This is a genomic window from Nocardia sp. NPDC050630, assembly GCF_044457245.1.
In the GTDB taxonomy this organism is placed as follows: Bacteria; Actinomycetota; Actinomycetes; order Mycobacteriales; family Mycobacteriaceae; genus Nocardia.
The window spans coordinates 288,358-346,028 of record NZ_JBITGN010000001.1 but is presented as its reverse complement, the minus strand read 5'-3'; the positions used below and the strand labels follow the sequence as shown (position 1 = coordinate 346,028).

Here is a 57,671-nt window from a genome sequence, read left to right as displayed (position 1 = left end):
CGATGGGTGCCTGGAAGACCGCGAATCCTTTTGCGCTGACACCGAATCCGTAGCCCAGTCCGACGGCGGCGGGCGTCATCACCATCATCGGCAGCAGAATCGTGATGAGCGCACTGCAGCCGTAGCACATGCCAGAGCCGATGGAGATCAGCAGGACCGGCCGCCTGCGCACCACATCCAGATCGAGCAGCGGGTCGCGCACGATTCCGGCCGACACCAACCAGGCCACCACCAAGAGGGCGCCGCCGACGAGGTACGCGAGCGTCGAGCCGTTCGTCCAGCCCCAGCTGGGACCGAAGCTGACCGCGACGAGTATGCCCGCGATACCGAACCCGAGCAGCAGCGCACCGGCGAAGTCGATCCGCGACCGCACCCGCACGGTGGATTCGCCGGTGGTGAGCGAGATCAGGGTGCCGAAGACCGCGAGCCCGATCACGAACAGCCAGAAGATGCTGCGGAAACCGTAGTCGTCGAGCAGCCAGCCGGTGATGAACGGAGCCGGTATCGCGATGAGCCCCAAGCCACTGGTGGTAACGCTGACCGCGAGCGCGACCGTCTTCTTCGGGAACACATCCCGGATCAGCGAGTAGGCCAGGAAGACACACGGCGTGAGCACCCCCATCAACGCCCGGCCGGCGATCAGCATCGCGTAGCTGGTCGCGACCGCGGAGACCAGTGAGCCGAGCACCGAGACGGCGACGCAGGCCAGCAGGATCTTCCGCTTGCCGTACATATCGGCCAGCTTGCCGAGCAACGGACCCGTCACAGCCCCGACCAGCAGGAATGCCGTCAGCAGCCAGGCACCCTGAGTCGTCTGGAAGTGCACGGAGATTTCCGGCACCGCCATAGACACCATCATGTAGCTGAGGGTCAGTATCTCGAGCGTCAGCACGATCGAGGCCAGAGAGAGCACCAGCCGCGGCGTCCATGACTGTGCGACATCGGGCGTCCGTGTGACATCGGGCGATTCGTCGAATTGCATTGTAGGGCTCATAGAACGAGTCCTTTCGGGGGCTGCCACGGAGCTCTCGTTTCCGACTCGCACCGAGCAATCGAGCCGTGGCTTTCGTTTGGTGATCGCGTTCGCCCTGCTCGGAGTGGGGCGAAGACGTACGCGACAGCACACCCCTGTGCGGCGGGTCACACAATCGCACTTTCCACTCAGCGGCAATTGGACAATCGACTCAGCCAGTTCGGCTATTCAGTACACTTTTAAGGCGCGTGCGGGCGGCACCGCAGGTGAGCCTGCCCAGAAGTCCGACGCAGATCCGGCAATCAGGAGACCGAACATGACCACGGCGTACTCGTTCTCGACGCAGCTCTACATCGACGGGCACCGCACCGACGGCGAATCGGATGAGCTCATCAGTGTGCGCAATCCCGCGACGGAGGACACGATCGCCTACGTCCCGCAGGCCTCGATCCCGGATGTGCGTCGCGCGATCACGGCCGCGCGCAAGGCATTCGACGAGGGGCCATGGCCGCGGATGAAGCCCGCCGAGCGGGCCGCGGTGCTGCTGCGCATGGCCGAGGAAATGGAGCGCCGCCTGCCCGAGCTCGTCGACGTCAATATCGCCGAGGCGGGTTCGGTCCGCTCGTTGGCCGAAACCCTGCAGACTCGGGTGCCGGTTGCCCATCTGCGCGATATGGCCGAACGCGTCATGCCGACCTTCGCGTGGGAGCGCCCGATGGAACCCACGATCGCGCCGGGCATCGGCATCTCCCAGGGGCAGATCCGGCGCGAGGGCTTCGGGGTCTGTGCGCTGATCGCGGCCTACAACTTCCCGTTCTTCCTCAGCATGATGAAGGTGATCCCTGCGCTTGCCGCCGGATGCACCGCCGTGCTGAAGCCCGCGCCGACCACCCCGCTGGAATCCCTGCTGATCGGTGACTTCGCCGATGCCGCCGGTCTGCCACCTGGCGTGCTGAATATCGTGACCGGCGATATCGACGCGGGTCGGGAGCTGACCACCAATCCGATGGTGGACCTGGTCAGCTTCACCGGATCGGACACCGTCGGACGGATGGTCTACACGCAGGCCGCGAGCTCGATCAAGAAGGTTGTGCTCGAGCTCGGCGGCAAGTCCGCCAATATCGTCCGCGCCGATGCCGACCTCGACGGTGCGGTCCGGTCCGCACTCATGGGCATTACGGTGCACGCGGGCCAGGGTTGCTCGATTCTGACCCGCACGATCGTGCACGAATCCGTCCATGACGAACTGGTGGCTCGGCTGCGCGTCGCGCTCGCCGGTGTCCGGGTCGGCGATCCGGCCCACGAATCCACCACGATGGGTCCGTTGATCACCGCGGCGCAGCGCGAGAAGGTCGAAAAGCTGATCCGTGTCGGCGAGGAGGAGGGTGCGCGGATCGTCGCCGGTGGCGGACGCCCGACTGGTCTCGACAAGGGCTACTTCGTAGAGCCGACCCTCTTCGTCGATGTCGACAATTCGATGACGATCGCCCAGACCGAGTTCTTCGGTCCGGTGGGCGTAGTGATTCCGTTCCGCACCGACGACGAGGCGGTCCGCATCGCGAACGACAGCCCCTACGGTCTGGCCGGGGCCGTCTGGAGCGCCGACACCAAGGCCGCCTATGAGATCGCCACGCGCGTCCGCGCGGGCGCTGTAGCGATCAACGGCGGCAGCGCGGGGGTCAATCCGCGCTCGCCGTTCGGTGGATACAAGCAGAGCGGAATCGGCAGGGAGTGGGGCGAATTCGGCCTCGACGAATTCCTGCAGAGCAAGGCGATCAGCTGGGCCGCCCGCTGATCGGCCGGGCAGTGTCGGCGCCTGTTACGCTCCGCCGTGGAGCCACTGGCGTAGGGGGCGCGGACATGAGAGAACCGGCATGAACGCAGACGTAGCCGCAGCGGTCGGCGAACTGTTGCCAACGCTCGCCGAACGGGCGGCGCTGGTCGACGAGACCGGTGAGATTCCGGCCGAGACGATGACCGATCTGATCGGTACCGGCATCTTCCGACTGCTGCGCCCGAAAGCCCAGGGCGGGCTGGAGGCCGATCCGCTGGACTTCTACGACGCGGTGCGCATGGTCGCCACCGCATGCGGTTCGACCGGGTGGGTGACGTCGGTACTCGGCCTGACCCCTTGGCATGTGGCACTTTTCGACGAGCGCGCCCAACGTGATGTGTGGTCGGACGATCCGGACGCATTGATCTGCTCGTCGTACGCGCCGGTCGGCAGATTCGTTCCGGTCGCGGGAGGTTACGAAGTCTCGGGCCAGTGGCGATTCGCCAGCGGATGTGCGCACTCGTCGTGGGCGCTGCTCGGCGGCACCATCGTGGCCGAGAATGGCCAGCCGGTGGATATGGTCAGCGGGCTGGTGCCCTGCATCGACTATCGGATGTCGAAGGTGTGGGATGCGGCCGGACTGCGCGGCGCGGGCAGCGACGATCTGTACGCCGAGCGGATTTTCGTTCCGGAACACCGGGTAACGCGGTTCTACGACATCGCACGGCTGGAGAGCCCGGGACATAGGGCGAATCCCGGCCCCCTCTACCGGATGCCATACGGAACCATGTACACCTACGCGAACAGCTCCCCCATGGTCGGCATGGCACAGGGCTGCCTCGATGTCTTTCTGAGCCGGATGCGCGACAGTAACCGGCTCAGTTTCGGTGGCGGCAGTATCACCGCGGATCAGCCGACCGCGGCCGCACGGGCCAGCGCGGAAATCGACGCGGCCATTCTGCAGATGAGCCGGAGCCTCCGCGATTTGTACGCGTGCGTTTGTGCACGACAGGAGATTCCGCTGGAGCTGCGGTTGCGCGCGCGTCGTGATCAGGCATGTGGCGCCGAACGCGCATTGACCTCGATCGATCTGGTGTTCGCGGCGACCGGTGGGATGCTGCTGCGCCGTCGCAATCCGATCGAGCGCGCCTGGCGTGACGCACATATCGCGGGCATTCACGCATCCAATGATGTCGGCACGGCGTTGACGCTCTACGGGCGCGGGACATTCGGATTGCCGGTCGACGACATGTTGGTGTGAGTCCGAATCCGGACCCGGTCACCACCAGCCGACGAGACGATCCATCAGCAGCGTCGCACTGGCGAGATAGTCGCCGTACCCGCCGCGGAAGAAGAGCAGCGGTGTTCGCACCGACTCGATATTCAGATCGCTGACCCGGCCGACGACCAGATAGTGGTCACCGATTTCGACCACGTTTTCGAGCTTGCAGTCGACCCATGCCACGATGCCGTCCAGCACCGGATTGCCCAGCGGTGACGGTGTCCAGACCACGCCCTCGAAACGGTCCGATCCGCGAGCCGACAATCGGCGTGACGTCGGCTCCTGGTTGCCCGCGAGCGCGTTGGCGCAGAAGCCGCCCGCCTCCTGGATCATCGCCAGCGTCGACGAGGATCGGTTCACCAGAATAGACACCAATGGCGGCTCTAGCGAAACCGAGGTGAAGGTGCCGACGATCAACCCGTGCGGACGACCGTCGGATGCCGTGGTGGTAATCGCGACAACACTCGTCGGAAAATGTCCCAGCACGTCGCGGAAGCGCCTGGCGCCCATCGACACCGGATCCGGAAGCGGACTCATAGGGGTCCTCACCTCTCTTGCGGAAGGATCGAGCCGACGGCCCACTCCGAACGCAAGTTTGGTCAGGAAACCGGGTGGACCTGGGGCTCTTTCCGCTCAGCGGAAAGCGGTCCGGATAGGCGGGGGCCTCAGAACCACTCGCCGCGTTCGCCGAGCGCGACGATTCGTCCGACGGTCTCGGTGAGTGCCGGGAGCTGCGGCTCATCCCGCACCACGACTGATTCGAAGCGCGCCGAATGTTTGCGCGCGGTGTCGCCCATCAACTTTTCCGATATCGCGTGCGCGGTATTGGCGACCAGCGGTGCCAGCCGCTCGAGCGGTGCTCGCACATCGCCGACGAGCGAAATCCCGCCGACCGGCCCCTTGGGACCGCGCACGGCCGCACCGACACAGGCGATGTGCTGGAAGCATTCGCCGCGCTCGAAAGCCAGACCGCGACGCGCACGAATGCGAATCAACTCCTGGTGCAGGACCTCGAGATCACCGATGCTGTGCGTGGTCCGCTTGACCAGGACATCGCGGTACAGATCGTCGATCTGTTCCGGCGACAGCCACGCCAGCATGCTCTTTCCGACGGCCGTGCAGTGCGCGGGGACCCTGCCGCCGACGACGGAGGGCACCTGGACGGCGGCCTTGCCGCCGAACTTGTCCAGGTAGTACGCCTCGGCGCCGTCCAGCACGGCCAAGTGCACCACCATGTCGGTGCGCACCGACAGGTTGTGCAGGAGTGGGAACGCGGCGGTGCGCAATGCACCGTGTCCCTCTTCCCGGCCACCGAACCCGAGCGCCCGTTGACCGAGGCCGTAGTCACGACCATTGCGCTCGAGCCATCGCAGCCGAACCAGCTGTTCCAGGATGCGATGGGTCGTCGAGCGCGGGAGATTGGTGCGTCCGGCAACATCCTCGAGCGAGAGCCGAATCTGCGGGCCACCGAACGAATCCATGATCAGTGTCATCCGCTCCACCATCGACGGTGGCGCCTCGTGCCGTTCGGAGGTGGCGACCGCATTGTCATTCACCACTGAGGCCATTGGCCAGCCTCCTTCTTGGAGCTCGAACCTCAGGCGCGAGTGTAGCGAAAGACGGCCGCTTTAAGGTGGCTATATCGGAATTAAGTTTCCTCTTTAGCGGCGATATCGCCGATATCGATCGGTCCGCCGCAGGCCACGGCGAGCAGGCCCGAGAAATCGACGCCTGAATCGGTCAACGCGGCTGCACAGGCGGCGACGTCCTTGTGCAGAAAAGGTGCCACCGCGGCGGCGAAGGATTCGGATCCGCCACGGTCGGCGATATAGCGTCCGGCAGTGGTACCGCCGCTGCTGATCGCGAGCGCCTCGAGCATTACACCCTCGTCTATCCCGGCACCACGGCCCAAGGTCAGGCCTTGCAGTGTCAGTTGCGAGACCGCGGCGAACAGCAGATTATTGATCAACTTCACCCGCAGTGCCGACCCCCGCCCACCTGTTTCGATGACCGTTCCCGCATAGCACTCGACGACCCGTCGCGCGATCGCGACGTTTTCCGGCGTGCCACCGAGGAAGACCACCAGCTCACCCGCGCGCACCGCCTCCGGTGTGCCACTGAACGTCGCGTCCACGAGCGCGGCCCGGCCGGACGGCGCGAACTGGTCCAGACTGTCCAGCACCTCCGGCGTCCCTGTGGTGTGCGACAGCAGTACCGTGCCCTCCCCCATCGCGCCGACGACCTTGGGCAGCAGCGTGGATATCTGCTCGTCGCCGAACAGGCAGCTGACGACGACATCCGCGGCCGCGATATCCCGGGCCCGATCGACGGGCTCCGCTCCGAGTGCCGCCAGCCGGTCCCGTACCTCCGCGCGCCGCGCGTACAGCCGGACCCGCTGCCCCGCCGCCAGTAATCGCTCCACCATCGCCGCGCCGATCCGGCCGGCGCCGATGAATCCGATCGTCAGTGCCGTCATGATCGGCTCCTTCGCTCCCGGACGATGTCGAGCAGTTCCATCCTGCTCACCTTGCTCGATGGCGTGCGTGGTAGCTGGTCCAATACCACCACGTGCACCGGTACCTCGTACGGCAGCAGGTGAGCGCGACAGAGTTCGACGAGTTCGTCGCTGTCGGGAGGTATGCGTCCGGGTTCGGTTTCGATCGCGGCCACGGGTACGTGTCCGAGGCGGGCGTCGGGCAGTCCGGCCACCGCGGCCTCGCGCACCGCCGCATGTGTCTCCAGAACTCGCTTGACCGTCTCGGGCTGGACTTTGAAGCCGCCGCGGATGATGGCGTCGTCCGCACGACCGACGATCCAGAGGAAGCCGTCGACATCGATCCGCGCCAGATCGCTGGTCTGGACCCACTTGCCCGCGCCCGCCGCGGTCTGCGCGGTGCGGACCTCGAGCCGCCCGGTCGTCCAACCGCCGAGTTCGGCGCCGTCCTCGCCGGTCACCCGCAACTCGACGCCCGGGAAAGCGCGACCGGCGCTGCCCGCCTTCAGGTCCCACCACTGTTCGTGCAGCGCCAGCGTCCAACCCGCCACCGCGCCCGCGAATTCGGTGGCACCGTAGGTCATCAGCACCGGGATGCCGTAGGTGCGAAAGAACGAGTCCGCCCACTCTTTCGGGCATGGCGCTGTCCCGGAGGTGACGACCTGTAGGCTCGCCAGCCGCGCCCGCGACACTCCGGAATCGAGCACCGCCCGTAATGCCGCGGGCACCAGACTCACGGCCCGCAACCGATGCCGCTCCACGGCGCTGACCCAGGGTTCAAGGACGAACTTGGGCATGAGAATCATCCGCCGACCGGTGGCCAGGCACGCCAGTGCCCGCCACAGGCCGCCGATGTGCACCAGCGGCGCGTTCACGAGTACCGCGGAGGTGGAAAGCAATCGGTCGTCCCTGACCGTCTGCCCGCCGGAAGTCAGTGCCTGATCCAACTGCTCGGTCCGCAGATGCACGCGCTTCGGCACGCCGGTCGTCCCCGAGGTGAGCATTTCCACCACGGTCCCCGGATTCGTCACGGCGGACGCGCGGATCGTGCCGCTCACGCGTCGCACCGAACCGTCGTCCCGCAGTTCCAGGGCGAAACCGGCCGTCGTCGCGGCATCGAGTACGCCGTCGCGGGCCAGCAGCACCGATCCGCACACAACCGCGGGCAGGTCACAGGCAATGATGTCGGCGGCCAGCCGCGGCGCCGGTTGCAGCGGAGCGAGGAGTACGACGCATCGACCGGTCGCGATCAGCGCGGCGACAACCGCGACATGTTCCGGCCGGTTCTCCAGGACCACACCGACTCGGGATCCCGCGCCCAAACCGGCGGATTCCAGTGCATCCACGACCGAGCGCGCGGTGGTCTGGATCCGACCCCAGGTCCACCAGGTCTGCTCGTGCTCGATCGCTTCGGCATCGACGGGAGCCTCGGCGAGCAGTCGGGTCAGCCGGTCACGAATTCCCACGTGGTAATGCCTTTCGTATCGGGTGCCGGGCCGTGGTTCACCATTCGAGGCGCAAAGACATCAGGCCATACATGTTTCCGGTCTGCTCGAGCTGCTGTCCGGGCGCGATCCGGTATTCCGGTATCCGCTTGTGCCACTCCTCCATCGCCACATTCAGCTCCAGTCGAGCCAGGTGCGAACCCAAGCAGCGGTGCGGTCCCGAACCGAAGGCGATGTGGTTGTTCGTGGCGCGCCGCAGATCCACCTCGAGCGGATTGTCGAACCGCTCGGCATCCCGGTTGCTGACCGCGAGCGGCAGCATCACCATGTCGCCGGACTTCACCGGACAGCCGCCGATCTCGGTATCCCGTGTCGCCTTTCGTGCCGGAATGACGAACGAATAGACACGGAGGACTTCCTCGACGCCATTGGCGATCAGCGACGGGTCGGCCACGATGGCCGCGCGATCCTCATGATGCGCGGCGAAGTGGTACATGGCCCAGCCGATGGCGATGGGGACCGTATCGAAACCGGCCTGGAACATCAGAATGCAGAACGCGTGCATATCGGCGTCGCTGAGTAGCTCGCCATCGATGCGCCAGCTCATCATGCGCGACAGCAGATCATCGCGCGGGGCGTCGCGACGCAGCGCGATCTGCTCTTCGAAATAGGCCGACGCAGCGGTCATCGCGGCAAGTTGGCGACGGTGGTCGGGATCCTCGGCGTGCGGCAGGTGCAGCATCTCATGGACCCATTCCAGGAATTGGTCCAGATCCTGCTCGGGCAGGCCCATAAGCCGCATGAAGATCAGGGTCGGGAACCGGCGCGCGAACTCGTCGAGAACGTCCGCGGCCCCCTTCGGCAGCAGCCGGTCGATCATATCCGCCGCGATCTTGCGGATCTCCGGCTCGCGGGCGGCGACCCACTTGGGCCCGAACTCGCTGCCCAGCAGCCGCCGCCACTTGGTGTGCAGCGGCGGATCAAGCATCTCCGGAATCCACAGGAACTTCGGATTCGGTTCGAGCACCGTCACCGAGGTGCTGGAGAAGGTCCGCCAGTCCTGTAGCGCCTCCTGGATCGCCTGGCCGTCCGTAATGACCCAATATCCCTGTGCGACAGTGCTTCTGAATGCGGAGTGGGTGCCGGCGAGTCGGTCCCACCGCTCGTGATGGCTCAGCAGCGGGCCCGATAGTCGGTTGTCGAAGTAGTAGGCGGGCACACCCTCGTGGGCGCCTCGGGACTCGAGCGTCATGATGTTCCTCTCGTTGGTCACAATCCGGCCGACGGCGTGGTCGACAGGAACGCGCCGCCCGGACCGACATCGAGGGCCTCGCCGTACCACGTCTGCCCCCACTGCAATTCAGGGATCGAACGCCACAGATCCGGCGTCCCCAGGTTCAGGCCACCGGCGTGGGCAATCTGCGGGCCGGGATCGTAGTCGTGCGAACCAGCCATGCGAGCTCTCCTTCGAGTCGGAATGTCCTGCTGGCTGGCAAGTTTGAGCGGGAAACCGGGCAGCGCACGCCGGACTTTCCGAACACTGGGACGCGCTGGCTCCCGACGAGCCACCGTGGACTGCTCCCCCACCGCGACCGGCGCCATCCCGCTCAGCGGAATCCCGCACTCGACCCGACATCGCAGGTCGCACACTCATCCGACATCCGACTTCCCGTGAACCAGGTCACCCCAACGGCCATATCGCGTCGCGACCGGCTGCGGCAGATCAGCGAAACACCGCGGTGCACGAAGGGCTCGGCGGCGTCAGCCTGCGTCGCCACGCAAGGGACCGGAGCGCCTCGATTCGACAAGGAGAACGCAATGCCCGCTGACGAGGAAACCTACGACGTCGTGGTCGTGGGGTCCGGAGGAGGTGGCCTGATCGCCGCCTATACGGCCGCCGCGCGCGGGCTGCGCACACTGCTGCTGGAAAAGTCCTCGCTGATCGGCGGTACCACCGCGTATTCCGGTGCGGGACTGTGGTTTCCGGGCAGCGCCCCGATCGCGCGCGCGGGTATCGAGGATGACCCCGAGGCCGCCCGCACCTACCTGCGCGACGTTGTCGCCGACAACTCGCGCGAACCGCTGCAGGATGCCTATCTGCGGACCGCGCCCCAGCTGATCGACGACCTCGAGCAGAACCCGCTGTTCGGGTCCTTCACCTACCAGCCCGTGCCCGAATACTTCTTCGGGCGTCCAGGATCCACCGCCACCGGGCGAACCATATTCCCGCAGGAAATCTCGGTAGCCGAACTCGAGGAACTCGCCCCGCTCATCCGTCGCTCCGTCCCGGAAGAACGCTGGGGTATCGACGAAGGGCCGGTGCTCGTCGGCGGTCGCGCGCTGATCGGCCGGGCGCTGAAAGCCTTCCTGGCAACGGGCAACGGCTCCTACCTGCTCGAGACCGCCATGACCGACCTCGTTGTCGAGGACGGCCGGGTCACCGGTGTGGTGGCGGTCACCGGTGGCGAGCGCCGCACATTCCGCGCCACCCGCGGCGTGATCCTGGCGGCGGGCGGCTTCGAACACAACCGTGAGATGCGCGAGCAGTATTCGCCCGTGCCGCTCACCGGAGAATGGTCCCACGGCGCGCCGGGCAATACCGGTGACGCGATCCTGGCCGGTCGCGCGATCGGCGCGGCCACCGACCTGCTCGATGAGGCCTGGTACGTCCCAGGGGTTGTACAGCCCGACGGTCGGCCCGTCTTCCATACCGGCACCCGCGGCGGAATCTGGGTCAATGCCGAGGGCGAGCGCTTCATGAACGAGACGCAGCCCTACGATCGCGCCGGGCACGAAATGGCCCGGCTGCAACGCGAAACCGGCGTTACACACAGCACCGCGTACTGGGTATTCGACCACCGACAGCTCGACCGCGACGGCTTCGGCGGCGATCCGGAGCAGCCGGTGCGTCCGGAGTGGTTCGCGTCCGGCGCCCTGCGCCGCGCCGACACCCTCGAAGAATTGGCCGACCTGATCGGCGTGCCGCCGGAGAAATTGCGCAAGTCGATCGAGGAGTACAACGGCTATTCGACGTCCGGTGTCGACGAACGTTTCCATCGCGGCGAGGCGCCGTGGGACCAGATGTTCCAGTACATCGTCGGTTACCCGGCCGATCCCCGGCAGAACTACGTCGTGCCACTGGCGACCGACCTCCCCAACCCACTGCTCATCCCCGTCGACACCCCGCCCTACTACGCGGCCACCGTCGTGCTGTCCGATATCGGAACCAAGGGCGGTCTGGTAACCGACGAGCACGCCCGCGTACTCCGCTCGGACGCCACGCCGATCGAAGGTCTCTACGCGACCGGCAACACCATGGCGGCGATGTCGGGCGGCGCGTACCCGGGCGCAGGAACACCGATCGGTTCGAGCCTCGTTTTCGCGTATCTGGCCGCACTCGACCTCGCCGGTAATACCCAATTGCCCTGAGCCACAGCGCATTGCGATAGGAGTCGGAAATGGCATCAGTACCCGCACCCGTGCAGGCGACCTTGTCGGGAAGGTCGTTCCTCTCGGCCACTCTCGACAGCGTGCATCGTTGCCCGGCCCGATCCGACTATATCGACCTGCGTTTTTCGACCTCGGCGGGATTCTGGCAGTGGTGTTTCCCCGAGCCGCCGGGACGTCGGCGCGTCGATCAGAGGGGGGTCGTACCGCTCGCGCTGACGTTCGGGCGGTACGGCGCACAGGCGCATGTCATTCGAGACGACGAGCTCGGGCCCGCACTGCCCAGTTCCGCGGCGCTGCCGCTGATTCTCGGCGATGCCTACATCCTGGTCGAACGCCGACTGATAACCACCGACACGGGTGCGGCAACAGCCTGACATCCCGCGCACCACGCCGCATCCGACTCGTCCGGGCGCACAGACAAGCATGGATCCGCCGGAGCACACCAGATTGCGCATGCTGCTCGCGAAGGCGTTCACGAGTCGGCGGTCGAGCGGTTGCGCCCGCGCGCAGCAAATCGTCGACCAGTGGTTGGACGCGATCGAACGGTCCTGGCCGCCAGCGAATCTCGTGCACCACCTTGCGCTACCGCTGCCCCTCACGGTGCTCGGCGTACCGGCGGTGCGATCTCGTTATGGCGCACAGCTAACACCCTCCTCCACATCCAGCAGATGTCTGTCACGGTTAGTGCCGTTGCGAAGGAGGAGTGCTAACTATAGCGCGGTACGCTATAGTTTGCCTATGTCCAGTCAGAGCGATGTGCTGCGCGAGGTGATGCACAGAACGGGCACCACCCAGACCGAGCTAGCGCGGCTGAGTGGTGTCCGCCAATCCAGTATCAGCCAGATGTTGTCCGACAAACTGAATCTGAGCGATGAGCAACTCGAGAGGCTGTTGTCCTGCATGGGCTATCGCCTCGAAGTCGTGCGACGTCCCGTCGTCCCGGAATTGACCCGCTCTGAGCGTCGGTCATGGCAATTGCACAGTCGGCTCTCGACACACTTGACGCGGGCGAGCCTCCAGTCATGGCGGCCGCGTATCGAACGCAATTTGGAGCGACTGCGTGACGGAGTTACCGGCCAGCCGCATGAGCGCAACCTCGATCGCTGGGAGTCGCTGATCAAGCGCGGTGACGTGCCAGGGATCCACCGCGTCCTCACCGGTCTCGATCGCGACTCGATCGAGATGCGCGAAGTCTCCCCGTTGAGTGGTCTGCTCTCGCAACATGAGCGCGCCGATGTGCTGGGCCTCGCCGGCTGATGCGGCGCGACCAGTTGGAGCATGCCATCCGGACGGCGTGCCAGATCATCGGCCGGCCCGAGGTGATCGTGGTTGGATCCCAATCGATCCTCGGCACCTTCGACGAGGCCCAGCTTCCCGCGGATGCCACGATGTCGTTGGAAATCGATATCCTTCCGATCGCTAGCGACAACGCCGAGACTGCGCGACTAGCGGACCTCATCGAGGGCGTGGCCGGAGAGTTCTCGCCGTTCGAGGATCTGCATGGTTTCAGCATTGACGGCGTCGATATGACGACATCCGCACTCCCAGATGGGTGGCGAAACCGATTGGTCAAGGTGCAGAACGCCAATACGGCCGCGCCGTCTGGCGAACCGCAGTTCACCGGATGGTGCCTCGACAAGGAAGATCTGTGTGTTGCGAAGCTGTGCGCCTTCCGCGAGAAGGACCAGAATTTCGTAGCCGCGCTACTGGGAGCTGGGCTCGTCGCCCCAGGCTTGATCGCCGAACGCCTACCGGCCGTCCCGGATAGCCACAAGCCCGCGGCCGACCGCGCACTCGGGTGGATCGGATCCTGGTTGTAGGAAATTGCCATTCGACTGTCGCGGCAGCGGTGGTGTTGCAGTTGCCTGCGGCTGGACGCGATCGAGCGGGCTGGGCCGCCAGCAGATCTCGTGCACCAATTCGCGCTGTTTCCGGAAGTCCGCAACGTCAGGCATCGCGGCGTGAGATTTCAGTCGTTGGCGCAGGTCACCCAGGTATGCGTAGCTGCGTCGCGACGACGGACCGGCTGCGATATCGAGTGCCTGGTGGCCGATGCGTACGGCTTCCAGCGGATCCTCGCTCGCGCCACGCTGGCCGGTCGGACGATTCCGCCTTGGCGAATGTGCGCTCGGCCGCGGTAATGGATGCGATGCACATCGATTCGTCCAGGCGTGCAGCGTGGCCGTGGGCCTGCCTCACACGGGCACAACGCCGACCCGCTGCGCCAGCCGACCGAGATCACCGGTCGTGAGATCGCGCCGCACGGTGCGCATCATGTGCCCGACGAGCTCCCGCACTGGAGACATAGTGCGGACATGCTGGGGCGCAGCGTGTTCGGCCCGCAGCAGGGCGTACAGCGAATCCCGGTAGTTCTTCTGCATGGCGTGCGCCTTGCCGATCTCTACGAAGTATTGAGCGCGCCGCCCCTCGTTCGGCAGATCAACAGGGGAAAGGCTCGGCGCGAGGGCGAGTACCTGACCGGGCTCGCGGCGTTCCATCGCGGCCGACATGCGCCACAGCTGGACGTTCGCCGGGCCGAAGGACTCGTTGCGCGCCTCAGACGTGTTCGGTTTGGCCTCGGGGAGCCTGCGCGCTTGCTCGGCTGCCTCGACGAGGTGCGGTTCGGGGTCGCCGCCCATCGTGGCGGCGACGATCGAACCTTGTAGGTGCAGCATCCCGAACGTCTCGATCTCGCCCACCGTGCGCACCTCGGCCGCGATCTTCTCGGCCGTATCGATGGTGGTCGCCAGTGCGGCAGGCAGCGCGCCAGGTCGCGACAGGAGTATCTGCCCCCGGATAAACGCGGCAGCGGCAATCGGCGCAGCCGCACCGACGTGCCTCGCAGCGCGTTCGGCTTCCTGCGCAGCAATCCAGGCAAGAGCGTGGTAGCCACGTGCCCGCAGCGCCGACGCGACGCCGTAGGCCACAGTCCCGAGCACGTCCCAAGCTCGTTCGGCCTCGGTCTCGCGTACGTGGCGGTAGGCGTCGGTCAGCATCGGCGCGAGCATCGGTCCGAGCGTCGTGTAATCGCAGTCGTGGCGGAGCTTGGTTGCCGTGCGCGTGAGCACTGCCAGTTCCTTCAGGCTGCGCGGCGGGCGGGTGTCTGTCACGTTGCCCCGTGCCCACAGCACCGTTTCCAGTTCCGGCACTGCCGCATGGAAACCGGCCGTCGACGGGTCGAGCCGGTCTTGCTCGTGACCGGTCAGGTCGCCGATGGTGACCCCCAGCGCGGAGGCCAGGGCCAGCAGCGTACGGCGGGAGTCGATCGGCCGTAGTCCTGCCTCGTACTTCGCGATCACGGATCGGCTGATCCCGACCCGGTCGGCAAGCACCTGTTGCGTGATACCCCTCCGGGCGCGAATCTGGCGCACCCGCTGGCCGATGTAGGTACCCGGTTCGTCGGTCATGTGCGCTCCCTGCGCTTTCCCTGTCGCGTGTCCACGCTTCATCAAGGCACATGATACGTGCGTTGTCCCTGTTTACCTCGTTTGTTCCATCACGGAACAGAGTTCGGTGCCTGCGTTGCAAAGCTCCAGTGCAAGCCCCGCCGCCGGGTGTCGGTTGCCTCGGCGGTGGGTGTACACCAACCGGACAGCGGAAGGCGCAGGGGAATGGAAGCGCTCGCGTGGTTAGACCCGACATCACCGACGTCGGAATGGGACGAGGCCCAGATCCGCCGTCTGGCACGGCGATTGGGCTACGTGCTGCACTGGGCCGACGCGTGCTCGGTGCTCGGTCTGGTCGAACAGGCTGCCGGGCTAGGCGTCGACGTCGTGCTGTTGCCGTCCTCGGCGCACCTGGACGCGCAAACACTGAATCGACTGATGGGGTTTGCCGACGTCGAATGCGCTTGCCCGCGTGAGTCTTTCGCTCGCTGGACAGCGCTCGGCGGGGTGCACCGATGATCGCGCTCGGGTGGGCCGTCGTGCGTTGGGTGCCCAACTCGCCCATAAACCGTGGAGGAGGTGATGCGCCCCAGAGGCGCGCTTCATGACAGCACATTCCACATCACCTCGCCCCGACGAGGACGACGTTCATCTGTCGGTCCACTTGCACGATGTGCGAATGGATTTCGCTGCCTGTCTGACAGCGGCATTGCTGTTCGTGAAGGACTGGCGCATATACCACTATCACGACGCCGTAGCCATCATCCCAGGCGACACCGACGGCCTACCCCGCCTCCCGAATGAACGCCTGTACCTCGAGCCGTGAACGCCATCGGGCCTTCATCAGCGCCTCAGCGCTCCTGCACGAGATCATTCCTACGGTGGCGCATATAATGGTCTGTGCCGAAATCGACTGGGCGGGCAATGGATCCGGCCGCGTCTGTCGAGTCGGGGTAGTGCGCACGCTCGCCCCTTGGAACCACCGGCCGAATGTGCGGCAGCTCCGTGAAGTCTTGATGCCGTCGCACTAGGCCGTGAGCCAGTCCGCCGCGATGCGGATCACTTCGGCCTGGAACTCCTGGCTTTTCGGGTTGAGGTACTGCGGATCGTCATGGACGGCGAACCCGTGTTGTGATCCCTCGATTTCGACCAGCTCAACGGGTGCGGTGAATTGGGCGACGGCAGCACGGGAACCGTCGATCGGGACCAAGGTGTCTGCGTTGCCATGGACGATCAGAGTCGATGCCTTGATCTCGCCGAGGACTTCATTCGGCTTCAGCCAGAACACCTCATTGAGCAGCGGCCGACCATGCCGCAGGGTCGGCGTGAACTGGATCGCTCCGGTTTCGTTGAGTTCTTCGGCCTTCTCGTCGCTGATGACATCGTTCGTCCAGTAGTCGCGAGTGTCGATGGTGCGCTTCTTGTAGTCGAACTGAGGATTCAGCAACACCAACCGAGACAGATCATCTGGGCGTTTGGCAGCGTAGTAGCCACAAATGCCGCCCCCGAAGCTGGCACCGAGCAGCGACAGGTCACTGGCACCCGTGGCGTCCTGCACAGCGGCGACGCTGACGCGGATGTCGTTGAGGATGGCGGAGAGGGTCAGTTCCTCTTGGCGGCCCTCGCTGTCGCCGTGGCCGCGAAGGTCAAACCGCAGCGACGCGATACCAGCATCGGCAAGGCCGGTCGCCAGACGGGTGAAGAAGCCGCCCTCCTCACGGGTTACGCCACCACCATGCACCAGCACGACGGCGTGCGTCGTGGGTTGACTGGGAGTGACGAGGGTGGCTGCCAGGTACAGGCCGTCGAGAGTACGTATGCGGGTGATGGTGCTCGTCGGAACCACGGAGCCAGTCAACCAGAGCAGGCACACCGCTGCCAGACGATGATCACGATGCGAGAACCGCTTCCTCGGCCGGCGCGCAGGGCTACCCTTCCTGTCCAGGCATTGCGCACCGGGCGGAGCTTCGCAGACCGGGCACTCGTAGTTCTCCCTGGCGGGGTCGTCTACAACGACAGCAGCGTCGTCATATAACCGGGTACCCCCGTGGGTCCACGAACCAGGGGACGAACTTCGTGGCACCGTAAGTGACCGACTTGAAGCCATAAGCCACCGTTCCAGCTCCGCGACTGCGCCGTACTTCCGTGCTGCTTCGGCCGGGCTCAGACGCTCGCTACCTGGCCGGGCCAATCCACTCATGCCCGATGACAGGCTCGCCGACCCGCGCCCAGGCGATAGGCTCACCATAATAAAAGTCATCGAGAACTCCGCCGCTCATGGCCTCATCCTGCCTCGTACGGCCGAACAGCGCGATGGCACAAGGAAACCCGAGTGTCGTAAGGGGCGCATTCGGATCGCCGACAAGCCCGTGTCGTACTCGATCCCAAACATTGGTAAAGGATGCCACGGCGCCACATGCCGCGATACCAGATATGTGAGCGGCCGTCTCGCTCGCCGTGATCGCTCTATTCGTCTTCTTCCTTGTCGAGGCGGCGGAGGCGGCGATGGATGTCCTCGATTCTGGCCGGAACGTTGGAGTCGCCCCGGCGTACTGGAACTTGGAACAGTGCCGAGCTCATCCGGCCCTCGTTCTGGGTAGCACCGCGGACGATGAATGGAAGGCAATCAGGGCGCTGCGCAGGGATCAGTATCGCGAAGACCTCGCCTAGAGTTGCCGGAGTGCGGCACATCTTGATGCCGGCGATCTCGGGGTAAACGAGGGCCTCGATTGCCTTCATATACCGGTCCTTGGCACCAACATCAATCGCACACCCGTTGACCTCGGCGAGTGTGTCGCGGCCGTGGAGATCCTTCACTGTTCTGGCTCCTATAACGATGATCCCGCCCTTGGTCGAGTTCGCGAACGCCGCGATATCTCCGGCGATCACAACGCGAGCCCGGTCGTTCTTCGGGTAGTGGCCGTCTTTCGCGTCCAACGTCTCCGACTCGACTGTGCCCAGCAGAAATTGGATCTCACCGGATTCGATCGCCGCGAAGGCGTTCGTCGGTGTGGCGGATAGAGGCTCGTTCATGACGATGTCGCGTAGATGCGACACCATGAAGGCCATGTCACGGACAGTGGCATCTGGCGGCGGTAGCACGGTCAGCTCGCACAGACCGCCGTCCCTGGTGTCGTTGTAGAAACTCGTCTCGACACAGGTCATGCCTCGGGCGGCCAGGAGCGGCTCGGTCATAGAGCGAATGATCTTGTCTGTGAAATCAGATTTTCGTGGCAACACCACGTCAATCGTGAAGTCGACACGATCTCCACGCCGGTCCATCGAAAGCATGTCTTCGGGATAGGGATAGTTCGCTGCCCACGCCGACCGGAAAACGCCCACCGCGCTGGGAAGGTAACTGATCGATATCGCCGCTGTCGGATGGGCGATGTCGTCAACACTTTTTGCCGCGTGTCCGAGTGCCTCGGACAGTTCACCAGCGGTGATGTGCTGAAATTCTTCTAATTTCCCCCGCGTGGCGGCGAGGGGGTCGTAGGCGGCCAGGACGTGATCGTTCGGATCGAGAAAGGCGTGCCTGGCGCTATCCCATCGAATCTTTGCGCTGTTCGTCATCAGGAAGGGAGTCGATCCTTCGTGTGGCAGCAGGTGAATCAACCACCCTAGCTCCAGGCTTTTGCCGATCATCACTCAAGGCCGTCCGGCGGATACCGACGGGCTTGGTCCGGATCTCAGGACCCTCCACCACCACAGGGTTCGGGTTGTGGAGCGTTAGGCCCGGTAGCATATCGTGCCGACCAACCGCACCGGTGGAAGCAATCTTGCCCGCCGACTCACCGAAGTACCGGGCGGTGCTGACGGTCAGTCCGATGCCGGGAGCGGCTTGGCTGCCTTGAGCTCCAGCGCCTCGCCATCGATGGCGGGAATTCCGGGACCTGGCTTGGTGCAAAGTAATTCGACTGTTGCGTCGGCGTTGGTGTAGCGCTTGCCTATTGCGGTGCCGACGTTGGAGGTTGCCGGGGCGGCGGCAGCGTCCTTTTCCACTGCGGAGAGCACTGCGGGGGCGCCGCCGATGGTGAGTTCGATCGGGTCAGCGGGGACTTTGACGACGATCAGTTCTGTCGAATCGACGGCGCTGTAGACGCGTGTGCCGGGCTTCAGGGATAGTGCCATGGGGTTTCTTACCTCTCTAAGGTGCGCTCAGGTCCTCGAGCACGAGCCTGCGCAGTAGCTTTCCGGTGTCGGTGTGCGGCAACGAATCTCGGAAGACGATCGTTTCCGGGGTCTTCGAGCCGCGCAGTCGCGAGCGGACGAGGGTGCGCAACTCCTCATCGGTTGCGACAGCGCCTGCGCGGAGCACTACCGCTGCGGCGAGGGTCTGGCCCCATTCGTCACTCGGCGGTCCGACCACGCATGCTTGGGCGACTGCCGGATGTGACAGTAGAACCTCTTCGATCTCGGCTGGGGCGATGTTTTCGCCGCCTCGGATGATCGTGTCGTCGGCTCTGCCCTCGATGAATAGGTAGCCGTCGGGATCCACATGGCCTTTGTCGCGGGTGCAGAACCAGCCTTCGGCGTCCAGGAGGCTGCCGGTGGCGTATTCGCCGGAGATTTGTTCGCCGCGTAGGAAGATGATGCCCGATTTGCCCGGTGGTAGTGCGTGGCCATCGTCGTCGCGGACCTCGATCTCGATCGTGGGCAGCACTTGTCCGGCCGAGGACAGGCGGGCTCGGATCAGTGGGTCGTCGGAGAGCAGGGCGGCTCGGTGGTCTTCGGGGCCGAGGATGGCGATTGTCGATGCTGTTTCGGTCAAGCCGTAGGCGTTGACGAAACCGACATCCGAGAAGCGTGTAAGGGCCTCGCGCAGTATGCGTTCGGATACCTTCGCGCCGCCGTATGACAGGGAGCGCAACGTCGGGAGGTTCGCGCCGTGGGCCCCTACCGCGTCCACGATGCGCGCCAGCATCGTCGGCACCACCATCGCATTGGTCACGGCCTCGGCGCGGACCGTGTCGAGCCAGACCGATGGATCGAAGGCGCGCAGGTAAACCAGGCGTCGCCCGGCGAACAGATTCGACAGCATGTTGGCGACGCCTGCGACGTGGTAGGGCGGTACTGAAACCACTACTGCCTCTTCGGGATCGGCGCTGCCGAATTCGACAGTACTGAGCAGGTAGGCCATGAGGTGGCGGTGCCGGAGTAGTGCCGACTTCGGGGCGGCCGTCGTGCCGCTGGTGTACAGCACGACCGCCACGGTGTCGTCGTCGAACTGCGGCTCCAGGGGTGGCGCGTCGGTGGGCACAGCGGCCAGCCAGTCGTCGAAGACGTGTGCCCGCGCCGCCACTCGCGGCGCGGTCGCCGCATCCGCCAGCACGAGAGCGTCGGGTCGCCGCTCGATCAAACTGTTCAGTTGAGCGTCGTCCAACCGGTAGTTCACCGGAACGAACGGCACCCCCGCGCACGCCGCCGCCAAGAGAGCGACCGGCAGTAGCGGGTGGTTCTCCCCCACATACACAAGCGCGGGAGAATCGCGCAGCGTCGCCGCCCCGGCCCTCGCCAGCGCACCGAGTTCCGCCCCGGTCACTCGCCGGTCGGCGTCGCCCAACAGGACACGGTCGGCGAAGCCCGACTCGATCATCTCGACCATCGCTGAGAGATGCATGTCTTCAACAACTTTCGGAATCGAGGGCGGTGATGGATCGGTACGGGACGAGCCGGTCGCTGATGCCTCGTGAAGCGAAGTCGGGTCCGAAACCTGGCATTCCGGCATGCTTTCGGCCCGCGACCGCGCCCCCGCGATCGAAAGCCTGCCGAAATGACGAGAGGTTATGCCGCACAGGCATTTTCGGACGGCGCACTAGGACACCCTGGTATCCGACGCGGCGTGATCCGCTGCGACATAACCGAATACCGCCGACGCCGCGATACTCGCGCCCGCTCCGAGATACTTGCGTCCCATCACGGAGGCCGTGCAGTTGCCCGTCGCATACAGCCCGGGAATCGGCTCGTAATCCGTATTCAATACCCGGGAGAACTCATCACAAAGTAGTCCACCGCTGGTACCGATATCTCCGGGGTACAGCGCGGCGGCGTAGAACGGCCCCTTCTCGATCGGGCCCAGGCTCGGGTTCGGCTGGTGGGTGCGGTCGCCATAGAATCGCTCGTGGTCGCCCTCGCCGCGATGGAAGTCCTCATCGACGCCGGTTTCGGCGAATAGATTGAACCGATCGATCGTCTCTCGGAGCGTGTCGGCGGGGATATCGCATTGGCGTGCAAGGTCTTCCAGAGTGTCAGCGCGCTTCAGCGTACCGCCGGTGATCAACTGCTTAGGCGTGAAGCCCGCGGGTGCCATCCCGAACGGATAGCGCGACCGGTGGCGCGAATCGATGATCAGCCAGGATGGAATCGCCGCACCGTTCTCGCGGTGCCGCGCGTACATCTGCTGTCCGGCCTCCTGATATGAGCACGCCTCGTTGAAATACCGAAGGCCCTTCGCATCGACGATGAGCGAACCCGGCTTGCACCGCTCGGACAGACACATGCCGGGGGTGCCGTCGGGCATGATCCACGAGGGCATCCACCACGCCTCGTCCAGCATGTCGGTCGAGGCTCCCAGACCCTCCGCGATCCGGATCGCCTCCCCGGTGTCCCCCGGATTGGCCGAGGTCCACTCGGCACCGACCGGCAGCCCGTCCGAATGCTCCTTACGCATCGCCTCGTTGCGTGCGAAACCGCCAGCGGCGAGCAAGATTCCGTCCCGGGCACGCACGCGCACATCCCGACCCTCGCGATGGATGACGGCACCGACGACCCGGCCGTCCTCGACCACGAGATCCGTGAGCGCGGACTCGGTCCAGATCGGCACCTCGCGCCGAAGCAGCGCGTCGACCAACCGGGCGATCAATCCCGCGCCATTGGCCGCCAACTTCTGTCCCCGAATGAGTCCGCCGACGGTGCGTCGTCCGACCCTGGCGATGGTTGCCATGCCGATTCGCGTGCGCATCAACGACATCGGCGCCGCTTCCACGGTGTAGATCACCATGCTGCCAGCGAAGCCGGGCCGGATCCGATCGCACCACGCCCCGAGTTTCTTCTTGTCGAAGATCTCCGGTTCGATTGATCTGCCCCGGGCGGATCCGCCTTCGATGCCCCGAACTCCGGCGTAGTAATCGCTATATCCCTCGCAGCGCCGAAATTTCAGGCCCTCGGATTCGAGAAACCCGACCATATCTATTCCGGAGTTGACGTAGGTCAGTCGACGAGCCGGAGACGACGCCGGGCCCGCAGCACCGACGACGGAGTCGAAGTAGGCCATGGCGGTGTCGAGCGAATCGGACACGCCCTCGCGCTGCATCAGCGGATTGTTGGGCAGCCACATCACACCGCCCGACATGCAGGTCGATCCGCCGAGCAGGTCGGACTTCTCCACGACGAGAACATCTTTGCCGAGGGCATGGGCACGCAGTGCGCCAACAACCCCGGCGCCGCTGCCGACGACCAGGAAGTCGGTCGTATGGTCCCAGTCGTTCATCACTTTCCCCTGCCCATTGCGGGCGCCCGCCCGATGACACCGTCGTCTTCCAGTGCGGCGATCTCTGATGCAGTGAGCCCGAGTCCCGCCAGCACTTCCTGGTTGTGCTCCCCCAACAAGGGCGCATGGCGCGTGTGCCAGCGTTCGGGACCGTCCGACAGCGTGAACGGCACCGTGCTGTGCCGGACCGTCGGGTTCACCGGATGCTCGACGTACTCGTAGAAGCCACGCGACTCGAGCTGCGGCAGTTCGGCGATGCGATGCGGCTGCATGACTTCGCCCACCGGAACGCCTGCATCCCAGAGGATTTGGACGATTTCTCCGGCGCTGCGCTGCCCACACCACGCGGCGAGATTCTTGTCGATGAGATCGTGCTGGTCGCGACGCCCGCTGGCGGTGGACAGCTCCAGTTCCATCGCCCAGTCCGGCCGACCGATCGCATCGCGCAGAGCCGACCATTGCTCATCGGTGGCCACCGCGACCGCGACCCAGGAGTCGTTGCCGCCGTATTCGTCGGTATCGGCGGTCCGGTAGAGGTTTTGCGGCGCCGCTTCCGGTCCCCGATTACCGTCGCGCACAAGCAGTTGCCCGTATGCGGAGTGCTCGATCACCTGTTCGGCGGCGACATTCATCGCGGCATCCACCATTGCCGCCTCGACGAGCATGCCATCGCCGGTACGCCGCCGATGTTCCAGTGCGAGCAGCAGCGCGTTCAGGGCGTGCAGACCGGCATTCGGATCACCGATCGAGAACGGCTCGACCGGGTTCTGGTCGGGATGGCCGGTCAACCAGGTGAGTCCGGACGCATCCTCGATGATGTAGGCGAAGGCCGGGTTGTCCCGCCACGGCCCGTCGAGGCCGAATCCCGGCATCCGGACCATGATCGCGTCGGGGCGCAGCGTGCGCACCTTGTCGTAGTCGAGCCCGATCTGCTCGAGCACCCGCGGGGTGTAGTTCTCGACGATCACATCGCAGTTCTGGATCAGCCGGTGCAGCACCTCGAGTCCGCGCTCGCTCCGGAAGTCCAGCGTGATGCTCTTCTTATTCGTGTTCAGGCTCGAGAAGATCGGCGAGCGTTCCCACCACTGTTCCTCGCCGAGCGGGACACCGGCGATGAGCCGGGTTCCATCGGGGCGGGTGGTCGACTCGACGTGGATCACTTCGGCACCGAGCATGGCGAGCAAGTGTGTGCAGGACGGGCCGGCCCAGAAGGCTGTCATATCCAGTACGCGAAGTCCGTTGAAGGGCAACGCTTTCGCCGTGTCGGTGGCCGTCGTCTGCCGAGCGGCCGGGGGTGTGGTGGAATATCGTTCCCCGTGCTCGCCGAGACGCGGGGCGGGCCTTGGTGCGCGCGGTGGCTCGGATCCCAGGCGGTACGGTGGGGCGGGTTGGGTGTAGCCGTCGCGGGGGTTGGTCACGAACGACCCACGCGCTCGGTAATGCTCCATCTCCGCGATGTTCTCGCCATTGGCTACCAACGAGTTGGGAATTCTGAAAGCCGTTGCCAGCTCCCGGATTTCCTCGACGGTGTGCTCGGCGAACCACGGCGCGATCTCACTGGCCAGGTCACCCGCCCGTCCGCTGATCGAGAACGGCGCGCTCTCGTCGATCCACTCCGGGTGGCCGACCATCGCGCACAGGTCGAACCACTGCTGGGCGGTCCCGCATCCGACGGCCACCATGCCGTCCTTAGCACTGGCCACCCCGGGCACCATGAGCCCTCGTCCCGGGCGCATCAGCCGACCGAGCGCCTCGAAGAACGTGACGGAATAGTAAGTGAGACTGAGGATCTGGGTCTCCAGCATGGATAGGTCGACCAGCGCGCCCACGCCGGTGTCGAGAATCCGTGCCCGCGACGCCAAGGTGCCGGCGGCGGCATATGCCCCGGCAACCCACTCGCCGATTCGACCTCCGACGTAGACCGGGGCACGGTCGGAAGCGCCGCGGCCGAGCCCGATGATCCCGCCCGACCACGCCTGCAGAGTGAACTCGGTCGCCGGTCGGTCCTGCCAGGGACCATGCAGACCGAATGGGGTGATCGAGGTGACCGTCAGATGGGGATGGCGGTGGTGGATGGCTTCCGGTGTGAACGACGGATGCTCCGCCACCCGCGATCCGCGACTCCACACCACGGCGTCGGCCCCAGCCAACAATCGGTCCACGAAGTCGATCTCACCGGCGTCGTTCGGATCGGCGACGACACTGTGCTTGGAGCACGCGAGGAAACCGAACAGCGCACCGTCGGAACCCGACGGGATTTCGGCGTGCGAGGCCGACCAGCTCCGTAACCGATCGCCCTCGGGCGCTTCGACTTTGATGACCTCGGCACCGGCATCGGCCAGCAGCTTCGTACAGTAGGCCCCCGCGATTCCACTGGAGAAATCGACGACCACATAACCATCGAGCGGTTCCACGAGCTAGTCCTTCCGCTCCCGAGCGCGCTTGCTCAGCCGCCATTCCGGCGGGAATTTGCTGTCGTTGTCCTTGACCGCGTTATTGATTCCGCGATTCATGGCCTGGTCGAACATCATGTCGTCGGTGTCGGGTGCCGCGAAGCCGCCGACCGTCTCGAAGAGTCCGCTGATCATGCTGCCCAGGTATTCGCCCTGGTACTGCTTCATGAACTCGAAGAAGGACTTCTGCATGAACACGGTGTCCGTGGGCCGGTTGCTGGCACAGGCCTGTGCGTACTTGTCCACTTCCGCTTCCAGCTGGTCCCTCGGGACGACACTGTTGAGGAAGTTGCACTGGTACATTTCCGCGGCGGTGAACGCCCGCCCGGTGAACACCATCTCCTGGAATTTACGCAGACCCATGGTCTGCGCCCACCACCACATGCGCGGCGCCCACCCGACATAGCGGAAGGCCGGATGGCCGAACAGCGCGTCGTCGGAGGAGATCACCAGATCGGCGTCGGCGGCCTGATAGAAGTGCCACCCGTAACAGTAACCCTTCACCTCCAGGATGCTGATCTTCTTGAAATCCTGGAGACTGCGAATTCCGGAGTGGGAGTTGGCATACCACGAGCTGAGCGTGGCGCCGTGCCGGAACGAATTCTGCGGCGGATAGGTGACTTCGTCCGCGCCGATACGGAATTCGGCGAGCTTGGGCCCCTGATCGGGGTTGGTGTGCGCCGCCATGAACTCCGGCAAATCGGCACCGGTGCCGAGATCATCGCCCTCGCCACGGATTACGAGTACCTTCACGTCATCGTCGACACTGGCGCGGTGCAACAGATCGGCATAGCGCACGCGAGCGGCGATGGTCGGCGCATTGAGGTGGTCGGGCCGATTGAACGTGATCGTCGCGATCTTGGTCTTGGGATCCTTCTCGTAGAGGATGATTTCCTCCGCGGAAGGCGCGGGCTCACTCATTCGCCGCTCCGATCGCGATGCCCGCGTTGCTGTTCCACGACGGACCGGAGGTCAGCACCTCGGGGCCATCGGCGGTGATCAGCACCATCTCCCGCCCGAAGACCGCACCGATACCCTGCTCCCAGACATAACCGGTTACGGCGAGCACCATCCCGGGTTCCAGATACTCCGCGGCAGCGGTTGCCGGAAGTCGCGGCGATACCACGGGTGCGTCGAATCCCAGCCCCAGCGCATGGGCCACCGGCAGCGGCGGCAGCGGTTCGCCCGCGGCTTCGTAAGCACTCAGGAATTCGCTGGCGAGTCGACCCGGCCGACAAGCACCGAGCAGGCGCGACCAGAGCTGATCCCACCGCTCGTAGAGCGCGGTTGTGCCGTCTTTCGGCGCCCACGTCGGCCAGGTCCGGCCGATCTGGGCGATGTAGCCATTTCCGATGACTCCCGCGGAGAACGCAACCAGGTCACCGGCCTGCGCACGCCGATCACCCGGCGCCCGCCGCCACGGGTGATCCGGTGCGGTCACCCATGCGGCGTCCTGAGTGGCCGGGGTACTCATGCCCCCAGCCGCCATGGCCTGCAGCATGACTCCGGTCAGCGTCTTCTCGGTGACCCCGGGCCGCAGTTCGGCGACCGCCGCCGCCAGGCCCGCTTCCGCGATGCGGATCGAATCCCGAAGCACCACAATTTCTTCGGGAGTCTTGATCCGCCGGGCGGCCCGCATGGCCTGCTCGCCGTCGACCAGCTCCGCCTGTGGGAATGCCATCGGCAGGAACTGGGAGAACAGCGGGGACAGGGCATCGGTGCCCACCCGCCTGGCGGTGGCGGCACCGCCGATCTGGCGCAGCACCCCCACGAGGTTGAGCGGATTCCACATGATCCCGTACAGGTTCTCGTGCGGAATGTCCTCGGGAACGCCTTCGTCCCAAGTGCTCAACAGATGAATGTCGCCGGTTTCACGGACGAGGACGCATCCGGGACCGAATGGTCTGGTTCCGGCGGTCCACAGCTGCGGTGTACCCGTGACGTAGCGAATATTGGCCTGCCTGCCCAATACGAGCAGGTCGAGGTCGTGGGCTTCCATCTGGGCCAGCACGCGCGCCCGTCGCCCGAGACGGAGTGCGCGTTCGTCGGCCAGGATTTCAGTTGCCATAGGGGGCGTAGGTGTAGTCGGTCAACGGAATGAAGCCTTCCTCGGTGATCACGATGATCTCCTCGCTGCGATAGCCCCCGGTGCCGTCCTCCCACACCACCGGTTCCAGCACCACCACCGTTCCCGGTGCGAGGACGAAGTTCTTGTCGAAGTCTTCGCCCAGGTCAGTGCCGATCATGGGCATCTCGGCGGGGCCGACCCCGATACCGTGCCCCAGATAGAAGTGGGGCAGCCAGGGCTTTTCGCCGCCGTTGGCGTCGATGGCCGCCCTGGCCAGGTCATTCAGCGAGGCTCCGGCGCGAGTCACCGCGAGCACCGCGTCCAAGATCGCCCGCCATCTGGTGAATTGCGCCTGCTGCCGCGGGGTGGGGTCCTGGCCAACGACCCAGGTCCGGCCGAAGTCGGAGCAGTAGCCGCCGTAGCTGATGCTCACGTCGGTCCACAGCACATCGCCGCGTACCAGCTCCCGTTCGGTCGTCAGCAGGGGCAGCGCAAGATCGTCGTGAACGGTCCAGACGCCTGCTTGCTTGCTTTCCGGCATGACCTGCCAGATGGGGTCGAGGATATTAGCGGTGGCGCCGAGTTCGAACGCCCGCCGCACGAATGCCGCCGAGAGGTCGATCTGGCGGATTCCGGGTGCCAGCGCCGCCTGGACATCGACCATCGCGGTGTCGGTAATCCTGCACGCGGTGCGAATACAGGCCAGCTCGTCCTGGGTCTTGACCAATTTGGCCGTGCTGAGCACCAGTGCCGCGTCGGTGGGCGGACCGGACGGGAACAATCTCTGCTCGGCGCGCCGCATCGCTCCGGTGGATTGGTCCACGGCCATCCGCGCCCCGCTGGGGACGAGTTCGGCCAGGATCCGCGCGAAATCGGCTACGCCTTCATCGAATTCGAGATAGACCGGTCCGTGAACATAATCCGCGGGCAGCTCGGTTTCGGTGGCCGCGCCCTCACGGAAGGGCAGGAACAGATGCGGCCACTCGTCGTCAACCAGGACCACCGCGACCGGGCACTCGATATGCGACAAACCGGCGTCGCCGAGCGGCCAGCTCGCTCCGGTCGCATACATGACGGACTGATCTTCGAGCAGGACCAGCGCATCCACGCCCTGCTCCGCCATCGCCGCCCGTAACCGAGCTCCGGTTTCGCGCCGCATGCGGGCGCGATCCGGTTCGTCCGGAATCTGGACCGCCGTCCCTACCGCTGTCGGAGAATTAGTCATTCGATACCCAGGAACTTCTTGATATTGCCGCTGACGATTTGTGCTGCCTTTTCCGGGCCGACCGCGTCGATTACCAGCTGCAGCGACTTCTCCGAATAGCCGAAAGTGCTTTCGTTGTGCGGATAGTCCGTGGACCACATCACGTTGTCCACGCCGATCTGGTCGATCAACCGCAAGCCGAGCGGATCCACCATGAACGCGGCACTCATATGCTTGTTCCAGTAGTAGCGGACGTCGTGCTTCAGTTTCGGCTCGCACATATGCAGGTAGGACGCATACAGATGTTCGCCGTCCTGCAGTGCCGAGGGAACCCAGGAAATCCCGCCCTCGAACCAGCCGATCCGAAGTTTCGGATGCCGGTCCAGAATGCCGGAGAAGATGTACCTGGCAAACATCTCCCGGAAGGAGTCGACATTGACCATCATCCCGACCACGAGGGTGTTGAACTCGCAGGGAGCCTTGAGCCCGGTCTCCCCGATGTGATGGGAAATGGGCACGCCCGAGGCTTCGATCTCGTCCCACACCGGGTCCATCGCCGTACTGGCGTAGTCGATCTGGTTGCCGTCGGCGTCCGTACCCGGGTTGAGCGGCAGCAGGAAAGTCTTGAGCCCCAACGACTTCAGCTCTTCCAGGGTCCGGCGCGTACCGGCCGGATCCCACCAGTTGATCAGCCCCGCGGCGTAGAACCGCCCCTTGGAGCGCTCCTGCAGGCCCGCCATGTACTGGTTGTAGATCCGGAACAAGCGCTCGCGCATTTCCTTGTCGGAATGGAAGAACAGCGCCAAGACGGCGTTCGGAAACGCCAGTTCCTTGTAAACGCCGTCTTCGGCAAGCTGCTGAATACGGGCCTCGAGGTTGCCGCTGGCCGCGCCGACGAGGTCGTCGTACTGCATCAGGACGGCACTGAATTCGGGCGGCAGGAACGAATGTCCGGCCGCGCCGACCTGATAGGCACCTTCCTCATACCAGATCCGCGGCGCCTGAGCCTTCAGTTCCTCGGGAAGGTACTGGAAGAAAATATCGTCCGAGAGCGAGATGTGATTATCGGCTGAGAACACCTCCGTCCCTGCGGGCAGACCCACGTCACCTGTGGCGTGACCTTGCCGGTTCTTCGGCGCGCCGTAGCCCTCGGGTGGATATAACGAGACGTTCTTCGTCGGGCTTGACATCACTTGCCTCCATGCATTTCTTGTCGGAATTGGTCACCACTCGACCGGCAGCTCATAGACCCCGAAGGCCAGCCGGTCGTGTTTGAAGTCGATCTGATCGATGGTCGTCGCCAGCCGCAGCGTCGGAATGCGCCGGAACAGTGTCTGGAAGACGATCTGCAGCTCCGCGCGGGCGAGCTGCTGGCCGACGCACTGATGCCGCCCATGTCCGAATGCCATGTTCTGATTGGCATTCGCACGGTCGGCATCCAGCCGGTCCGGTTCGGGGAAGGTGTTCGGATCCCAGTTCGCCGGGGCCAGGTCGATAATGATGCCCTCGTCGGCGCGGATCACCTCGCCACCGATCTCGATGTCCGCCATGGCAACTCGCCGCTGCCCGGTATGGATAATGCTGAGATACCGCAGCAGTTCCTCGATGGCATTGGCGAGCACCTTCGGATCGTCGGTGTCGCGGATGACCGCTAGTTGTTCGGGATGCTCGAGCAGGGCGAGCACGCCGAGACCGATCATGTTCGAGGTGGTCTCGTGGCCCGCGACCAGCAGGCCGACGCCCTGCATCGCGGCCTCCCACTTATCGATCTCACCGGCCTTGACCCGCTCCGCCAGATCCGAAACCGCGTCCTCGGCCGGATTCTCGGCCTTGACCTCGGTCAGCTCCGCCAGATAGTTGAGCAAGCCGAGGACGTTCTGCTGCGACTCCTCCGCGGTGGTGTATCGACCCAGCCCGACATCGCTGTGACGCTGGAAGAATTCGTGGTCGGCGTAGGGGACGCCGAGCAGTTCACTGATGACCAGCGACGGCATCGGTAGGGCCAGCGCCGCGACGATATCGGCCGGTCGCGGACCGGCGAGTATGGCGTCGATATGTTCGTCGGTGATCTTCTGGATCACCGGCCGCAATGCCTCGACCCGCTTGAGCGCGAACGGTTTCGTCAGCATGCGCCGGTACCGGGCGTGTTCGTCCAGGTCCCGGTTGAACACCGACGCCGGACGCGAGTGCGACATCGCCTTCATGCCCTCATTCCAGTGCGGGAATCCGGGGCGGCGATCGTCGACGCTGACCCGCGGGTCATAGAACAGTGACCGCGCTTCGGTGTATCCGGTGACAACCCACGGCTCGCTGCCGTCCCAGATCCGTACTCTGCTGAGCGGTTTCGCGGCGGCCATATCGAGCAGCTGAGGTGGCGGTGCGAAGGGGCAGCGCATCGAGCGCTCCATCGGATATTGGGGCACAGCGGCGTCGGTGGCGGTACCGATCGATGTTTCGGACATGGTCTCCGTCATTCCTCGATATGGATGGCGCGCGCGGGGCAGGCCGCAGCGGCCTGATGGACGTCGTCGGCCCGGTCTGGCGCCGGATGTTCGTTCAGCAACACGACGACGCCGTCCTCGTCGCGTTGGTCGAATACGTCGCCGGCGTACAGCGCGCACTGACCGTTGGCGAGGCATTTGTCTTGGTCGACAATCACTTTCATCGAACGTCCTTGACCTGGCTCTTCATGCCCGCGACGGTGCCACCGTCGACCGGAAGGATCGTGCCCGTCACATACGCCGACCGGTCGCTGCCGAAATACAGCGCGGCCTCGGCGACATCGCGAGCTTCGCCGTCTCGCCGCAGCGGTTTGGTATTTCGCATGATCTCGCGGGCGGCGCCGACAAATCTTTCGGCTTCCTCCGCACTCATGTTCGCGACGGCCGAGGCCAGCAGGGATGTCGGAATGTTTCCGGGTGCGATGCAATTGATTCGGATATCGGCGGCGGCGAATTCCATCGCGGCCGATTTGGTGAAATGTATTACCGCCGCCTTGGATGCGCGATACGACATCACGCTCGCGCCCGCCTGAATACCGCCGATCGAAGAGACATTGATGATCGAGCCGCCCCCGTTGGCAACCATACGGCGTGCCGCTTCCCGCGTTCCCGCCATCGCACCGAGCAGGTTGACACCGAGCACCTGATGGAAATCGGCGAGATCGTCGTCGAGGAATCCGGCATGCATCGCACCGGAAATGCCCGCGTTGTTGACCATGATGTCGAGACCACCGAATCGCTCGACGGCGGTGGCGACCAGCTGGGTGACCTGCTCGGGATCCGCGACATCGGTCTTGGTGAAGATGACGTCCGCGCCGAGGCGTTCGGCCAGTTGTTCACCGCCATCCGAATCCCGGTCGGCGATGACGACCCGGGCGCCTTCGGCCGCGAACAGTTCGACAATGGCCGCACCGATTCCAGCCGCGCCGCCGGTAACGATGGCGACTTTGCCAACTAATTCATTCACCACAGCGTGTATGCCTTTCATCGACGGCCGAATGAGCATCGGCGACCCGCTGCCGCCCGATACTCGGCGTGTGATACGAAAAATCTTGGACAACAACGGATCCCATGCAGACTGGTCGAGTTTCACCAGGCGCTGCGCTCATGGCCGATGCTATTGACCGCACGAATTTCGCGGGTCGCCGTCTCACTCAGTAGAAAACCGAGTTACCGACCCGTATCGCGACGATCAGCAGCTGGCCGGAGCGCCCCCCTGCAACTTCAGCAGACCGCAAAAGGTCGCCGCGGCGACCTTCCACTTCCCGTCGACGCTGATGGCCTTGCCCGCCTGATTCGGCAGGGCCGGGTTGCCGTTGATCAGGACGGTGTAGGTAACCGAGGCATGCGTGCTGTCGTCGAGTTTCACAGTGGACACCGTTGCCGTGGAACCGGCGGCCATCGGATTGCTCGCCTGCGCCGCGAGCGTCGGGGCGAAGATCGAACCGTTCTCCACGAGACCGGCTTTCGTGTCGGCGGGGGTCTTCCCGTCGAAGAATGCGACGAAGACGTCGGTGATTTCCTTGACCGCCGGGTCGTTCGAATCGGCCTGCGCGGAAGTGGCCTGCGCCGCCGCGGCGCTCGTGGCCGTCGTGGTGGTGCTGGCGGAGTCGTCGTTCGAGCTGGAACAACCGATGACAGTCGCCGAAACCACTGCCATGGCCCCGGCGGTGGCCAGTACACGGCGAACGAACAGGTGGGTCATAGTGCGTCCTTGTGAAGGGGGTGTGTTGGGAGACACATGAAAGCCCTCGATGACGCATCGCATATCCGTTGTTCCGCTCAGCGGGCAAAGCGCGCTCGAAGCTCATCGGTGCGACACCGCTCAGTGCGACAACCACTACCGCCGCGCCCCGGTCTCGACCTCATCACCAAAGGTCGCCGCAAGGATATGCAGGAATTTCCGGTGAGTAGGACGAATGCGCGGACGACGGATGCGACCTCATATCGTCCGCCGCCAAGAGCCGCCTCATGTGACTCCCATCTCATCGTTTCTCCCCCTGGAGCGTTCTATGTCCGCTACCACCACTCCTCCACCGGATGAAGTCGACGTCGCCGTCGACACCGGTCGGCTCGAGAACGCCTCGCGACTTCGCATCTACGCGGTCCTCGCGCTCATCGTGCTGATGACCGAGGTCGTCCCCGTGCAGTACACGATGATCACCCCGGCACTGCACGATATGAGCGCCACCTTCCCCGACGTCGGGGCCAACATCAACTGGGTGGTCATCTTGATCGGCCTGGTCGGTGCCTCCGCGACACCGCTGCTGGGCAAGATGAGCGACATCTCGGGCAAGAAGCGGTTGTTCGTGGCGTGCGGCGTGCTGTTCGTCGTCGGCTCGTTGATCGATGCGGTCACCGACAACTGGACGCTATTCCTGATCGGACGTGGTCTGCAGGCGTTCGCCGTCGCCAGCCAGTTCATTGCCTTCGGCCTGATCCGAGATCTGATGCCTCGGCGGTTCGTGGCGACCGCGCTCGGCTTCGTCGGCGCCGGGATCGGTATTGCCGCTGCGATAGCGCCGGTGATCGGCGGTGTGATGCTCGACCACTTCTCCTGGCGGTCGTTGTTCTGGGGTCTGGGCGGTTTCACCGCCGTGATGACGCTGCTCGTCGTGCTCGTGGTCCCCGAATCCAAGCTGCGGGTACGCGATCGGATCGATCCCTTCGGCGCGGTGCTGCTGTCCGCCGGTACGCTGCTGGTTCTGCTCTACCTGGACAACGGCCAAAGCTGGGGTTGGGGCCGGGCAACCAGCATCGCCTGGCTGGTTGGCGGACTGCTGCTGCTGGCACTTTTCTTCGTGGTGGAAACCCGGGTGAGCCGCCCGATGGTCGACCTGCGGCTGTTGTTGAACCCCAAGGTCAGCATGGTGCTGCTGATGTCCTTCTTCGGTGTAGGCATCATCGCGATACAGCCATTGACGCTGGCGTACATGACCCAGACCCCGAATGCCGACGGGCTGCGTGACCAGGTCGCACAAGGTGTCGTGGCCAAAGCCCATGAGATGACCGGAGCTACGCTCCCCGTCGACATGGTGAAGGTGGTCCTCGATCCCAGCTACAGCTACGGCAACGGCTTCACCATGTTGCAGTACGCGCTGCACGTCGGACTCTGGGCCGGGCTCGTCGCCGTCATCGCCGGCCCACTCGGCGGCTGGCTCGCGCACCGATACGGCGCCCGCATACCGGCGATCTTGGGCTTCGCGGTCAACGTGGTCGCGGGCCTGGGCTACATTCTGGTCGACTACAGCTGGGCCACCTATTCGGTGTTCTACGCGCTGTCCGGGATCGGGTTCGGCTTCTTCTACGCCGCCGTGGCCAATCTCGTCGTCGACGCGGTACCGCAGGAACAGCAAGGCATCAGTACCGGCATGCTCGGTGTCACCATCAACCTCGGCACGTCGGTCTCCCTCGCGATTGTCACTGCCTTGCTCAACAACAACCCGATCAAGGCGAGCATCGACGTCATGGGCAACCACGCCGTCCAGCCGATACCGCAGGTGTTCGGCGACAGCGGCTACACCCAGACTTTTTGGCTCGCACTGGGCACCGCTGTGATCGCACTGATCCTGGCGGTGATGCTGCGGCATGGCCGAGCAGCCGCGCGTGGCGGCGCCGACCACGCCGAATAACCCACTCCCGCAACACCCCAATCCCCCGCCGACGGCCGTCACCCATCGAGCCCACGTCCGGTCGGTGGGCCAGACCTCCCGCGGATGTCGTCACCCCCTGCACCCACCGACATCCGCGGGAGGTCCTTCAAACCCCGGCGCGCGAAATCTACTGCCGCGGGGCCCAAAAGACGGGGACGCGGTGATCCAGAACGGCGCCATCGGTCCGCTGGTGGAGAAGATCGCCTGTCCCGCAAGCCTTCTCGGCGACTAACCTGGCTACCCCTTCCCTTCTGCGGGCCGCCTCGCATCGGGCGACCCCCGACCCGTTAGAGCACGTGCCCGTTGCGTACCGACGAGAGCGCGTCGAAAGCTTCATCGAGCAACTGCGCCAGATCGAGTTCGCCATTGGACGCCGACCAGCGCTCGACGGCGATATTCAGGCAACTCGTCGCAGCGGCGACCTTGATCTCCACCGCGATGGGGACGGGTCCCGACACGCCCGCCCGCTCGGCCAGGGCCGCGGTGAGGGCGGGTCGCCAACTGTGCTGTTTTTCCAACTGCCGTCCGGACAACTCCGGAGTGTCGAAGATGAGTCGCGTCATGGCGAGCGCGGCAACCGGGTCCTCCAGATAGAACTCGGTGACCCCGGCCAATGCCCGGCGCAGCGCCGTCCAGTCGTCCTCTTCGGCGGGCCGGGCACGCAGCGCGTCCGCGAACCGGTCGGCGTGTGCGTCGAAGGCGCTCAGCACCGCTTCCTCCTTGCTGCCGAAATAGCGCAGGAGAGTGCTGCGGGATACCCCGGCAGCTGCGGCCATGTCATCCACGGTGACATTGTGGAATCCCCGCTCACGGGTCAGTTCGTAGGCGACCTGCGCCAGGTCGGCTCGCACGGCGGCACGGGCGATCAATCTCGTGCGCTTGGTTCCGCTCATGGGCATGACGCTACCCTTTGCAATTTCGTGACATAACTGAGCACTGCGAGCTACTCTGACACTCAGTCTCAGTATTGAGGCCAAGTCTCTACTCGCGCCCGCGCGCGGAACTGCCAAGAAAGCAAGGTGCCAACGTGTCGGATTTCTTCGTCGTATCGGGCGATACGCACATCATCGAGCCGGTCGACCTGTTCAAAACCCGGCTGCCCAAACATCTTCGCGACCGTGCCCTCTGGGAGGAGGAGTTCACCCTCGACGAACCGATCGTGGCGGGCGGGCACACCGAGTTCAAGAAGCTGCACACCGTCGGGTTCGACGGTTGGACCATCTCCAAGTACCGCCAGCTCGGCGGGCGAACACCGGACGGCGAGCCGGAGAACATCATCCGGGATATGGATCTCGACGGCGTCGACGCCTCGGTGATGTTCCCGAACCTGTCGCTGTTCGTCCTGTTCACCGATGACCACGAGTTGTCGATGGCGCACGCGCGGGCGTGGAACGACTACCTCGTCGAACGGTATCTCCCATACAAGGATCGAATGCGCCCGACAGCGGCGATCCCGCTCACCGACATTCCGGATGCGGTCGCCGAGATCGAGCGATGTGCGCGCATGGGGTTGGGCGCCCTGCTACTGCCGGAGATCCCACCGCTGCCCTATTGGTCGCGGGAGTACGACCCGGTGTGGGCCGCCGCGCAGGCGCACGGGTTGCCGGTGTTCTTCCACGTCGCCACCGGCGGGGTGATGGTCAAGGAGTCGGTGTCGGAAACGGCGACCACCGTCAAGGGCCTGATGACGGCCATGAATATGGGCAAGGGACAACTCACCGACGATATGGTCGCGGGCCGGACCATGGGCGGCGGGAACACCGCATCGGCCAGCCCGCAGGGCATCATCGCATCCCTCATCGGCGGCGGTGTCTGTGAACGATTCCCTGACCTGCACTTCAACCTGACCGAGTTCGGGGCCGGTTGGCTGGTCTCGTTCATGGGCATGATGGACAAATCCTGGCGAACCGGTATCGGCCAGGACGCCGACTGGTGGCTCGGGTTCTGGGACGACACCCGCCCGCCGAACGACCAGCCGACCATGGGACGACTGTTCGCCATCAACGGGAAATGGCCCTACCCGCTCGCGCCCAGCGAATACCTCCAGCGCCAGATCCATGTGCAGTTCGCCGACGACCCGGTGGCCGTCAAGGCCCGCCACATCACCGGAATGTCGACCGTGATCTGGGGCAACGACTATCCACACGCGGAAGGCACCTTCCGCAGCAGCAAGGAATGCATCGACTTCAACTTCGACGGGGTTCCCGATGACGAGCGCGCGGTCATCCTGGGCGGCACCCTGGCCGATGTCGTTGGCTTCGACAAGACCGTGAAGAAGGCACCCGCCAACGTCGCCTGACCGGGTCAGCGCCCCCGCCACTGCGGTGGGCGCTTTTCCAGGAATGCGGCAAACACCTTCTTTCAAGTCTTCGCTGCGCATTACCCGCGCTACGGCTTCGGCGGTGACGTCCCAACCGTCGGCATCGGACGCGTCGTGCTGAGACGCTAGATCGGAAACCGACGTGCACACCGTCGTCTGTGAACCGGCAACGCCCGAGAAGGGCGCTGTCAGACCGTCAGAACCAGTGCCGACCCCATGCCGCCGCCCGCGCACATCGCCGCGACCGCCGTACCGCCGCCGCGGCGGCGCAACTCGTGGGCCAGGGTCACCACCATTCGGGTGCCGGTGGTCGCGATCGGGTGCCCGAGGCTGCAACCGCTGCCGAACGGATTGACCTGCTCGGGATCCAGACCCAACTCCCGCACGGCCGCCACGGTCACCGACGCGAAGGCCTCGTTGATCTCGAACAGATCGACATCGCCGATGCCGATTCCGGCTCGGTCCAACGCCTTTCGGATCGCATCGATCGGTGCCAGGCCCGTGCGTACCGGATCGACGCCGACGCTGGCCCACGACCGCACCGTGGCCAGCGGTGCGAGCCCATGTTCGGCGGCCAGTTCGGAACTGGCGACGACCACCGCGGCCGCACCGTCGTTCAATCCGCTGGAGTTACCGGCGGTGATCGAGAAACCCTCGATCTCCGGGTGCAGCGGCTTCAGCGCGGCGAGTTTCGCCATGCTGGAACCTCGGCGCGGATGTTCATCGACGTCGAAGACCGATACCCCGCCGTCCCGATCGGTGACCTCGACCGGGACGATCTCGTCGAGGAACCGGCCTGCATCGATCGCCGCGACGGCCCGCTCGTGCGACCCGAGAGCCCAGGCGTCCATCTCCTCCCGGGACACCCCGGCCAGCCGCGCGGTATTCCAGCCGACGAGCATCGCCATATCGTTGTTCGGCGCTTGGGGCGTCGACACGTGCGATGGCGAACTCCATGGGTCCTGCCAGTCGTCGGTACCGGGAATCCGCCGCCGTGCGACGGGTGCCGTCGAGAACGACTGTGTCCCACCGGCAATCACCGCACGATCCATCCCGGCCAGCACGCTCCCCGCAGCGGTCGCCACACTGGCCAATCCGGAGGCGCAGTGGCGGTTGTGCGCCAAGCCGGGAACGTGCGTCAGCCCCGCCTCGATCGCGGCATACCTGGCGATATCGCCGCCACCGGCAATGGATTCGCCGAGTACGACGTCATCGATCAGCTCGGGCGGTAAGCCGCTGCGTTGCGCCGCCTCCCGGACAACGACGGTGGCGAGATCGAAGGCGCTGGTATCGCGCAGGGTTCCCTTGCGTGCGGTGCCGATGGCGGTGCGGCAGGCGGAGAGCAAAACGGCATCAGTCATATAATTCGTTGTACTCTATTACCGCGCTGCCTGAAAGATCCGAGGCGAAAAGCGTGGTGGATCTCGACTCGCGATGTAAAAAAGGATACCTTCGCAATGGCGTTTATGTCTTCGGCATCGGGTGGTGACTGATGAACTTCGAGCTCAGCGACGAGCAGACGATGTTGTGCGCTGCCTCGCGCGACCTACTGTCGGACCGGGCGCCGATCGAGACGTTACGGACCTGGATGGAACGCGACGAAGACGTCGATCCGCAGCTGTGGCAGCTGACCTCCGAGCTCGGCTGGCCCGGTCTGGCTCTGCCCGAAGAGTACGGCGGTGCGGGTCAGGGTCTGGTCGAGCTGACACTCGTCGCCGAGGAGATCGGCCGTGGGCTCGGGCGCGGCCCGTTCGTATCGACTGCCATCGTCGGCGCTGCGATCGCCACCGCGGGCGACCCCGCACTGCGGGCCGAGGTACTGCCCGCGCTCGCCGAGGGATCTGGTTGGGCCACTTGGGCTTTCGCTGAACCGCGGGCACCGTGGACGCTGGACGGGGTACAGGCCGAGGCCCGGGCCGCCGGGGATGGGTTCATCCTCGATGGGGTCAAGACCGCGGTACAGGATGCGGGCGGCGCCCGCTGGCTGCTGGTCACCGCGCGGCACGAAGGCGTTCCGACATCATTTCTCGTCGACCGGGACAGCATCGGGATCACCGTGCGGCGTCAGCAGGTCCTGGATCTGACGCGCGCGTTCTACGAGGTCCGACTCGAGCAAGTGCACGTTCCGGCCAAGTGCCGACTCGAGGTCGGAGCCGCCGAGGTGCAATGGCTGCTCGACTACGCATCGGTGCTGCGATGTGCCGACGCCCTCGGGGTCATGGCGCGCATGCTGGAACTCACCGTTGAATACACCGGGGCCCGCGTGCAGTTCGGGCGGCCGATCGGCACTTTCCAGGCCGTGAAGCACGCGTGCGCCGATATGGCGACGTTCGTGCACGCCTCCCGCGCGGCGACCTACTACGCGGCGATGGCCGCCGATGCCCATGACGCCACGCGCGCCGCATGCGTCGCCGCCTCCTATACCTCCTCCGCCGCCGGGGAGGTCACGGCCCGCGCCCTGCAATTACACGGTGGTATCGGCTTCACCTGGGAGCACGACCTGCATCTCTACCTGCGCCGAGCCGAGGCCGACGCCGTCCTCTACGGCGGCGTCACCGTCCATCGGGACCGGCTGTGCACCCTGCTGCAACAGTCTCCCGCATCCGTCTGAGCGAGAAGGAATTTCATGGAAATCAAGGGCAAGAAGGTCGTCGTATTCGGCGGCGCCTCCGGCATGGGCCGGGCCAGTGCCGAACTGCTGGCGGCGCGCGGCGCCGATGTCGCGGTGCTCGACCGTCCCGGTACGGCGGGCGCCGAGGTCGCCGCCGCACTCGGCGGCAGCTTCCACCCCGTCGACATAACCGACTTCGCGGCGACCGAGCAGGCACTCGCCGACGCGGTGGATTCCCTTGGTGGACTGCATGTCTCGATCACCACGGCGGGCGGCGGCAAAGCCAAGCGCACGCTCGGCAAGGAAGGTCCGCACGACCTCGAGGCCTTCCGTCAGGTGCTCGACCTCAATGCCGTCGCGACCTTCAACATCAGCAGGCTCGCCGCGGCGCATATGAGCCGCAACGAACCGGAGGATCCCGAGGAGACCGGCGAACGCGGCGTCATCATCAACACCTCGTCGATCGCGGCCTTCGAAGGCCAGATCGGTCAGGTCGCCTATGGCGCCGCCAAGGCCGCCATCGCGGGTATGTGCCTCACCATGGCCCGTGATCTCGGCTCCCTCGGCATTCGGGTACTCGCCATCGCGCCCAGCCTGTTCGAGACCGGTATAACCGCCAAAATCCCGGACGAGATGCGGGCGCAATTGGTCAAGGACGCCGCCTTCCCGAAACGGCTCGGCCGTCCGGAGGAGTACGCCAAACTCGCCCTCGCCATCATCGACAACCCCATGCTCAACGGCCAGTGCCTGCGCTTGGACGCGGGCCAGCGCTTCGCCCCGAAGTGATCACGGTTCCGAACGCGAAGTTCAAGTCGGGCATCACATTACGGTGCTCTGTTCGAAGGAGGGACGCGATGTCCGAATATGAGGGCAAGATCGCGGTCATCACCGGAGGCGGCCGCGGCTTCGGTAAGGCATTCGGCACCGCATTGTCGGAACTGGGCGCGCACGTCGTGCTCGCCGATATCGACGGCGGGGTCGCCGAATCCGCAGCCGAGGAACTGATCGCGCAGGGCCGCAATGCGACCGGCGTGGCCTGCGATGTCGCCGACGAGGACGGCGTCGCCGCGATGATCGACGCGGTCGCCGAACGCCACGGCGGTATCGACATCCTGGTCAACAATGCGGGCCTGCATGCCGCATACAACAGGCCGTTCACCGAACTCGGCCTGGCCAAAGTCCGGCGGGTATTCGACGTCAATGTCATGGGCGTGGTCAACTGCACGCTGGCGGCGCACAAGGCGATGAGCGGGCGCGAGGGCGCATCGATCGTCAATATCTCGTCGTCGGCGGCCTACGCCAACCGAACCGTCTACGGCGTCTCCAAACTCGCCGTGCGCGGGCTGACCATGTCCTTCGCCCGCGAATTCGCCCCCGACGGCATCCGCGTCAACGCGATCGCACCTGGTTTGATCTTCACCGAGACCATTCGGGCCGAACTCGCTCGTGACGAGGCCGAGCGCGTCATGGGTCAGCAGATTCTCCAGCGTGAGGGCGAGGAACGCGACATCGTCGAGGCACTGCTCTATCTGGTCTCGTCGAAGGCGTCCTTCGTCACCGGTGAAACACTCCGTGTGACAGGCGGTTTCGCACTCTCCGTCTAGCCGAATTACGCTGCGCGGCAACGACTGTGGCCGGAGCTCCGATACCGAAGGACCGGGCGCATCCGTCGCCCCGCCCCGCATCGCCAGCATTCCAAGCACTTCGGCGTCCGTCGATGCGATCATGTCCCGCCAGCCCTGGAGGTCATCCCGTGCCGGATATTCCGGGGACGGCCCGAGCGTGCCCCGGGCCAGTATCGCCTGCGCCTGCTCGCTCACCGACGTCGGCACGGGGATATCCCGTGCTGGTACGTGCAGGATCGGCCGCGATTCACTCACCTGTATTCCTCCGCCTCGTCATCGGTCGAGATGACCGGTACCTACCCATAAAGGCGCTGCCGGTTTCGTGCAACCCGCGCGAAACCGGCAGCCGCCACCAGAGCTACGCGGTCGCAGGCTCCGCCTCGACGGCGTCCTTCGCGGCGAGTTCGGCTTCCTCGCCCTTGATCGCCTTCAGCAGTACCAGCGGCGTGGCAACCTTCCAGACGAGATAGGCGATCGCCGGAATACCCTGGGCCAGAATGCCATTCCACGCGAACGGGCCGGTCTTGTTCAGGAAGACGAAGGCGCCCGAGATGAGCAGCACACCCAGGAGCATGCTCAGGTGCGCGTACCAGCGCGGGAAAATCGGCTTGGCGCGCTGGTCGAAGTAGGAAGCGAATCCGATCGACCAAACCTGCAGCACGAAAATACAGGCGTTGCCCACATACATCAGCCAGAAGATGTCGGTCATCGCGGACAGGACATCGGGGGAATGGCTTTCCGGCCGATACGCGGCGGCGGCCAGAATCGCCAAGGGGTAGAAGAAGCCGGTCGGCGCGACGACGCCGGTGGTCAGCTGGACCATCGACAGCCAGCCCCAGCCACCCTCGACTCGCCTCATCTGCATGCTGGTCGCGACGACATACGGATATTCGAAGGGCACGGTCAGCACCATGATGGCCACACACAGCAGAATCCCGTGCTGATGGTCGACCAGGAAGTCACGGATCTCATTCGCGGACATCGTCGGACTCATGGGCGAGAGCAAGTCGCCGACACCGTAGGCGACGAGCATCAGTACGAGAACCAGGAATCCGCTCCACGCCGACCAGCGCTGCAATCTGAAATAGACTGATTTTTTCAACGGATCTCCTTCGATCTCTGTACTCATCACGATCAATTCCGTCCCCGAGGACGAAAGCTCCCCCAGTGTGATGACCCGCACATTCGACTGGCGGCGAACTTCCGCAGAGCGGGACGGCCGAACCGCCGCTGCGGCGGCCACGGCAGGTAATCCCGTTCAGCGGCAGCCGCGTGCGAATCCGAGGTGTGCGGCTGGAGTACGCGGTGCTCGAGGCGCAGGATTACCGCATGGACAACGATGTAGCCGAGGCGGTACGCGGGCTGCTGCCGGTCTTGGCCGAACGCGCGGCCCAGGTCGACGTGACCGGCGAAATTCCGGAACAGACGATGAGGGACCTGATCGCCACCGGGGTCTTTCGGCTGCTGCAACCGAAATGGAGCGGCGGTATGGAGGCCGATCCGAATCAGTTCTACGACGTGGTCCGAATGATCGCGGGCACCTGCGGCTCCACCGGGTGGGTGACCTCGGTACTCGGTATCGTTCCATGGCATATGGCGCTTTTCGACGAACGCGCACAACGCGAGGTGTGGTCAGAAAACCCGAATGCGCTGATCTGTCCGTCCTATGCGCCGGTCGGCCGGTTGACACCGGTCGAAGGCGGCTATGAACTCAGCGGACATTGGCGCTTCGCATCCGGCATCGCGCATGCGTCATGGGCAGTGCTCGGCGGGACTGTTTACGCCGACAACGGTGATCCGGTGGATATCGTGTCGGCGCTGGTACCGCGTGCGGACTACCGCATCGATAGGGTGTGGGACGCCGTCGGCCTGCGCGGCACGGGCAGCCATGATCTGCACATCGATCGAATTTTCGTCCCGGAATACCGAACCACGCGCAATTACGACATCACCCACCGGCGTGGTCCTGGCCAGAAATTGAATACCGGCCCGCTGTATCGCATGCCGTTCGGCACGATGTACAGCTATTCGGTCACCGCGCCGATGATCGGCTTGGCCGAAGGCTGTCTGGAGAAATTCCTCACGCGCATGCGCAATATCAACCGACCGAGTTTCGGCGGCGGCGGTCTCAGCACGGACCGATCCGTGCAGATCGCCGTCGCACGTGCCGAATCCGATGTCGACGCCGCCGTGCTGCAGCTGCACCGGAACCTGCACGACCTCTACGAGCGGGCGCGCCGCCGCGAGGACATTTCGATGGAGCTACGGCTGCGCGGCCGCCGGGACCAGGTGTGCGGCACCGAGCGCGCGATCACCGCGATCGATCTGGTTTTCCAGGCCGCCGGCGGTATGTCGCGACGTCGCGGCAATCCGATCGAACGGGCCTGGCGGGACGCGCATACGGGCAGCATCCACGCCGGTAACGATGTCGAATCGTCACTGGCGCTGTGCGGCCGCGGCTCGTTCGGGTTGTACGTCGATGACATGCTGGTCTGAACAGACGGCGACCCCAATGGCCTGCCCTGCCATCGGGGTCGCCGAATTGCGCACTGTTACACCGGGTTCAGGTGACTACCATCCGACGAGCCGGTCCAATACCAGCGGTGCGCTGGCGAGATAGTCGCCGTACCCGCCGCGGAAGAACAGCAGCGGGGTACGCACCGACTCCACCCGCAGTTCGTGCACCTGCCCGACGACCAGGACGTGGTCACCGATCTCGACGATCTGGGCAACGGTGCAGTCCACCCACGCGACAACACCGTCCAATACCGGATTGCCCAATGCCGACGACTGCCACGGCACGCCCTCGAACCGGTCGCGTCCTCTGGACGCCATGCGCCGCGACACATGTTCCTGGTTGCCCGCCAACGCATTTGCGCAGAACCGGCCGGTCTCGCGGATGCGTTGCAGGGTCATGGAAGACGCGTCCACCAGGAACGACACCAGGGGTGGGTCGAGCGAAACGGAGGTGAACGTCCCGACGATGAACCCGTGCGGGCGCTGATCGTCGTCGAGAGTGGTGATCGCGACCACGCTCGTGGGGAAATGGCCGAGCACATCCCGGAAGTGGCGCGTATTGATCGCCACGACCGTCTCCTGCGTCGATCGGATCTCGCTCATGCCTGCGCCTCGCTGGCGCTCGGCTCCGGCACGAGCGAGTGCTCGGCTGTGTTTATGGTTCGCTCGCTACGCTCACTCATAGCCGTCCGTCCTCCCTGACTGTTCCCGTCAGACCATCACGATCATCGACGGCGGCAGCTCGAGCCCCATCTTGACCAAGGCATTCGCGTGGTAGGCCGTGCCAGGAACGTGGATCATGTGCTGCAGTGCCATATGCGCGTCGCGCCAGTACCGCTGGATCGGGTTGCTGCGCCGACCCGCGTTTCCACCTGAGCGCGCGAAGATCTCGTCCAGTGCCGACACCGCCCGCCAGGCGCAGCGAACCTGATTGCGCCGGATATCCGACCGGTCCTCGAGTGTGATCGGCTTTCCGGCCTCCACCTGGTCGTAGAGCCGACTGACGCCCTCGATCAACTGAATCCGCGACGCCTGGATCTCCGAAGCCGCCTCGCCCGCGGCGTAGAGCGTGTACGGATCGTCGCGCACTTGGACACCGGTCACGGCGACCCGTTCGCGCTGTTGGGCCAGGTGCACGGCCAGTCCGCCCTCGCAGATCCCGATGACCGCGGCGGTGAGTCCGAGCGGGAACATGGTCGTGAAGGGCAGCTTGTACACCGTGTCGGTGAGCCCGCGCTTCTCCGCCGCCGCACCCTGCATGATTTCGTCCTGGACGATCACCCGGTGGTCGGGCAGGAACGCCCCCTCGATCACGACGTCCTTACTGCCGGTGCCACACAGGCCGACCACGTCCCAGGAATCGTCGATGATCTTGTAGTCCGCGCGGGGAACGACCACGTGCAGCACGGTCGGCGGTCCGGCGGGCTTGCCGGTGCCGTCACCGAGCAGTGCGCCTAGGAAGACCCAGTCGCAGTGGTCGGTGCCCGAGGAGAACGGCCAGCGCCCGGTGAGCCGGTAGCCACCCTCGACCGGATCGGCGACACCCATCGGCATATAGGGCGAGGCGATCCAGGTGTCCGGGTTCTCGCCCCAAACCTCTTGCGGCAGACGGGGATCCATCTGTGCCATCTCCCACGGGTGGACGCCGACGACGCCGCACACCCACCCCGCGGCGGGGTCGTGCTGCGCGACCGCCATCACGGTTTCGGCGAAGTCGCGCGGGTGCGCTTCATAACCACCGAACTCCTTGGGCTGCAGCAGCCGGATCACCCCGGCAGACCGCAGCAGTTGGGCGGTCTTATCGCTCAGCTTGCCGAGCTTCTCGTTCTCCTCGGCGAGCGCGGCCAGTTCCGGCCCCAGCTCCTCGACACGTTGGACTACTTCGTGTGCCACGACGCACACCTCCTACTTACTGGGAAACTACAGGTGCCGCCGCGACGGCCACCGAAAGTGCCGATCTGGCGCGGGGATTCGCTCATTGTGATTCCTTGGTCCATTCGGTCACCACGGACTTTCCGCTCACTGGAAAGACGCATGGTGCACCGGAGTCGGACGGACTATGCGGCCGACGGTTTGCGGGTGAGGAATTCGATCGCCACCCGCTCGAAATCGGACTTGCGCTCGATCTGCGCCCAATGCCCGCAGCGGGCGAAGGTGTGCAGTTCGACATCGGGCAGCCAGCGGTTCGCGAAGTGTGCCTGGTCGTAGGGCAGCATCCGGTCGTCGCGGCCCCACAGCATCAGCGTCGGAGTCGTGACGGTGGCAGCCTTGGTCCACAACGGCGTATACGTCTGACGCAGCTTCGGACCGAACATCGAACCGAAGATCGCCTTCATCCGGTCGATCACGCCCTCGGCGGTGGCATTGCGCATGCGTTCGTCGACGAGTTCGTCGGTGATCAGCGCGGGGTTGAACACCATCGCCTTGATCCAGGCGATCATGCGGTCGCGGGTGGGATCGCCGAGGAATTCGAACAGTCGCTGAAAGCCCTCGCTCGGGTCGGCCTGGAAGATGCCGACCGAAAGTCCGCCGGAGCCCATGATGGCCATCCGGCGCACCCGTTCGGGATGCAGGGCGGCCAATTCCGCCACCACCACCCCGCCCATGGAGTTGCCGATGAACACCGCGGACTCGATGCCAAGGTGATCCATCAGCCGCGCGATCCACTTCGCGGCGACCACCGGGTAGATCTCATCGAGTTCGGGCAGCGCGCTACCGCCGAAGCCGGGCAGATCGGGCGCGATCACTCGGAACTGTTCGCCGAAGACGGGCAGATTGTGCTGGAAGTTCGACCAGGCACTGACCCCGGGCCCCGAACCGTGCAACAGGATCAGCGGCTCACCCTCGCCCACCTCGTGGTATGCGAACTCGAGCCCTTCGACGTCCTTCTTCACCAGGGTCGAGTCATAGGTAAGCGCCGTCACGGCTTCAGTCCGGCCGATGGTGTGGTGGACAGGAATGCGCCGCCCGGGCCCACGTCGAGCGCCTCTCCGTACCACGTCTGGCCGTACTGCAGCTCCGGAATCTTCCACTCGATCGCTTGCCAGTCCGGATCGAAGATGTGATATCCGCCGGAGTAGAGCTCGATGCGGTGGCCGGAGCCCGGATCGTGAATGTAGAGGTACATGGCCTGACCGATGCCGTGCTTGCCCGGACCATGCCCGTAATCGATGTCGAGATCACGGATCTCGTCCGCCGCCCGCAGAATGTCGTGGTAATTCTCGATATTGAAGGCGATATGGTGGAACGCGCCGTTCTTCTCCTCACCGTTCACGCCGATCGCGATGTCGTGCACCTGGGGTGTAACCGACAGCCACGACGCCATCAGTGTCTCCGGGAACTGCGGAATCATGGCGAACTCACGGCGCTTGAATCCGAGCGCGTTCTGCAGCCATGCCTCGGCGCCATTGACCGTGCTGGGGCTGCACTGCACATTCAGGTGGTCGAGGCGGCGAACGCCGAAGCCACGACGGCGCGAGCTGTTGCTCGGCAGCTTCGAGCGCAGCGACTCAGGCGCGATCGGCTTGTCGATGTCGTAGTAGAGCTCGAACGGATGCTCACTGCCCGGCACCAAGAACCGGATCGCCTCGCCCCGGCCGGTTTCGTGACCGGCGGGCAGCACGACCGTCTCGATCTCCTGCTGCTCGAGCTGCTTGTGGAACAGCTCGACATCCTGCTTGCGCTGGACCCGGAAGCTGTAGGTGTTCACCCGGGCCTCGGCCTGCTGGGTCAACACGAGCGAGTGGTGCACGAGCTCCTGGTAACCGCGCAGGTAGGCCACACCATCGGCCTGCGCGACGACCTCCATGCCGAGCAGGTCGCGGAAGAACCCCAGCGAACGCTCCAGGTCCGGCGTGCCGAGATTGATGCCACCGGCATGGGCGATCTGCGGGCCGGGATCGTAGTCGTGGGAAAGAGTCATGCAAGCTCTCCTTGAAATCGATTGACGGCCAGGAACGCTAATTCGTGTGGCGCGCGCCACCAGGAGAATTTCCGCCCACCGGGAGCCGCGCGGTCGCCCTGGTCGGAGGGGGCACTGCTTCCGCACAGCGGAAACCGATCCCGGCCCGATTGCCACAGCCCCCACACTCGGGAGGTCCACGCCCCGGGTGACCCAGGTCACTGGGCGGGGGCGATGGCAGGAGATTCGCGGTCCGGAAGCAAGGAGACAGTTATGCCCGCTGACGAGGAAACCTACGACGTCGTGGTCGTCGGGTCCGGAGGAGGGCTGGTCGGCGCCTACGCCGCCGCATCTCGTGGCCTGCGCACACTCGTCATCGAGAAGACCGACCGCTTCGGCGGCACAACCGCCTATTCCGGTGCGGGACTGTGGTTTCCGGGCAGTGCCCCACTGCGCCGCGCGGGCGTCGACAACGATGTCGAAACGGTGCGCGGCTACCTCCGCGCGATCGTCGACGACCCGTCCCGCGAAGCCAGGCAGGATGCCTATCTGCACACCGGGCCGATACTGATCGACGAACTCGAGCAGAACCCGCAGTTCGGGTCCTTCTTCTACCAGCCCGTGCCCGACTACTTCGCGGAGAAGCCGGGCGCGACGGCCGCGGGCAACACCATCTTCCCGGCCGAGATCGAGGCCGCCGAGCTCGGTGATCTCGCGCCGCTGATCCGCGACCAGCTGCCCATCGAGATCTGGGGCGGAGAGCCGGCATCCGTGCTCACCGGCGGCCGCGCCCTCATAGCGCGAACGCTGAAGGCGTTCCTGGAGACCGGGAATGGCTCCTACAAGCTCGAGACCGCGCTCGAGAGCCTGATCGTCGAGGGCGACCGAGTGGTCGGCGTGGAAGCGGTCAGCAAGGGCGAGCGGGTTCGCATTCGCGCTACCCGCGGTGTCATCCTCGCCGCCGGCGGATTCGAGCGCAATCGCGAGCTGCGCGAGAAGCACAAGGTCGCCCCCTACCACGGTGACTGGTCCGATGGCGCTCCTGGGAACACCGGCGACGCGCTGCAGGCTGCCGTCGCGATCGGAGCGGCCACCGAGTTGCTGGACCAAGCGTGGTACATCCCCGGTCTCGTGCAACCCGGGGGACGACCGGTCTTCCACACCGGTAGCCGCAGCGGCATCTGGGTCAATAGCGCGGGCGAGCGCTTCATGAACGAACTGCTGCCCTACGACCGGGCCGGGCGCGAGATGCTGCGCCTGCACAAAGAGACCGGCGTCGCGCACACTCCGTGCCACTGGATCTTCGATCAGCGCCACATCGACCGGGACAGCTTCGGTGGCGACCCGGCCGCGCCGCCCCGCCCGGAGTGGTTCGAATCGGGTGCGCTGCGCAAGGCCGACACCATCGAGGAGTTGGCCGATCTCATCGCCGTGCCCGCCGAGAACCTCCGTAAGTCGATCGAGGAGTTCAATTCCTATGCCGACAAGGGGGTCGACGAGAAGTTCCACCGTGGCGAGACCGCCTGGGACCAGATGACCCAGTACGTCATCGGGTTCCCCGCCGGACCCGTGATGAACTACGTGCAGCCCCTCGACAACGGCTACCCGAACCCGCTCGTCGCGCCGATCGACACTCCGCCCTACTACACCGCCACCATCGCACTCGCCGACATCGGCACCAAGGGTGGTCTGAAGACCGACGAGCACGCTCGCGTGCTGCGCGAGGACGGCGAGCCGATCGCGGGCCTGTACGCGAGCGGTAACACGATGGCCGCCATGTCCGGCCGGGTGTACCCGGGCGCCGGGACACCGGTCGGGTCGTCTCTCGTCTTCTCCTACCTCGCGGCACTCGACCTCGCGGGCGCCGCCGAATGACCGGCTCGATACCCGAGATTGCTTGAGCACGAGCAATAGTCAGTAGCCTGAGGCTCGGCCGGAAGCACCCATTTCCGGCTGAGCCCAGGAGCGCCCGGCTGCGAGTAACAGCCGGGAGGCAGAACGGTATCCTCTTTGTTCCAAAAAGTTCTCTGTACCGATCTGTATAAATTTCGGCGATTTCCGCCGATCCGGCGCCTTCGCGTGTTTAGACTGGCCGCTGAAGTACGAGTCCGGCCAAGTTAGGAGGCGCTGAGATGACCTCGATGTTGAGGATCAGTGAAGCTGCCGACGCCGCAGAGCAGTCTGCGTTATCCCCCTCGCTCGTGGAACGCATGACACTGATCATGGAATCGTTCGGGGGCGCCCAGACGCGCCTCACGCTCGAGGAGGTCAGCGGCCGGACCAACATACCCCGGTCCTCGACCCACCGCATCCTGAAACACCTCGTTCAACTGCGCTGGCTCGAGCGCGACGGCAGGGAGTACGGCCTCGGATCCCTCGCATTGGGTCTCGGTGGCAGAGAAGACGGCCACAACGCATTGCGCGCCGCGGCATTCCCACTGCTGCACGCGCTGGCGGTGCGCACCGAAATGGTCGTGCACCTGGCCGTATTGGATGGCACCGAGGTCTACTATCTGGATAAGTTCGGCGGCCGGGCCGCGGTCGAGATTCCGTCCCGGGTCGGTGGCCGCGCCCCCGCGCACTGCACGGCCATCGGCAAAAGCATGCTCGCCTGGTTATCACCCGAGCGGGTCGACAAACAATTCAAGGGCGCGATCCAGCGGCGAACCGCCCGAAGCATCAGCGATATCGGTATCCTGCACCAGGAATTGAGCCGGATCCGGGCGCGCAACGGCCTGGCCTTCGAGCGCGGCGAATGTTATTCGCATATCGCCTGTGTCGGTGCGGCGGTGCGCGGTCCGGACGGGCCGATCGGCGCGATATCCATCGTCTGCGACGCCCAGGCAGCACTCGAACGACTGGCGCCATTGGTCGCCAATTCCGCGCATGCGATCTCCGAGAAGTTGTTCGGCGTCACGCCGCAGCCGGACCGACCACGTCATATACCGCCCACACCACGGATCGCCCTGCCCAGCGAAGCGCTCGGCGAGCTGGTCGCCATGGGTGAGCGCGGCGCGTGGTTCTGAGCTAGTGAACAGCCCCGCACCACGATCGGCGCGGGGGCATCGAATTCCCTTATTCTGCTTGCCTTTTCGGCCGCCAACTCACGGCGAGCAGAATCGCCGCGCCGCCGACGCCACCGATTACCGCGACGGCCAGTCCGAGACCACCGTCGAGCGTCGTATCGATGCCGAGCGCGCTATCGAGCGAGGCCTTGCCCGGCCCGATGGCCGCGATACAACCGGCTACCACAGCGAGCATCAGCACATACTCGTAGCCATCCTTGAATACGAAGAAGCCGTTCTTCCGATGCGCGATGACCGCGGCCACCGCCATACTGCCGACGACGAACGCCGCAGCGGGCGCGGTGAGCAGCCCGACCGCGAAGGCGATTCCGGCCGCCAACTCCCCGGCACCGCTCAATATCGCGTGCACCCGGGGCGGCCGCAGTCCCATCGAGGCGAACCAGCCCGCCGTACCGGCCACACCACCCGGGCCGAACAGGTGGTTATAGCCGTGCGCGGCCATGGTCAGCCCGACCACCAGCCGGAGTGCCAGGATCGCGGCATCGATCATCGTCATGCGAAAAGAGACTCCTTATTGTCGGGATCCGGCTAAGATGTCCACAGCCGGGCACAGGGCAGCGGAAGCAGCCCCTCGTCGAGCTCGGTATCAATATCGACGTCCACGCCCAATCCCCGCACGGCCGCAGCGAAACACTCGGCGGCCTCCCGCGCCGCGCGATACTGCAGCGTGGGGTGCCCGTGAAAACGCACTCGGATGCGGCAATCGTCACCACACGGGCGAGACCGGCGCAGCGAAATCGGGTGCCATTCGGGCTGGCATACGAGCGCCGTCGGTGAATTGTGTCGAGCCATTGTCGTGTCCTCGCCGTGCAACACATCGATGTGTCCACTCCTCGCAGCGCGATGACCGACGAATGAGTGACAGCCATATTCAGTACACTCAATATAGCCTCCACTGCCGACCCGAGACAGGCCAGTGTGATCCACGCCATAAATGATTTCCGAGGGCTACTGCCGACCGGTACCGGCGGGCAGCAACTGCGTCAGAAATGTCAGCGGCGTCCGGCGCAGCGCGGGATCGGTACCGATGAGCGCGACGACGGCGGGCTCGATGGCAGTTCCGGCATCAGCCGCCAACCGCGGCAGGCCGAGTTCGGCGCATTGCGCCAATACCGGATCCAGCACGGCGACAGCCTCTTCCACACGATCCGCGCTCGCCAGGCAGCACGCCAACAGCAGTCGCGCCTCCAAGAGCGCACGCGGGCGGCGCTGATGTTCGAGGCCACGCACCAACCGCTCGGCCAGCACAGTGGCGGTCTCGATGCTTCCGGCCGAGCGATCCGCCAATAGCAGCCGGATCGCCGAATCCCACTGGATTTCCGAGGTCAGGATGGTGATCCCGTCGCCTTCGGCGCGGTAGGGCTCCAGTCGCTCGAGTGCGGCGACCTCGTCCGCGGCGATGGGCAGGCCCATGCGGATCCGTTCGTTGACAATGCGCGCGGCCAACCGGGGCAGCGCGAGATTGTGCGCCATCTTCGCCCCCTCGGCGAGCCGCTCCCGCGCCGCTGCGAGATCGCCGCGCAGTGCCGCGATTCGCGCGCCGACGCCATAGGTCGCCGACATGAATTCGACGGCACCACCTTCGGGCCCCGCCTTGACGCTCTCGTCGAGTAGCTCCTTGGCCTCGTCGATGTCGCCCCGCCAATAACACAGCGCACCGAGCAAGGCGCCCGTCATGCGCGTGATGTAGGAATAGCGGCCGGTCTCCAGCGCCAGCGCCCGAGCGGTTTCCAGATGCGCCTGCGCCGCCGCGATATCGAGTTGTTCGAAGGCAGCCACACCGGTCAAGCCGTAGCTGTGCAGCAAGCCGGTCGGTCCCTTGACCCGGGCCCGATGCGGCGCCACCCACCGCTGCCACCGGTACACCTCGTCGAAGTCGAACCGATAGAGGGCGGCCGCCGATCCAACGCCCGCCGCGATGGTCGCGATGAAAGGGTTGACCTCCGTCTCGAGCCGATGCGCGACGAGCTCCGGCATTTCCGCGACTCGGTCGGAGGTGAGTCGGCACGCGGCACGCGCCAGCGCGGCCTCGACATGGAGATCGGTGATGTCGTCCGCATCCGGCTGACCGGCACCCAGCACCGCGTCGGCCCGATCCAACGCCGCCTCGGCAGGCACCGGCCGCTGCAGCGAGATATTCGCCCATGCCACGAACAGTTGTAGACGCGCACTCGATACCGCGACCGCGGTCGGCAGTTTCGCGACCAGCCCGAGCAGCGTGGCCGTGCGGGCACTCTCGAGCAGTTCCGTCGCGCGATCCTCGATCAATCGCAGCGCACCCACCGAATCATGAGCGGCCAGTGCATGATCCACCGCCTCGTTCAACATCGCGTGCTCGGCGAACCAGTCGGCCGCGATGCGATGCAGCCGCAGGCATCGGTCGGGATCCTGTACGGCGAGCCTGCGACGCAGGAAGTCGCCGAACATACGGTGATAGCGGAACCACTCGAATTCGCCGCCGATATTGTCCGGGAAGTCGACACTGCGCAGGAACAGATCTCGGGCCTTGACCTGCTGCAAGAGCTGCGCAGCCGCAGGGCCCGACAGTGCTTCGGCCAGTCCGGCACAGATTTTTTCGGTGATCGAGGTCGCCAGCAGAAAGTCGAGCAGCTCCGGATCCAGCGTATCGAGCACGTTTTCTACGAGGTATTCGCCGATCGCCTGATGTCGGCCCGAGAGTTGATCGATGAATCCGGCGGGGTCACGACTACCGCGCAGCGACAGCGAGGCGAGTTGTAGTGCCGCGATCCAACCTTCGGTCGAGTCGAGCAATTCGGCGACCTGCGATCGGTCCAGCCTCAGGCTATTGATGTCGAGCAAGAACGCCGCCGACTCGGCCTCGTCGAATCGCAGGTCGTCGGAATCTATTTCGACCAGTTCGTCGCCGACCCGCATCCGGCTGAGCGGCAATCCCGCCCGCGTTCGGCCGGTGACGATCACCCGCAGGTGATGGCATCCGTTATCCAGCAGGAATTCCATGGCGGCGCGGGTACCGGCATCGGTGACGAGGTTCCAGTCATCGATGACGACGGCGATCGGCGCACCGCTGTCGTGCACTTCATCGATGAGCGATGCCAGCACGTAGCGAGTGGCATCGCTGGAACGCTCCTCCAGCATTGTGACCAGCCCGCCGGCCAGATCCGGGCGCGCTCGGCGAATCGCCTCGACCAAGTGGGCGAGGAACCAGACGACATTGTTGTCGTCGTGGTCGATCGTCAACCAGCCGACCGACATCCCTTGTGCGGTGAGCACATCGCGCCACTGCGCGGCCAGCGTGCTCTTGCCGAAGCCCGGCGGCGCGTGGATGAGCAGTAGTCGACGATTGCCGCCCTCCCGCAGTTTGCGCAGCAGCCGCGGCCGGTCCACCAGGGGACGGGCCGAGGTCGGCGGGCGATATTTGGTCGACGGGACCGGCGGTGGCGCCGTGGTGCGCGGGCCGGTCCCGCGCTGTGCGGGAACCATTATCGGACCGGACCGCGGCTGCTGCGCGTCCGCGGGCACCGCCATGGCGTCCACATCGAGCCCACTATGGCGTTGGACATCGCGCAGCAGATATCCGAATTCGACTGCCGTACGCGGTCTTCGATCCGGATCGGTGGCCATCGCCGCTTCGATCGCGGCGCGGAGTTCGGCGGGAACATCGACTTCGCCCAGGTCTGGCCCGGGAGTCGAGGTGACTCGGACGAAATGCGCGAGCACGGCCTCACCAGTGCGGCGTTCGACGGCCGCGTGCCCGGTTAGCAGGGTGAACAAAGTGGCGCCGAGGCTGTAGATGTCGGCAACCGCGCTCGGCGGCGTACCCCGCAGCACCTCGGGTGCGATGAATGCCGGTGTGCCGGTGATGCGTCCGTCGGAGGTTTCGAATCCACCGCCGATATGCGCGATGCCGAAGTCCGCCAGTTGCGGCTCTCCGTAGTCGGTCACCAGAATGTTCGCGGGCTTCACATCACGGTGCAATGTGCCCGCCGCATGCGCCGCGGCCAGCGCCCCGGCGATCTTCACCCCGATCGACAGCAACTCCTGCCACGGCAGCGGGCCCGTCGCGCGCAAACGCGCATCCAGCGAACCGCGCGAATGGAACGGCATGACGATGAACGGGCTGCCGTCGGCCGTCACATCGACCTGGTGGACCGCAACGATATTGGGGTGTCCCGAGAGTCGGCCGAGCGCGTGCTGCTCGCGGACGAAGCGCTCGCGTTCGTCACCGGTGATCTCCGATGTCAGCACCTTGACCGCGACGGTGCGATCGAGCGAGCGCTCCAGACACCGGTAGACGACCCCGAAACCCCCTCGGCCGATCTCCTCGGCATCCTCGAATCCGGCGGCGGTCAGTTCCGCGACGATCCCGAACTGGATATCGCGCTGAGTGCGGTCGTTCTCGGAATCGGACATGGCGAATCGGCTAATCGACCGGCGTCGATGTGTGCGAACCCCCGAAGCCGCAATGTCGGAACATACGATCACCTCTCGAGGCTGAACTGCCGACCCCGACCTGCCGATCATAGTCGTGGAAGCCGAGCTCGGGTCAGGTTGGCGAGGCTGTCTCGGGATTACGGAAAGCGGTTACCGACGCGAAGACCGGGCATACTCGAGGTCATCCCGCTCACCGGGATCCAACCGAGCCCGCTGGTGGGCATCGCTATCTATCGTTCGATATTCGTCACAAACTGACGAATATCGGATTGAAGGGCGTGCGGAACAGGGCACTGCGCCCGAGTCCGACTTGGGATCGCTGACGCACTGGTCGAAGAGGTCACTATCGACGGTATGTGCGGCGTCTACTGGCCCGAATACACCAGCTCACCGGCCACGATGGTCGCCGAGACGAGCTCCGCATCGAGGTGGTGTGCGGCCTGATCCGGCGGCACCGACAGCAATGTCAGGTCAGCGACCGCGCCTGGTGTGATCCGGCGCGGTGTCGCCGGGGTGTCGGGTGCGCCGAAGAACAGTGACAGCGCTGCGGGCAGCGACACTCCTTCCGCGGCACGGAATTCCGGCGGGCGATGTACCGCGGCACGCAGTACCGACCACGGATCGGGCGCACCGAATGGCGCATCGGATCCTGCTGCGACCCCTACCCCGGCATCGAGCAGCGAACGCAGACGCCAGAGATCCGGCAGGTCCTCGGCGGGCACCTCGGCGCGGTACTGCTCGGCTCGTTCGACCACGAAATGTGGTTGGGTGACGACCGAAATATCCTGTCCGCGTAGCCAATCCAAGGATTCGCGCGGGATAATCGCGCCGTGTTCGATCCGGTCCCCCGCGCGCACACCGACCGAATCCAGTGCGGCCATGGTCAAGATGAACTGCACCCGCGTGACGCAGTGCACCGCGACTGACCGGCCTGCCGCATGAATCGCGCGCAGCCGGTCGGCGAATTCATCGAAGGCAGGCAGATCGACATCATCGAGCACGATCTTGGTTGGGCCCAACGTGAAACGTGCGCCGTCGGGCTCGGACACTTCGGGAGGAGCCATGCAGTGCACGCGCTGGACGATCCGCCCGGCGTCGACCGTCTCGGCCAATTGGTCGATATCGGCCTGTGCGAGTCCTGGAGTCGCGTCGGTGAATCCGGTGATGCCCATTGCCGCCGCGGCCACGCTGACGGCGGCCAGATCCGTTGTGCGCGAGTCGATTCGTTCCCCTAGCCAGGAGTCCAGCCGGCGCAATCGCCCGGTCGGCCGACCGGTCTCGTCGCGTTCCACACCCGGTGCGTCATTGCTGTCCAGACCGACCAGGTCGCACGCCATCGAGTTGAGCTGCCACAGCACACCTGTGCGGTGCTGTACGCGCACCGGACGGTGCGGGACTATCCGGTCCAGCACCGCACGGTCGAGGGGTCCGGCTACCGACTCGTGGTATCCGGTGCCGCGAATCCACTTGCCAGGCCGCAGATTTCGATCTATCTCCCGTAGTCGCGCCGCAAGCTCCATTGCGGTGCGCACCTGCGGCGGGCCCAGTGGAACGGATTCGTAGGTCGCCGCGAGTGAACGCAGGTGGATGTGGTGGTCGTGCAGTCCGGGCAGCAACCAACCACCGGCTGCGTTGATCTCGTCCTCACCCGGCAGGCGAACCAATCCGGTTGCGCATTCGACGATGACACCGCCGCGAGTGCGCACGTCCATCCGACCGGAACCGAATACCTCGGCGTCACGAATCAGCATGGGGAACAATGTATTTCGTTCATGTCCCGCCACCAAGAGGCGGTACCCGCGGACGCAGCACCCGTTGCGAACGACCGTATCGCGGGCACTCGACAATCCAATCCGCGCCATCGGCACGCACTCGATGCGGTCCATGGGCGAGTGCTGGGGCTGCGGCGAAGGCGGCGGCGGTGGCCCGCATGGACAGATCGATCAGCTGTCCCCCGCCACCCAGAACAGCGCAGCACACCGCAAGGGCGGCACAGATTCCGGTAAGTGGATCAGCGATGGCGTCGCCGCAGAACACCGGCTCAGCCCCATCCCAGCCGACCAGCCCGCCCGCCACCGCCGCGTCATCGCCGAATGCCACCCGCATCGGCTCGGCGCGACCATATCCGGTCGAGCTCAGCCAGACCTGCCCGTCGCGATGCACGCGATTCCCGGGAGCCAGCCCCAGTTGTGCCAGCGCCCGCGGCCGGGATGCCTCGATCACCACATCCGCGGTCGACACCAGCTCGCGCAGCATTTCCCGCCCTTCCGGCGCATGGAAGTCGAGGGCGATCTGTTCGTGCCCGCCGTGGAGCCAATCGAAGAAGCGCGGATCACCACGACGTGCGCCATCCGGTCGTCGGGTGCTCTCCACCTTGATCACCCGCGCCCCAGCGCGCCCGAGCAGGTGCGCACACAGCGGCCCAGCCCACATCGAGGACAGGTCCACAACCACCGCCCCGTTCAGCCGTGCTCCGACGACTGGTTCGGCGATCCGACTTGTCCGCCAAGGGCATTGGGGACCAGCCGTCTCGGACGATGTGGCCGATGGTCCCACGACACGGCGTACCGCGTCATCGGGCAAATCCGGGGCAGACGGAGCGTCGGCAGGCGGCGCAGCGGCGCGCCGCAGGGCGGCAGGGCGCGCATCAACAGAGCGCCCGGCGGCCACAGCAGGGTCCGCAGCAGCAGGGGGCGCATCGGCACGGCCCGCAGCACCAAGGGGCACGTCAGGACGCGACGCGGCCGTGGCAGGGTATGCGTCGGCACGGCGCGCGTCAGCAGGGCACCCGGCGTCAGACAGCGCCGCAGCATGGCCCGTAGCGGCAGAGGCCGCGTCGGCATTCGACGCGGCGGCAGGGTGGGCGTCAGCGGAACGCGCGTCAGCAGGGCGTCCAGCATCAGACAGCGCACCAGCAGGGTCCGCAGCGGCAGGCACCCCGGCGGCGGGCGGGGCAGCGGACGCATCGGCATGCAGCGCAGCGGCAGGATGCGCGACGGGGGCCAGCGCACCAGCAGGGTCCGCAG

Annotated in this window: 49 protein-coding genes (2 of these 49 only partly in view); 16 read left to right on the top strand and 33 right to left on the bottom strand. The window is 65.3% G+C overall.

Annotated elements, in window-relative coordinates:
• On the bottom strand, positions 1–994 hold the 5' portion of the coding sequence (locus tag ACIBG0_RS01360; protein WP_397028172.1) for an MFS transporter. It extends 521 nt beyond the left edge of the window; the window shows 994 of its 1,515 coding nt (coding positions 1–994); it begins with the start codon at positions 992–994; its stop codon lies off the left edge, out of view.
• A gap of 295 nt (positions 995–1,289) precedes the next feature.
• Between ACIBG0_RS01360 and ACIBG0_RS01355 the strand changes: the two genes are divergently transcribed.
• The gene (locus ACIBG0_RS01355; RefSeq protein WP_397028170.1) at positions 1,290–2,768 is read left to right on the top strand and encodes an aldehyde dehydrogenase family protein; all 1,479 of its coding nucleotides are present in this window, start codon (positions 1,290–1,292) and stop codon (positions 2,766–2,768) included.
• 79 nt (positions 2,769–2,847) lie between these two features.
• The gene (gene hsaA, locus ACIBG0_RS01350; RefSeq protein ID WP_397028169.1) at positions 2,848–4,008 is read left to right on the top strand and encodes a 3-hydroxy-9,10-secoandrosta-1,3,5(10)-triene-9,17-dione monooxygenase oxygenase subunit; all 1,161 of its coding nucleotides are present in this window, start codon (positions 2,848–2,850) and stop codon (positions 4,006–4,008) included.
• 18 nt (positions 4,009–4,026) lie between these two features.
• Here the strand turns inward: hsaA (ACIBG0_RS01350) and ACIBG0_RS01345 are convergent, their stop codons facing one another.
• From ACIBG0_RS01345 to ACIBG0_RS01320, 6 genes are all read right to left on the bottom strand, one after another.
• Positions 4,027–4,566, bottom strand: a complete 540-nt coding sequence (locus ACIBG0_RS01345) for a flavin reductase family protein (protein ID WP_397028167.1) — start codon at positions 4,564–4,566, stop codon at positions 4,027–4,029.
• A 128-nt stretch (positions 4,567–4,694) separates the two neighbouring features.
• A complete protein-coding gene (locus ACIBG0_RS01340; protein WP_397028165.1) occupies positions 4,695–5,597 on the bottom strand; it encodes an IclR family transcriptional regulator in 903 nt (300 codons plus the stop codon).
• Positions 5,598–5,677: 80 nt separating this feature from the next.
• Positions 5,678–6,505, bottom strand: a complete 828-nt coding sequence (locus ACIBG0_RS01335; RefSeq protein ID WP_397028164.1) for an NAD(P)-dependent oxidoreductase — start codon at positions 6,503–6,505, stop codon at positions 5,678–5,680.
• Positions 6,502–7,989, bottom strand: coding sequence for a class I adenylate-forming enzyme family protein (locus ACIBG0_RS01330; protein WP_397028163.1), 1,488 nt, complete (start codon positions 7,987–7,989; stop codon positions 6,502–6,504). The genes ACIBG0_RS01335 and ACIBG0_RS01330 overlap by 4 nt, the downstream gene beginning before the upstream one ends.
• A gap of 37 nt (positions 7,990–8,026) precedes the next feature.
• Positions 8,027–9,220: a cytochrome P450 gene (locus ACIBG0_RS01325; RefSeq protein ID WP_397028162.1), complete on the bottom strand. Its 1,194-nt coding sequence runs from the start codon at positions 9,218–9,220 to the stop codon at positions 8,027–8,029.
• A 17-nt stretch (positions 9,221–9,237) separates the two neighbouring features.
• Entirely contained in the window at positions 9,238–9,423 is a 186-nt protein-coding gene (locus ACIBG0_RS01320; RefSeq protein ID WP_397028160.1) for a hypothetical protein, read from the bottom strand.
• Positions 9,424–9,786: 363 nt separating this feature from the next.
• On the opposite strand from ACIBG0_RS01320, the gene ACIBG0_RS01315 reads away from it, so the two are divergent.
• The 4 genes from ACIBG0_RS01315 to ACIBG0_RS01300 all read left to right on the top strand — a co-directional run bounded on the left by ACIBG0_RS01315 (position 9,787) and on the right by ACIBG0_RS01300 (position 13,238).
• Positions 9,787–11,397, top strand: a complete 1,611-nt coding sequence (locus ACIBG0_RS01315; RefSeq protein ID WP_397028158.1) for an FAD-dependent oxidoreductase — start codon at positions 9,787–9,789, stop codon at positions 11,395–11,397.
• A 29-nt stretch (positions 11,398–11,426) separates the two neighbouring features.
• Positions 11,427–11,792 (top strand): hypothetical protein, encoded by a 366-nt coding sequence (locus tag ACIBG0_RS01310; protein WP_397028157.1) that lies wholly within the window; start codon positions 11,427–11,429, stop codon positions 11,790–11,792.
• Between the two features lie 364 nt (positions 11,793–12,156).
• Positions 12,157–12,675, top strand: coding sequence for a helix-turn-helix domain-containing protein (locus ACIBG0_RS01305; RefSeq protein WP_397028155.1), 519 nt, complete (start codon positions 12,157–12,159; stop codon positions 12,673–12,675).
• Entirely contained in the window at positions 12,675–13,238 is a 564-nt protein-coding gene (locus tag ACIBG0_RS01300) for a DUF6036 family nucleotidyltransferase (RefSeq protein WP_397028153.1), read from the top strand. Before ACIBG0_RS01305 ends, ACIBG0_RS01300 begins: the two co-directional genes overlap by 1 nt.
• A gap of 375 nt (positions 13,239–13,613) precedes the next feature.
• Here ACIBG0_RS01300 and ACIBG0_RS01295 read toward each other — a convergent pair whose 3' ends face one another.
• A complete protein-coding gene (locus ACIBG0_RS01295; RefSeq protein WP_397028151.1) occupies positions 13,614–14,825 on the bottom strand; it encodes a helix-turn-helix domain-containing protein in 1,212 nt (403 codons plus the stop codon).
• A 204-nt stretch (positions 14,826–15,029) separates the two neighbouring features.
• Between ACIBG0_RS01295 and ACIBG0_RS01290 the strand changes: the two genes are divergently transcribed.
• Positions 15,030–15,323, top strand: a complete 294-nt coding sequence (locus ACIBG0_RS01290) for a hypothetical protein (protein WP_397028149.1) — start codon at positions 15,030–15,032, stop codon at positions 15,321–15,323.
• 85 nt (positions 15,324–15,408) lie between these two features.
• A complete protein-coding gene (locus tag ACIBG0_RS01285) occupies positions 15,409–15,630 on the top strand; it encodes a hypothetical protein (RefSeq protein ID WP_397028147.1) in 222 nt (73 codons plus the stop codon).
• 201 nt (positions 15,631–15,831) lie between these two features.
• Here ACIBG0_RS01285 and ACIBG0_RS01280 read toward each other — a convergent pair whose 3' ends face one another.
• The 14 genes from ACIBG0_RS01280 to ACIBG0_RS01215 all read right to left on the bottom strand — a co-directional run bounded on the left by ACIBG0_RS01280 (position 15,832) and on the right by ACIBG0_RS01215 (position 32,224).
• Positions 15,832–16,650 (bottom strand): alpha/beta hydrolase, encoded by an 819-nt coding sequence (locus tag ACIBG0_RS01280; protein ID WP_397028145.1) that lies wholly within the window; start codon positions 16,648–16,650, stop codon positions 15,832–15,834.
• 620 nt (positions 16,651–17,270) lie between these two features.
• Complete coding sequence (locus tag ACIBG0_RS01275; RefSeq protein WP_397028143.1) at positions 17,271–18,452, bottom strand: helix-turn-helix domain-containing protein; 1,182 nt, start codon at positions 18,450–18,452, stop codon at positions 17,271–17,273.
• Between the two features lie 171 nt (positions 18,453–18,623).
• A complete protein-coding gene (locus ACIBG0_RS01270) occupies positions 18,624–18,935 on the bottom strand; it encodes a hypothetical protein (RefSeq protein ID WP_397028142.1) in 312 nt (103 codons plus the stop codon).
• A 16-nt stretch (positions 18,936–18,951) separates the two neighbouring features.
• Positions 18,952–20,424 carry a class I adenylate-forming enzyme family protein gene (locus tag ACIBG0_RS01265; RefSeq protein WP_397028140.1) on the bottom strand — a complete coding sequence of 491 codons (1,473 nt, stop codon included), beginning with the start codon at positions 20,422–20,424 and terminating at the stop codon, positions 18,952–18,954.
• A 195-nt stretch (positions 20,425–20,619) separates the two neighbouring features.
• Positions 20,620–22,293: an FAD-binding protein gene (locus tag ACIBG0_RS01260; protein ID WP_397028138.1), complete on the bottom strand. Its 1,674-nt coding sequence runs from the start codon at positions 22,291–22,293 to the stop codon at positions 20,620–20,622.
• The gene (locus ACIBG0_RS01255; RefSeq protein WP_397028136.1) at positions 22,293–24,707 is read right to left on the bottom strand and encodes a CaiB/BaiF CoA transferase family protein; all 2,415 of its coding nucleotides are present in this window, start codon (positions 24,705–24,707) and stop codon (positions 22,293–22,295) included. Before ACIBG0_RS01255 ends, ACIBG0_RS01260 begins: the two co-directional genes overlap by 1 nt.
• A gap of 3 nt (positions 24,708–24,710) precedes the next feature.
• Positions 24,711–25,667, bottom strand: a complete 957-nt coding sequence (locus ACIBG0_RS01250) for an enoyl-CoA hydratase/isomerase family protein (RefSeq protein WP_396958152.1) — start codon at positions 25,665–25,667, stop codon at positions 24,711–24,713.
• Entirely contained in the window at positions 25,660–26,814 is a 1,155-nt protein-coding gene (locus tag ACIBG0_RS01245) for a M24 family metallopeptidase (RefSeq protein WP_397028135.1), read from the bottom strand. The genes ACIBG0_RS01250 and ACIBG0_RS01245 overlap by 8 nt, the downstream gene beginning before the upstream one ends.
• Positions 26,804–28,039 carry a M24 family metallopeptidase gene (locus ACIBG0_RS01240; protein ID WP_397028134.1) on the bottom strand — a complete coding sequence of 412 codons (1,236 nt, stop codon included), beginning with the start codon at positions 28,037–28,039 and terminating at the stop codon, positions 26,804–26,806. Before ACIBG0_RS01240 ends, ACIBG0_RS01245 begins: the two co-directional genes overlap by 11 nt.
• Complete coding sequence (locus ACIBG0_RS01235; RefSeq protein ID WP_397028132.1) at positions 28,036–29,208, bottom strand: amidohydrolase family protein; 1,173 nt, start codon at positions 29,206–29,208, stop codon at positions 28,036–28,038. The genes ACIBG0_RS01240 and ACIBG0_RS01235 overlap by 4 nt, the downstream gene beginning before the upstream one ends.
• Before the next feature lie 33 nt (positions 29,209–29,241).
• Positions 29,242–30,480 (bottom strand): cytochrome P450, encoded by a 1,239-nt coding sequence (locus ACIBG0_RS01230; RefSeq protein WP_397028131.1) that lies wholly within the window; start codon positions 30,478–30,480, stop codon positions 29,242–29,244.
• Between the two features lie 8 nt (positions 30,481–30,488).
• The gene (locus ACIBG0_RS01225) at positions 30,489–30,683 is read right to left on the bottom strand and encodes a ferredoxin (RefSeq protein ID WP_397028129.1); all 195 of its coding nucleotides are present in this window, start codon (positions 30,681–30,683) and stop codon (positions 30,489–30,491) included.
• Positions 30,680–31,489, bottom strand: coding sequence for an SDR family NAD(P)-dependent oxidoreductase (locus ACIBG0_RS01220; protein ID WP_397030151.1), 810 nt, complete (start codon positions 31,487–31,489; stop codon positions 30,680–30,682). Before ACIBG0_RS01220 ends, ACIBG0_RS01225 begins: the two co-directional genes overlap by 4 nt.
• Positions 31,490–31,711: 222 nt before the next feature.
• Positions 31,712–32,224 carry a hypothetical protein gene (locus tag ACIBG0_RS01215; protein ID WP_397028127.1) on the bottom strand — a complete coding sequence of 171 codons (513 nt, stop codon included), beginning with the start codon at positions 32,222–32,224 and terminating at the stop codon, positions 31,712–31,714.
• A 307-nt stretch (positions 32,225–32,531) separates the two neighbouring features.
• On the opposite strand from ACIBG0_RS01215, the gene ACIBG0_RS01210 reads away from it, so the two are divergent.
• Positions 32,532–34,151, top strand: a complete 1,620-nt coding sequence (locus ACIBG0_RS01210; protein ID WP_397028126.1) for an MFS transporter — start codon at positions 32,532–32,534, stop codon at positions 34,149–34,151.
• 308 nt (positions 34,152–34,459) lie between these two features.
• Here the strand turns inward: ACIBG0_RS01210 and ACIBG0_RS01205 are convergent, their stop codons facing one another.
• Positions 34,460–35,065 carry a TetR family transcriptional regulator gene (locus ACIBG0_RS01205; protein ID WP_397028124.1) on the bottom strand — a complete coding sequence of 202 codons (606 nt, stop codon included), beginning with the start codon at positions 35,063–35,065 and terminating at the stop codon, positions 34,460–34,462.
• 134 nt (positions 35,066–35,199) lie between these two features.
• On the opposite strand from ACIBG0_RS01205, the gene ACIBG0_RS01200 reads away from it, so the two are divergent.
• Positions 35,200–36,471: an amidohydrolase family protein gene (locus tag ACIBG0_RS01200; RefSeq protein WP_397028123.1), complete on the top strand. Its 1,272-nt coding sequence runs from the start codon at positions 35,200–35,202 to the stop codon at positions 36,469–36,471.
• A gap of 209 nt (positions 36,472–36,680) precedes the next feature.
• Here the strand turns inward: ACIBG0_RS01200 and ACIBG0_RS01195 are convergent, their stop codons facing one another.
• The gene (locus ACIBG0_RS01195) at positions 36,681–37,853 is read right to left on the bottom strand and encodes a thiolase family protein (protein ID WP_397028121.1); all 1,173 of its coding nucleotides are present in this window, start codon (positions 37,851–37,853) and stop codon (positions 36,681–36,683) included.
• Positions 37,854–37,984: 131 nt separating this feature from the next.
• On the opposite strand from ACIBG0_RS01195, the gene ACIBG0_RS01190 reads away from it, so the two are divergent.
• The 3 genes from ACIBG0_RS01190 (at position 37,985) to ACIBG0_RS01180 (ending at position 40,707) form a co-directional block, all read left to right on the top strand.
• Positions 37,985–39,103 carry an acyl-CoA dehydrogenase family protein gene (locus tag ACIBG0_RS01190; RefSeq protein ID WP_397028119.1) on the top strand — a complete coding sequence of 373 codons (1,119 nt, stop codon included), beginning with the start codon at positions 37,985–37,987 and terminating at the stop codon, positions 39,101–39,103.
• A 15-nt stretch (positions 39,104–39,118) separates the two neighbouring features.
• Positions 39,119–39,889, top strand: a complete 771-nt coding sequence (locus ACIBG0_RS01185) for an SDR family NAD(P)-dependent oxidoreductase (protein ID WP_397028118.1) — start codon at positions 39,119–39,121, stop codon at positions 39,887–39,889.
• A gap of 68 nt (positions 39,890–39,957) precedes the next feature.
• Positions 39,958–40,707 (top strand): SDR family NAD(P)-dependent oxidoreductase, encoded by a 750-nt coding sequence (locus ACIBG0_RS01180; protein ID WP_397028116.1) that lies wholly within the window; start codon positions 39,958–39,960, stop codon positions 40,705–40,707.
• Positions 40,708–41,086: 379 nt separating this feature from the next.
• Here ACIBG0_RS01180 and ACIBG0_RS01175 read toward each other — a convergent pair whose 3' ends face one another.
• Entirely contained in the window at positions 41,087–41,830 is a 744-nt protein-coding gene (locus ACIBG0_RS01175) for a hypothetical protein (protein ID WP_397028115.1), read from the bottom strand.
• A gap of 227 nt (positions 41,831–42,057) precedes the next feature.
• On the opposite strand from ACIBG0_RS01175, the gene hsaA (ACIBG0_RS01170) reads away from it, so the two are divergent.
• On the top strand, positions 42,058–43,224 hold the full coding sequence (hsaA, locus tag ACIBG0_RS01170) for a 3-hydroxy-9,10-secoandrosta-1,3,5(10)-triene-9,17-dione monooxygenase oxygenase subunit (protein WP_397030149.1): 1,167 nt from the start codon (positions 42,058–42,060) through the stop codon (positions 43,222–43,224).
• Positions 43,225–43,299: 75 nt separating this feature from the next.
• Here hsaA (ACIBG0_RS01170) and ACIBG0_RS01165 read toward each other — a convergent pair whose 3' ends face one another.
• The 4 genes from ACIBG0_RS01165 to ACIBG0_RS01150 form a co-directional block, all read right to left on the bottom strand.
• Positions 43,300–43,848 (bottom strand): flavin reductase family protein, encoded by a 549-nt coding sequence (locus tag ACIBG0_RS01165; protein ID WP_397028113.1) that lies wholly within the window; start codon positions 43,846–43,848, stop codon positions 43,300–43,302.
• A gap of 108 nt (positions 43,849–43,956) precedes the next feature.
• Positions 43,957–45,138, bottom strand: a complete 1,182-nt coding sequence (locus tag ACIBG0_RS01160; RefSeq protein WP_397028111.1) for a hydroxylase — start codon at positions 45,136–45,138, stop codon at positions 43,957–43,959.
• A gap of 164 nt (positions 45,139–45,302) precedes the next feature.
• Positions 45,303–46,169, bottom strand: coding sequence for an alpha/beta fold hydrolase (locus ACIBG0_RS01155; protein WP_397028109.1), 867 nt, complete (start codon positions 46,167–46,169; stop codon positions 45,303–45,305).
• On the bottom strand, positions 46,166–47,167 hold the full coding sequence (locus ACIBG0_RS01150; protein ID WP_397028107.1) for a VOC family protein: 1,002 nt from the start codon (positions 47,165–47,167) through the stop codon (positions 46,166–46,168). The genes ACIBG0_RS01155 and ACIBG0_RS01150 overlap by 4 nt, the downstream gene beginning before the upstream one ends.
• A 252-nt stretch (positions 47,168–47,419) precedes the next feature.
• On the opposite strand from ACIBG0_RS01150, the gene ACIBG0_RS01145 reads away from it, so the two are divergent.
• Both ACIBG0_RS01145 and ACIBG0_RS01140 read left to right on the top strand, forming a co-directional pair.
• A complete protein-coding gene (locus ACIBG0_RS01145) occupies positions 47,420–49,021 on the top strand; it encodes an FAD-dependent oxidoreductase (protein ID WP_397028106.1) in 1,602 nt (533 codons plus the stop codon).
• A gap of 257 nt (positions 49,022–49,278) precedes the next feature.
• Positions 49,279–50,172 (top strand): IclR family transcriptional regulator, encoded by an 894-nt coding sequence (locus tag ACIBG0_RS01140; RefSeq protein WP_397028105.1) that lies wholly within the window; start codon positions 49,279–49,281, stop codon positions 50,170–50,172.
• Positions 50,173–50,221: 49 nt separating this feature from the next.
• On the opposite strand, the gene ACIBG0_RS01135 is transcribed toward ACIBG0_RS01140, so the two are convergent.
• The 4 genes from ACIBG0_RS01135 to ACIBG0_RS01120 form a co-directional block, all read right to left on the bottom strand.
• Entirely contained in the window at positions 50,222–50,728 is a 507-nt protein-coding gene (locus tag ACIBG0_RS01135) for a DoxX family protein (protein ID WP_397028104.1), read from the bottom strand.
• 452 nt (positions 50,729–51,180) lie between these two features.
• A complete protein-coding gene (locus ACIBG0_RS01130) occupies positions 51,181–54,624 on the bottom strand; it encodes a protein kinase (RefSeq protein WP_397028102.1) in 3,444 nt (1,147 codons plus the stop codon).
• Positions 54,625–55,010: 386 nt separating this feature from the next.
• Positions 55,011–56,396 (bottom strand): amidohydrolase family protein, encoded by a 1,386-nt coding sequence (locus ACIBG0_RS01125; RefSeq protein ID WP_397028101.1) that lies wholly within the window; start codon positions 56,394–56,396, stop codon positions 55,011–55,013.
• A gap of 19 nt (positions 56,397–56,415) precedes the next feature.
• Positions 56,416–57,671: the 3' portion of a CoA transferase gene (locus tag ACIBG0_RS01120; RefSeq protein WP_397028099.1), read on the bottom strand. Its footprint extends 619 nt past the window's final position; the window shows 1,256 of its 1,875 coding nt (coding positions 620–1,875); its start codon lies off the right edge, out of view; the stop codon is at positions 56,416–56,418.

Coding starts and splice junctions, on each gene's coding strand:
- ACIBG0_RS01355 (WP_397028170.1), top strand. CDS start 1,290: ATGACCACGGCGTACTCGTTCTCGACGCAGCTCTACATCGACGGGCAC.
- hsaA (WP_397028169.1), top strand. CDS start 2,848: ATGAACGCAGACGTAGCCGCAGCGGTCGGCGAACTGTTGCCAACGCTC.
- ACIBG0_RS01345 (WP_397028167.1), bottom strand. CDS start 4,566: ATGAGTCCGCTTCCGGATCCGGTGTCGATGGGCGCCAGGCGCTTCCGC.
- ACIBG0_RS01340 (WP_397028165.1), bottom strand. CDS start 5,597: ATGGCCTCAGTGGTGAATGACAATGCGGTCGCCACCTCCGAACGGCAC.
- ACIBG0_RS01335 (WP_397028164.1), bottom strand. CDS start 6,505: ATGACGGCACTGACGATCGGATTCATCGGCGCCGGCCGGATCGGCGCG.
- ACIBG0_RS01325 (WP_397028162.1), bottom strand. CDS start 9,220: ATGACGCTCGAGTCCCGAGGCGCCCACGAGGGTGTGCCCGCCTACTAC.
- ACIBG0_RS01320 (WP_397028160.1), bottom strand. CDS start 9,423: ATGGCTGGTTCGCACGACTACGATCCCGGCCCGCAGATTGCCCACGCC.
- ACIBG0_RS01315 (WP_397028158.1), top strand. CDS start 9,787: ATGCCCGCTGACGAGGAAACCTACGACGTCGTGGTCGTGGGGTCCGGA.
- ACIBG0_RS01310 (WP_397028157.1), top strand. CDS start 11,427: ATGGCATCAGTACCCGCACCCGTGCAGGCGACCTTGTCGGGAAGGTCG.
- ACIBG0_RS01305 (WP_397028155.1), top strand. CDS start 12,157: ATGTCCAGTCAGAGCGATGTGCTGCGCGAGGTGATGCACAGAACGGGC.
- ACIBG0_RS01300 (WP_397028153.1), top strand. CDS start 12,675: ATGCGGCGCGACCAGTTGGAGCATGCCATCCGGACGGCGTGCCAGATC.
- ACIBG0_RS01295 (WP_397028151.1), bottom strand. CDS start 14,825: ATGACCGACGAACCGGGTACCTACATCGGCCAGCGGGTGCGCCAGATT.
- ACIBG0_RS01290 (WP_397028149.1), top strand. CDS start 15,030: ATGGAAGCGCTCGCGTGGTTAGACCCGACATCACCGACGTCGGAATGG.
- ACIBG0_RS01285 (WP_397028147.1), top strand. CDS start 15,409: ATGACAGCACATTCCACATCACCTCGCCCCGACGAGGACGACGTTCAT.
- ACIBG0_RS01270 (WP_397028142.1), bottom strand. CDS start 18,935: ATGGCACTATCCCTGAAGCCCGGCACACGCGTCTACAGCGCCGTCGAT.
- ACIBG0_RS01265 (WP_397028140.1), bottom strand. CDS start 20,424: ATGCATCTCTCAGCGATGGTCGAGATGATCGAGTCGGGCTTCGCCGAC.
- ACIBG0_RS01260 (WP_397028138.1), bottom strand. CDS start 22,293: ATGAACGACTGGGACCATACGACCGACTTCCTGGTCGTCGGCAGCGGC.
- ACIBG0_RS01250 (WP_396958152.1), bottom strand. CDS start 25,667: ATGAGTGAGCCCGCGCCTTCCGCGGAGGAAATCATCCTCTACGAGAAG.
- ACIBG0_RS01245 (WP_397028135.1), bottom strand. CDS start 26,814: ATGGCAACTGAAATCCTGGCCGACGAACGCGCACTCCGTCTCGGGCGA.
- ACIBG0_RS01240 (WP_397028134.1), bottom strand. CDS start 28,039: ATGACTAATTCTCCGACAGCGGTAGGGACGGCGGTCCAGATTCCGGAC.
- ACIBG0_RS01235 (WP_397028132.1), bottom strand. CDS start 29,208: ATGTCAAGCCCGACGAAGAACGTCTCGTTATATCCACCCGAGGGCTAC.
- ACIBG0_RS01230 (WP_397028131.1), bottom strand. CDS start 30,480: ATGTCCGAAACATCGATCGGTACCGCCACCGACGCCGCTGTGCCCCAA.
- ACIBG0_RS01225 (WP_397028129.1), bottom strand. CDS start 30,683: ATGAAAGTGATTGTCGACCAAGACAAATGCCTCGCCAACGGTCAGTGC.
- ACIBG0_RS01215 (WP_397028127.1), bottom strand. CDS start 32,224: ATGACCCACCTGTTCGTTCGCCGTGTACTGGCCACCGCCGGGGCCATG.
- ACIBG0_RS01210 (WP_397028126.1), top strand. CDS start 32,532: ATGTCCGCTACCACCACTCCTCCACCGGATGAAGTCGACGTCGCCGTC.
- ACIBG0_RS01205 (WP_397028124.1), bottom strand. CDS start 35,065: ATGAGCGGAACCAAGCGCACGAGATTGATCGCCCGTGCCGCCGTGCGA.
- ACIBG0_RS01195 (WP_397028121.1), bottom strand. CDS start 37,853: ATGACTGATGCCGTTTTGCTCTCCGCCTGCCGCACCGCCATCGGCACC.
- ACIBG0_RS01190 (WP_397028119.1), top strand. CDS start 37,985: ATGAACTTCGAGCTCAGCGACGAGCAGACGATGTTGTGCGCTGCCTCG.
- ACIBG0_RS01185 (WP_397028118.1), top strand. CDS start 39,119: ATGGAAATCAAGGGCAAGAAGGTCGTCGTATTCGGCGGCGCCTCCGGC.
- ACIBG0_RS01180 (WP_397028116.1), top strand. CDS start 39,958: ATGTCCGAATATGAGGGCAAGATCGCGGTCATCACCGGAGGCGGCCGC.
- hsaA (WP_397030149.1), top strand. CDS start 42,058: ATGGACAACGATGTAGCCGAGGCGGTACGCGGGCTGCTGCCGGTCTTG.
- ACIBG0_RS01165 (WP_397028113.1), bottom strand. CDS start 43,848: ATGAGCGAGATCCGATCGACGCAGGAGACGGTCGTGGCGATCAATACG.
- ACIBG0_RS01150 (WP_397028107.1), bottom strand. CDS start 47,167: ATGACTCTTTCCCACGACTACGATCCCGGCCCGCAGATCGCCCATGCC.
- ACIBG0_RS01145 (WP_397028106.1), top strand. CDS start 47,420: ATGCCCGCTGACGAGGAAACCTACGACGTCGTGGTCGTCGGGTCCGGA.
- ACIBG0_RS01140 (WP_397028105.1), top strand. CDS start 49,279: ATGACCTCGATGTTGAGGATCAGTGAAGCTGCCGACGCCGCAGAGCAG.
- ACIBG0_RS01135 (WP_397028104.1), bottom strand. CDS start 50,728: ATGACGATGATCGATGCCGCGATCCTGGCACTCCGGCTGGTGGTCGGG.
- ACIBG0_RS01130 (WP_397028102.1), bottom strand. CDS start 54,624: ATGTCCGATTCCGAGAACGACCGCACTCAGCGCGATATCCAGTTCGGG.
- ACIBG0_RS01125 (WP_397028101.1), bottom strand. CDS start 56,396: ATGCTGATTCGTGACGCCGAGGTATTCGGTTCCGGTCGGATGGACGTG.